This is a genomic window from Streptomyces sp. DH10 (genome assembly GCF_029813805.1).
In the GTDB taxonomy this organism is placed as follows: Bacteria; Actinomycetota; Actinomycetes; order Streptomycetales; family Streptomycetaceae; genus Streptomyces; species Streptomyces coeruleofuscus.
On record NZ_JARVKU010000011.1, the window covers coordinates 113,180 to 168,903 of the forward strand.

52 protein-coding genes (2 of these 52 running past the window's edge) are annotated in these 55,724 nt (G+C 72.5%); 23 read left to right on the forward strand and 29 right to left on the reverse strand.

Going from position 1 to position 55,724, the window contains the following annotated elements:
* Positions 1–566, reverse strand: the start of a protein-coding gene (locus QC385_RS23095) for a glycoside hydrolase family 9 protein (RefSeq protein WP_279543238.1). The gene continues 1,678 nt to the left of window position 1, outside the view; 566 of the gene's 2,244 nt are visible here — the first part of the coding sequence; it begins with the start codon at positions 564–566; its stop codon lies beyond the left edge, outside the window.
* Between the two features lie 154 nt (positions 567–720).
* Positions 721–3,819, reverse strand: a complete 3,099-nt coding sequence (locus QC385_RS23100; protein WP_279543239.1) for a glycoside hydrolase family 2 TIM barrel-domain containing protein — start codon at positions 3,817–3,819, stop codon at positions 721–723.
* A gap of 257 nt (positions 3,820–4,076) precedes the next feature.
* Here QC385_RS23100 and QC385_RS23105 point away from each other — a divergent pair, with 257 nt between their 5' ends.
* Both QC385_RS23105 and QC385_RS23110 read left to right on the forward strand, forming a co-directional pair.
* Positions 4,077–6,464: a SpoIIE family protein phosphatase gene (locus QC385_RS23105; protein ID WP_279543241.1), complete on the forward strand. Its 2,388-nt coding sequence runs from the start codon at positions 4,077–4,079 to the stop codon at positions 6,462–6,464.
* A 98-nt stretch (positions 6,465–6,562) separates the two neighbouring features.
* Entirely contained in the window at positions 6,563–7,789 is a 1,227-nt protein-coding gene (locus QC385_RS23110; RefSeq protein WP_279543242.1) for an SLC13 family permease, read from the forward strand.
* 12 nt (positions 7,790–7,801) lie between these two features.
* Here the strand turns inward: QC385_RS23110 and QC385_RS23115 are convergent, their stop codons facing one another.
* Positions 7,802–9,865: an RICIN domain-containing protein gene (locus QC385_RS23115; protein ID WP_279543244.1), complete on the reverse strand. Its 2,064-nt coding sequence runs from the start codon at positions 9,863–9,865 to the stop codon at positions 7,802–7,804.
* 380 nt (positions 9,866–10,245) lie between these two features.
* A complete protein-coding gene (locus QC385_RS23120) occupies positions 10,246–11,178 on the reverse strand; it encodes a helix-turn-helix domain-containing protein (RefSeq protein WP_279543245.1) in 933 nt (310 codons plus the stop codon).
* 63 nt (positions 11,179–11,241) lie between these two features.
* On the opposite strand from QC385_RS23120, the gene QC385_RS23125 reads away from it, so the two are divergent.
* Entirely contained in the window at positions 11,242–12,081 is an 840-nt protein-coding gene (locus QC385_RS23125; protein WP_279543247.1) for a phytanoyl-CoA dioxygenase family protein, read from the forward strand.
* 18 nt (positions 12,082–12,099) lie between these two features.
* On the opposite strand, the gene QC385_RS23130 is transcribed toward QC385_RS23125, so the two are convergent.
* The 3 genes from QC385_RS23130 to QC385_RS23140 all read right to left on the reverse strand — a co-directional run bounded on the left by QC385_RS23130 (position 12,100) and on the right by QC385_RS23140 (position 14,188).
* Complete coding sequence (locus tag QC385_RS23130) at positions 12,100–13,068, reverse strand: aldo/keto reductase (RefSeq protein ID WP_279543248.1); 969 nt, start codon at positions 13,066–13,068, stop codon at positions 12,100–12,102.
* 96 nt (positions 13,069–13,164) lie between these two features.
* Positions 13,165–13,701 carry a flavoprotein gene (locus QC385_RS23135; protein ID WP_279543249.1) on the reverse strand — a complete coding sequence of 179 codons (537 nt, stop codon included), beginning with the start codon at positions 13,699–13,701 and terminating at the stop codon, positions 13,165–13,167.
* A 28-nt stretch (positions 13,702–13,729) separates the two neighbouring features.
* Entirely contained in the window at positions 13,730–14,188 is a 459-nt protein-coding gene (locus tag QC385_RS23140) for a nuclear transport factor 2 family protein (RefSeq protein WP_279543250.1), read from the reverse strand.
* Between the two features lie 94 nt (positions 14,189–14,282).
* Between QC385_RS23140 and QC385_RS23145 the strand changes: the two genes are divergently transcribed.
* Positions 14,283–14,834: a TetR/AcrR family transcriptional regulator gene (locus QC385_RS23145; RefSeq protein ID WP_279543251.1), complete on the forward strand. Its 552-nt coding sequence runs from the start codon at positions 14,283–14,285 to the stop codon at positions 14,832–14,834.
* Positions 14,835–14,841: 7 nt separating this feature from the next.
* Here the strand turns inward: QC385_RS23145 and QC385_RS23150 are convergent, their stop codons facing one another.
* Both QC385_RS23150 and QC385_RS23155 read right to left on the reverse strand, forming a co-directional pair.
* The gene (locus QC385_RS23150) at positions 14,842–15,042 is read right to left on the reverse strand and encodes a ferredoxin (protein ID WP_279543252.1); all 201 of its coding nucleotides are present in this window, start codon (positions 15,040–15,042) and stop codon (positions 14,842–14,844) included.
* Between the two features lie 12 nt (positions 15,043–15,054).
* A complete protein-coding gene (locus QC385_RS23155; protein WP_279543253.1) occupies positions 15,055–16,251 on the reverse strand; it encodes a cytochrome P450 in 1,197 nt (398 codons plus the stop codon).
* Between the two features lie 347 nt (positions 16,252–16,598).
* On the opposite strand from QC385_RS23155, the gene QC385_RS23160 reads away from it, so the two are divergent.
* Both QC385_RS23160 and QC385_RS23165 read left to right on the forward strand, forming a co-directional pair.
* Positions 16,599–17,231, forward strand: coding sequence for a LysE family transporter (locus tag QC385_RS23160; protein ID WP_279543254.1), 633 nt, complete (start codon positions 16,599–16,601; stop codon positions 17,229–17,231).
* Between the two features lie 105 nt (positions 17,232–17,336).
* The gene (locus tag QC385_RS23165) at positions 17,337–17,786 is read left to right on the forward strand and encodes a nitroreductase family deazaflavin-dependent oxidoreductase (protein WP_279543424.1); all 450 of its coding nucleotides are present in this window, start codon (positions 17,337–17,339) and stop codon (positions 17,784–17,786) included.
* Between the two features lie 444 nt (positions 17,787–18,230).
* Here QC385_RS23165 and QC385_RS23170 read toward each other — a convergent pair whose 3' ends face one another.
* Positions 18,231–19,151 carry a cation diffusion facilitator family transporter gene (locus QC385_RS23170; protein WP_443032969.1) on the reverse strand — a complete coding sequence of 307 codons (921 nt, stop codon included), beginning with the start codon at positions 19,149–19,151 and terminating at the stop codon, positions 18,231–18,233.
* Positions 19,152–19,311: 160 nt separating this feature from the next.
* Between QC385_RS23170 and QC385_RS23175 the strand changes: the two genes are divergently transcribed.
* Positions 19,312–20,337 carry a glutathione S-transferase family protein gene (locus tag QC385_RS23175; RefSeq protein WP_279543255.1) on the forward strand — a complete coding sequence of 342 codons (1,026 nt, stop codon included), beginning with the start codon at positions 19,312–19,314 and terminating at the stop codon, positions 20,335–20,337.
* Positions 20,338–20,375: 38 nt separating this feature from the next.
* Positions 20,376–20,672 carry a DUF4235 domain-containing protein gene (locus QC385_RS23180; protein WP_086565167.1) on the forward strand — a complete coding sequence of 99 codons (297 nt, stop codon included), beginning with the start codon at positions 20,376–20,378 and terminating at the stop codon, positions 20,670–20,672.
* 133 nt (positions 20,673–20,805) lie between these two features.
* On the opposite strand, the gene QC385_RS23185 is transcribed toward QC385_RS23180, so the two are convergent.
* Together QC385_RS23185 and QC385_RS23190 are read right to left on the reverse strand one after the other, a co-directional pair.
* Entirely contained in the window at positions 20,806–21,198 is a 393-nt protein-coding gene (locus tag QC385_RS23185) for a VOC family protein (protein ID WP_150484577.1), read from the reverse strand.
* Between the two features lie 79 nt (positions 21,199–21,277).
* Positions 21,278–21,742, reverse strand: a complete 465-nt coding sequence (locus tag QC385_RS23190) for a pyridoxamine 5'-phosphate oxidase family protein (protein WP_279543256.1) — start codon at positions 21,740–21,742, stop codon at positions 21,278–21,280.
* A 693-nt stretch (positions 21,743–22,435) separates the two neighbouring features.
* On the opposite strand from QC385_RS23190, the gene QC385_RS23195 reads away from it, so the two are divergent.
* On the forward strand, positions 22,436–24,049 hold the full coding sequence (locus QC385_RS23195) for a hypothetical protein (protein ID WP_279543257.1): 1,614 nt from the start codon (positions 22,436–22,438) through the stop codon (positions 24,047–24,049).
* Between the two features lie 313 nt (positions 24,050–24,362).
* Here QC385_RS23195 and QC385_RS23200 read toward each other — a convergent pair whose 3' ends face one another.
* The 6 genes from QC385_RS23200 to QC385_RS23225 form a co-directional block, all read right to left on the reverse strand.
* Positions 24,363–25,613, reverse strand: coding sequence for a cytochrome P450 (locus QC385_RS23200; RefSeq protein WP_279543258.1), 1,251 nt, complete (start codon positions 25,611–25,613; stop codon positions 24,363–24,365).
* Complete coding sequence (locus QC385_RS23205) at positions 25,610–26,215, reverse strand: GTP-binding protein (RefSeq protein ID WP_279543259.1); 606 nt, start codon at positions 26,213–26,215, stop codon at positions 25,610–25,612. Before QC385_RS23205 ends, QC385_RS23200 begins: the two co-directional genes overlap by 4 nt.
* Positions 26,196–26,567: a DUF742 domain-containing protein gene (locus QC385_RS23210; RefSeq protein WP_010040608.1), complete on the reverse strand. Its 372-nt coding sequence runs from the start codon at positions 26,565–26,567 to the stop codon at positions 26,196–26,198. Before QC385_RS23210 ends, QC385_RS23205 begins: the two co-directional genes overlap by 20 nt.
* Entirely contained in the window at positions 26,564–26,974 is a 411-nt protein-coding gene (locus QC385_RS23215; protein WP_003994857.1) for a roadblock/LC7 domain-containing protein, read from the reverse strand. The genes QC385_RS23210 and QC385_RS23215 overlap by 4 nt, the downstream gene beginning before the upstream one ends.
* 5 nt (positions 26,975–26,979) lie before the next feature.
* Complete coding sequence (locus QC385_RS23220; protein WP_279543260.1) at positions 26,980–28,734, reverse strand: ATP-binding protein; 1,755 nt, start codon at positions 28,732–28,734, stop codon at positions 26,980–26,982.
* Positions 28,735–28,987: 253 nt separating this feature from the next.
* The gene (locus QC385_RS23225) at positions 28,988–29,932 is read right to left on the reverse strand and encodes a GlxA family transcriptional regulator (RefSeq protein WP_279543261.1); all 945 of its coding nucleotides are present in this window, start codon (positions 29,930–29,932) and stop codon (positions 28,988–28,990) included.
* A 71-nt stretch (positions 29,933–30,003) separates the two neighbouring features.
* Here QC385_RS23225 and QC385_RS23230 point away from each other — a divergent pair, with 71 nt between their 5' ends.
* A complete protein-coding gene (locus QC385_RS23230; protein WP_279543262.1) occupies positions 30,004–30,954 on the forward strand; it encodes an NADP-dependent oxidoreductase in 951 nt (316 codons plus the stop codon).
* A 252-nt stretch (positions 30,955–31,206) separates the two neighbouring features.
* Here the strand turns inward: QC385_RS23230 and QC385_RS23235 are convergent, their stop codons facing one another.
* Positions 31,207–32,313, reverse strand: coding sequence for an NAD(P)-dependent alcohol dehydrogenase (locus QC385_RS23235; RefSeq protein WP_279543263.1), 1,107 nt, complete (start codon positions 32,311–32,313; stop codon positions 31,207–31,209).
* Between the two features lie 24 nt (positions 32,314–32,337).
* Entirely contained in the window at positions 32,338–33,792 is a 1,455-nt protein-coding gene (locus tag QC385_RS23240) for an aldehyde dehydrogenase family protein (protein WP_279543264.1), read from the reverse strand.
* A gap of 103 nt (positions 33,793–33,895) precedes the next feature.
* Between QC385_RS23240 and QC385_RS23245 the strand changes: the two genes are divergently transcribed.
* The 4 genes from QC385_RS23245 (at position 33,896) to QC385_RS23260 (ending at position 36,348) form a co-directional block, all read left to right on the forward strand.
* A complete protein-coding gene (locus QC385_RS23245) occupies positions 33,896–34,333 on the forward strand; it encodes a MarR family winged helix-turn-helix transcriptional regulator (RefSeq protein ID WP_279543265.1) in 438 nt (145 codons plus the stop codon).
* Between the two features lie 189 nt (positions 34,334–34,522).
* A complete protein-coding gene (locus QC385_RS23250) occupies positions 34,523–34,903 on the forward strand; it encodes an anti-sigma factor antagonist (protein WP_279543266.1) in 381 nt (126 codons plus the stop codon).
* A 135-nt stretch (positions 34,904–35,038) separates the two neighbouring features.
* Positions 35,039–35,701 (forward strand): DUF4230 domain-containing protein, encoded by a 663-nt coding sequence (locus tag QC385_RS23255; RefSeq protein ID WP_279543267.1) that lies wholly within the window; start codon positions 35,039–35,041, stop codon positions 35,699–35,701.
* Between the two features lie 113 nt (positions 35,702–35,814).
* Entirely contained in the window at positions 35,815–36,348 is a 534-nt protein-coding gene (locus QC385_RS23260; RefSeq protein ID WP_279543268.1) for a VanZ family protein, read from the forward strand.
* Positions 36,349–36,429: 81 nt separating this feature from the next.
* On the opposite strand, the gene QC385_RS23265 is transcribed toward QC385_RS23260, so the two are convergent.
* Together QC385_RS23265 and QC385_RS23270 are read right to left on the reverse strand one after the other, a co-directional pair.
* A complete protein-coding gene (locus QC385_RS23265) occupies positions 36,430–36,666 on the reverse strand; it encodes a hypothetical protein (protein WP_086852042.1) in 237 nt (78 codons plus the stop codon).
* Between the two features lie 66 nt (positions 36,667–36,732).
* The gene (locus tag QC385_RS23270) at positions 36,733–37,542 is read right to left on the reverse strand and encodes an SDR family oxidoreductase (RefSeq protein WP_279543269.1); all 810 of its coding nucleotides are present in this window, start codon (positions 37,540–37,542) and stop codon (positions 36,733–36,735) included.
* Between the two features lie 121 nt (positions 37,543–37,663).
* Between QC385_RS23270 and QC385_RS23275 the strand changes: the two genes are divergently transcribed.
* From QC385_RS23275 to QC385_RS23290, 4 genes are all read left to right on the forward strand, one after another.
* Positions 37,664–38,704 carry a PHP domain-containing protein gene (locus QC385_RS23275; protein ID WP_279543270.1) on the forward strand — a complete coding sequence of 347 codons (1,041 nt, stop codon included), beginning with the start codon at positions 37,664–37,666 and terminating at the stop codon, positions 38,702–38,704.
* A gap of 52 nt (positions 38,705–38,756) precedes the next feature.
* Positions 38,757–39,422: an HAD family hydrolase gene (locus tag QC385_RS23280; protein ID WP_279543271.1), complete on the forward strand. Its 666-nt coding sequence runs from the start codon at positions 38,757–38,759 to the stop codon at positions 39,420–39,422.
* An 859-nt stretch (positions 39,423–40,281) separates the two neighbouring features.
* Complete coding sequence (locus QC385_RS23285) at positions 40,282–41,460, forward strand: FUSC family protein (RefSeq protein ID WP_279543426.1); 1,179 nt, start codon at positions 40,282–40,284, stop codon at positions 41,458–41,460.
* 302 nt (positions 41,461–41,762) lie between these two features.
* On the forward strand, positions 41,763–42,791 hold the full coding sequence (locus QC385_RS23290; protein ID WP_279543272.1) for an SDR family oxidoreductase: 1,029 nt from the start codon (positions 41,763–41,765) through the stop codon (positions 42,789–42,791).
* 105 nt (positions 42,792–42,896) lie between these two features.
* Here the strand turns inward: QC385_RS23290 and QC385_RS23295 are convergent, their stop codons facing one another.
* The 3 genes from QC385_RS23295 to QC385_RS23305 all read right to left on the reverse strand — a co-directional run bounded on the left by QC385_RS23295 (position 42,897) and on the right by QC385_RS23305 (position 47,427).
* On the reverse strand, positions 42,897–43,175 hold the full coding sequence (locus QC385_RS23295; protein ID WP_279543273.1) for a hypothetical protein: 279 nt from the start codon (positions 43,173–43,175) through the stop codon (positions 42,897–42,899).
* A 61-nt stretch (positions 43,176–43,236) separates the two neighbouring features.
* Positions 43,237–44,214, reverse strand: coding sequence for a phosphotransferase family protein (locus tag QC385_RS23300; protein WP_279543274.1), 978 nt, complete (start codon positions 44,212–44,214; stop codon positions 43,237–43,239).
* Positions 44,215–44,244: 30 nt separating this feature from the next.
* Positions 44,245–47,427: a bifunctional cytochrome P450/NADPH--P450 reductase gene (locus QC385_RS23305; RefSeq protein ID WP_279543275.1), complete on the reverse strand. Its 3,183-nt coding sequence runs from the start codon at positions 47,425–47,427 to the stop codon at positions 44,245–44,247.
* A 146-nt stretch (positions 47,428–47,573) separates the two neighbouring features.
* Here QC385_RS23305 and QC385_RS23310 point away from each other — a divergent pair, with 146 nt between their 5' ends.
* Complete coding sequence (locus QC385_RS23310; protein ID WP_279543276.1) at positions 47,574–48,224, forward strand: helix-turn-helix transcriptional regulator; 651 nt, start codon at positions 47,574–47,576, stop codon at positions 48,222–48,224.
* Here the strand turns inward: QC385_RS23310 and QC385_RS23315 are convergent.
* A complete protein-coding gene (locus tag QC385_RS23315; RefSeq protein ID WP_279543277.1) occupies positions 48,164–49,078 on the reverse strand; it encodes a DUF3626 domain-containing protein in 915 nt (304 codons plus the stop codon). The genes QC385_RS23310 and QC385_RS23315 overlap by 61 nt on opposite strands.
* 96 nt (positions 49,079–49,174) lie before the next feature.
* On the opposite strand from QC385_RS23315, the gene QC385_RS23320 reads away from it, so the two are divergent.
* The 3 genes from QC385_RS23320 (at position 49,175) to QC385_RS23330 (ending at position 52,324) form a co-directional block, all read left to right on the forward strand.
* Entirely contained in the window at positions 49,175–49,669 is a 495-nt protein-coding gene (locus QC385_RS23320; protein WP_279543278.1) for an FBP domain-containing protein, read from the forward strand.
* An 86-nt stretch (positions 49,670–49,755) separates the two neighbouring features.
* Positions 49,756–51,009, forward strand: a complete 1,254-nt coding sequence (locus tag QC385_RS23325) for an aromatic acid exporter family protein (RefSeq protein ID WP_279543279.1) — start codon at positions 49,756–49,758, stop codon at positions 51,007–51,009.
* 118 nt (positions 51,010–51,127) lie between these two features.
* On the forward strand, positions 51,128–52,324 hold the full coding sequence (locus tag QC385_RS23330; protein ID WP_279543427.1) for a lactonase family protein: 1,197 nt from the start codon (positions 51,128–51,130) through the stop codon (positions 52,322–52,324).
* Here QC385_RS23330 and QC385_RS23335 read toward each other — a convergent pair.
* Complete coding sequence (locus QC385_RS23335; RefSeq protein ID WP_279543280.1) at positions 52,292–53,020, reverse strand: DUF2470 domain-containing protein; 729 nt, start codon at positions 53,018–53,020, stop codon at positions 52,292–52,294. The two genes, QC385_RS23330 and QC385_RS23335, sit on opposite strands and share 33 nt — an antisense overlap.
* Before the next feature lie 85 nt (positions 53,021–53,105).
* On the reverse strand, positions 53,106–53,714 hold the full coding sequence (locus tag QC385_RS23340) for a TetR/AcrR family transcriptional regulator (protein ID WP_279543281.1): 609 nt from the start codon (positions 53,712–53,714) through the stop codon (positions 53,106–53,108).
* Between the two features lie 109 nt (positions 53,715–53,823).
* On the opposite strand from QC385_RS23340, the gene QC385_RS23345 reads away from it, so the two are divergent.
* Positions 53,824–55,326 (forward strand): cytochrome P450, encoded by a 1,503-nt coding sequence (locus tag QC385_RS23345; protein WP_279543282.1) that lies wholly within the window; start codon positions 53,824–53,826, stop codon positions 55,324–55,326.
* Here QC385_RS23345 and QC385_RS23350 read toward each other — a convergent pair.
* A protein-coding gene (locus QC385_RS23350) for a pentapeptide repeat-containing protein (RefSeq protein WP_443032970.1) crosses the window boundary here: on the reverse strand, positions 55,288–55,724 show its 3' portion. The gene runs 406 nt beyond the window's last position; 437 of the gene's 843 nt are visible here — the last part of the coding sequence; the start codon falls outside the window, past its right edge; the stop codon is at positions 55,288–55,290. The two genes, QC385_RS23345 and QC385_RS23350, sit on opposite strands and share 39 nt — an antisense overlap.

Here is a 55,724-nt window from a genome sequence, read left to right on the forward strand (position 1 = left end):
TTGACGCGGACCCGGGGCCCGGTGTCGGGCTCGTACGGCTCCGGCGTCACCCCGCCGAGCAGGGAGACGTCGTCCATGCAGAAGCGCCAGGGATCCGCGCTGCCGCCGAGCTGGAAGCCGACCTGGCCCTGGGTGGTGTCGGCGGGTGCGGTGAAGGTGTAGGAGTAGGTGTCGCCGGAGACGCTGAGCTGCGGTGTCACCTCGTGGTAAGTGTCGTACGGCGACACGGACAGGCCCACGATCGCCCGCACGACGTGCCCGGCGGGCGTGCCGGTCGCGCTGAACGAGAAGCGGTACGACTCCCCCTTCACGAGGGTGATGTCGTTCTGCCCCACGGCGGCGTCCCAGCGGTTGGTGGTGCCGCCGGGGACGTCGGCGCAGAGCCTGCCGTCGGACAGCCCCGCGGTCACGTTGCTGGTGGCCCACCACGGGTCCATGGTCGTGTCGAAGGTGCCGTTCCTGACCTGCTCGACCTCCTCGGCCCCGGCCGGTGCGGAGGGCAGCGCGGTGAGCGCGGTCGCCAGCAGGGCCGTCAGGGACAACAGGGCGGTTCTGCGTCGTTTCACGTCCGGGCTCCTCTGGAGAGGTGCGGGTGGCGCTCTGCGTGGGAGCGCTCCCAGATGTGGATGCCCGCCATGGTTGTGGCTGATGTGACGCCCCGTCAACGGTCCGGACAGGACTGACTGTTCATCGCCCGTCCGGACCGTCGTGCCCGAGGAGTCAGGCGGCCGGGGTCTCCAGCCTGCTGATGCGGAGGGCGCCCCGGGCCTCGTCGGGGTGGCGGCTCGTCATCGTGAGCCGGATCCGGGAGCCGCGGACGGCCCTGAAGGTGATCACCGTCGGGGTGTCGGAGGCGGTGGCCCAGTCGATCGCCGTGTCCTCCACGGCCCGCCACGCACGGCCGTCCCACACCGCCACCTCGACGGACGCAGGCAGGCTGTGCGTGGCGTCCACGGTGAAGGAGACGTCCACCCGGTCGAAGCCGCGGGTGCGTCCGTGGTCGACCGTGACCCAGTCCTCGGTGCGGGCGCCGTCGAAAGCCGGCAGCAGGGCCGTGGCCTGCTTGTGGAAGCCGTTGGACCAGCCGGTGGCCGGGTCGCCGTCGAGCATGGCGGCGGGCAGGGTGTCCGGGCGGCCGGAGTAACTGGCGTCCGCGTGCGGGTAGTCGACGGGCGCCGGGTGCTCCGGCCGGAAGGCGGGCGGGGCCGTCTCGGCCCGGTCCGCCGCCCTGGTGGCGCGTACGGTCGCCGTGCCGGTGCGCAGGCCGTCGGCGCGGGCGGACACCCTCACCGTGCCCGTCTTGGTGCCGGAGCGGACGATGGCGAGGGCCTTGCCGTGGAAGGCGGTGCGGGTGCTCGCCTGGTAGCGCTCGGCGCTCTCCTGGCGGCCGTTGTCGAGCCCGGCGAGCGAGCCGCCCGCCACCTCGAAGGAGAGCAGGTGCTCCGCGTCGGGCACCACCACACCGCGCCGGTCGACCACCTCGGCGGTCACGAAGACCAGCGAACGCCCGTCGGCGGCGCAGGACTTGCGGTCCGGCGTCAGGCGTATCGCGTGCGGGGCGCCGGCGGTGCGCAGCACGTCGGTGGCGACCACCCTGCCGTCCCGCCGCGCGACGGCCTTCAGCTCGCCCGGCGCGTAGGGCACCTTCCAGGTCAGGTGCAGCTTGCCGGCGCTGCCGTTCGGGCTGGTGTAGCTGCCGGGGTAGGGGCCGTCGGTGAAGGTCTTGTCGTCGCCGGTCGCCTCGGTCGTCTCCAGGTACGTGCGGCCGTCGACGGTCTTCTTGGTGTCGAACCGCCGTGCGCCCAGGGACTTTCCGTTGAGGTACAGCTCGACGGTGTCGACGTTGGCGTAGGCCCAGACCTCGACCGTGTCGCCCTCGGCGTGATTCCAGGTCATCGGCAGCAGATGGACCATCGGCTTGTCGGTCCACTGGCTCTGGAACAGGTAGTACATGTCCTTGGGGAAGCCCGCGGTGTCGACCGCGCCGAAGAAGGACGCCTTGACCGGGAAGACGTCGTACGGCGTGGGCTCGCCGATGTAGTCGATGCCCGACCACAGGAACTGCCCGGTGAACCACTTGCGGTCCCGGTCCTTCTTGTGGCCGTACTCGCCGCTCATGGTCCAGGAGGCGAGGTTGTTGTCGTAGGAGGAGGTGCCGCGCCTCCCCGGCGTGTAGTTCTCGCCGGTGTTGAGGTGTTCGGGCTCCTGGTACTCGCCCCGGGTCGAGGTCTCCGAGGAGGACTCGGACTCGAAGAGGAAGAGGTGCGGGTAGGCCGCGTGCAGCTGGTCCACCGACTTGGCGGTGTTGTAGTTGAGGCCGAGGCCGTCCAGCTTGGCCAGCATCAGATCGGCCGCGGAGCCCTTGGCGGGCAGGCGGCGGTACTTGTCGGAGCCGATGACCAGCGGGCGGGTGTCGTCGGCGGCCCTGATCGCGGCGATGATCCGGTCGGCCATGGCGAGACCGGCGGTGGAGGTGGAGTCGGGAACCTCGTTGCCGATGGACCACATCAGCACGGCGGGCGAGTTGCGGGCCGCCAGCACCATCTCGGTGGCGTCCTTCTCGCACCACTCGTCGAAGAACCGGCCGTAGTCGTACCGGTTCTTCCCGGTGCGCCAGCAGTCGAACGCCTCCACCAGCATGACGATGCCCAGCTCCTCGCAGACCTGGATCACCTCGGGCGCGGGCGGGTTGTGGGAGGTCCGCAGGGCGTTGACGCCCATGGACAGCATGATCTCCATCTGGCGGCGGACGGCGTCGATGCTGACCGCGGCGCCGAGCGCGCCCAGGTCGTGGTGGAGGTCGACGCCCTTGAGCTTGTGGTGGGTGCCGTTGAGGAAGAAGCCCTCGTCCGGGTCGAACCGGAAGGTGCGGAAGCCGAAGGGCGTGCGGTAGGTGTCGGTGGTCCTGCCGCCGACGCGCAGTTCGGTGTGCAGGGTGTAGCGGTGCGGGGCCGCGATGTCCCACAGCTCCGGGCGCCGGACGGTGAGTTCGTGGGTCTCGGTCCTCTCGCCGGTGACGGGGGCCGTGGAGGAGGTACGGGCGACCGTCCGGCCCTTCGGGTCGACGATCCGGGAGACGACCTCGACGTCGGCGCCCGCGCCCGACGCGTTCACGACCCACGTGTCGACGCGGACGACGGCCCGTTCGGCGGAGATCTCGGGGGTGGTGGTGACGCGGGTGCCCCAGCGGGCCACGTGCACCGGCTCGGTGATCACCAGGCGGGCCTCGCGGTAGATGCCGCTGCCCGAATACCAGCGGCTGCTGGGGAGCCGGTTCTGGACCTTGACCGCGAGCACGTTCTCGGTGGTGCCGTCGGTGTGCACCAGGTCGGTGAGGTCGAGCGCGAAGCCGGTGTAGCCGTACGGGTGACGGCCGGCCTCCTTGCCGTTGCAGTAGACGGAGGAGTCCATGTAGACACCGTCGAACTCCACCGAGATCCGCTTGCCGGCGAGGGCGGGCGGCAGAGTGAAGGCGAGGCGGTACCAGCCGAGGCCGCCGGGGAGGAAGCCGGTGCCGCTGGTGGTGCCGTGCTCGGTGGTGGGGGTCTGCTCGATGCTCCAGTCGTGCGGGACGGCGACCTCGCGCCAGCCGGAATCGTCGTGCCCGGGAAGGTGGGCGTCGGCGAAGGCGCCGGTCGGGTCGGTGATCCCGCCCGGGTTGACCAGTGCGAAGCGCCAGCCGTCGCGCAGGGCGACGGTGCGGCGGCCGGACGCGCCGCGCGCCTCCTCGGCGGCCCACGCCTCCGGAGCACCCAGCAGTGTTCCGGCCGCGGGCGCGGCGGCGGAGGCGAGCAGGACCGATCTGCGCGTGACCGACATGACGGCTCTCCCTCATTAGGGCTCAGAAGTACTCACAACCCATCGCGAACAAACAGATTCTGTCGAGGTGTCACACAGGGCCGTCAAGAGTGCGGTCGCGTCGTTCTGCCGCGGGGGGCACATCGGCCGGAAACGCGCCTTGACCGCGCGCCGCCGGGCGGCTCAGGGGTTACCGGTCCACGTCGGGCACCCACGGACTAGTCTGGAACTCAAGCGACCTCTCTGATCACTGTGAGTGTCCGTATGGAGTGGCGACGATGAGTCCGGACGAGCCGTTCGACGATGGCGTGGCCGCCCGTGCCGTCATCGCCGCCGACGGCACGCTCACCGAGTGGAGCGAGGGCGCACACCGTCTGCTGGGCCACCCGGCCGCCGAGGTCCTGGGCCGCCCGGCCATCGAGCTGCTGGCCGACGGAGCGGAACCGCCGCCCGTGCCGGAGGACGCCCGCTGGAGCGGAACGGTCACGCTGCGTCACCGCGACGGGCACGCGGTCTCCGCCTGGGTCGTCGCCCACCGCAGACCACCGGACGGCCCGGAGACGGCCGAGTGGCTCGCCGTGTCCCCGCCGGAGGCCCCCGTTCGAAAGCTGCCGGACGACCCGCTGGTGCGGGCGGCCCTGACGCAGTCGCCCTGCGCCACCATGATCTTCGACGAACGGCTGCGGCTGCGCGGCGTCAACGACGCCATGGCGGCCCTGGTCGGCCTGCCGGCCGACCGGCTGCGGGGCCTGCGGCCCACCGACATCGGCAGCCGGCCGCAGAACGCGGAGCTCGAGGAGTATCTGCGCCGTGTGCTGAGCACGGGCCGGCGGCAGGACATGGAGACCTACATGAAGGCCAGCGGCGAGAGCCGGGCCGCGCACGCCTGGCTGGCCCGGCTCGCCCCGCTGACCGACGACTCGGGGCGGGTGCGGGGCGTGTGCGTGACCGCCCACGACTTCAGCGACCAGTACCGGTCACGGGAGCGGCTCCAGCTGGTCAACGAGGCGAGCGTGCGCATCGGCACCACCCTCGATGTCACCCGTACGGCCCAGGAGCTGGCCGACGTGTGCGTTCCGGCGCTCGCCGACTTCGTCAGCGTCGACCTGCTCGACGTCCGGGAGCACGGCGGCGAGTCCGCCGGCCCGCCGACCCCGCCGGTGAGCCTGCGCCGGGCCGCCCACCAGTCGGTCAACCCGGGCAGCCCCGAGGCCGTGGCCAAGCCGGGTCAGGTGGACGTCTACCCGGAGGGCTCCCCGCAGGCCGCCTCGCTCATCGCGGGTCACGCCGTCGTGGCCTCCGGAGCGGACGGCGGCGACCTCGAGAAGTGGCTGGCCTGGGACCCGGTCCGGTTCCGGCGGGTCCGCGAGTACGGCATCCACTCCACGATGTCCGTGCCGCTCCAGGCCAGGGGCACGACCCTCGGGGTCGCGGTCTTCACCCGCTTCCGCCGCCCGGAGCCCTTCACCGCCGACGACGTGCTGCTGGCCGAGGAGGTCACGGCCCGGGCCGCCGTCTGCATCGACAACGCCCGCCGCTACTCCCGCGAACGCGAGACGACCCTCACCCTGCAACGCAGCCTGCTGCCCCGCACCCTGCCGCGCACCGCGGCGGTGGAGGCGGCCTCCCGCTACCTTCCCGCCACCCGCTCCGGCGTGGGCGGCGACTGGTTCGACGTGATCCCGCTGTCCGGGATGCGCGTCGCGATGGTCGTCGGCGACGTCGTCGGCCACGGCATCCAGGCCTCGGCCACCATGGGCCGGCTGCGCACCGCCGTCCGCACCCTCGCCGACATCGACCTGGCCCCCGACGAGCTGCTCACCCACCTCGACGACCTCGTCGTCCGGCTGTCCCAGGAGTCCGGCGGCGACGCCGGCACCGGGGAGGTCGGCGCGACCTGCCTGTACGCGGTCTACGACCCCGTGTCGCGGCGCTGCACCCTGGCCCGGGCCGGGCACCCACTGCCCCTCGTGGTCCCGCCGGACGGCCCGGCCCGGCAGCTCGACCTGCCCTCGGGGCCCCCGCTGGGGGTCGGAGGGCTGCCGTTCGAGTCCGCCGAGGTGGAGCTGCGGGAGGGCAGCGTCCTGTCGTTCCACACGGACGGGCTGCTCGCGAGCCGCGAGCGGGACGTCGACGCGAGCCACCGGATGCTCCGCGAGGCACTGTCGGCTCCCTCCGACTCCCTGGACGAGACCTGTGACCGCGTGCTGCACGCCCTGCTCCCGCCGGGCGGCTCCGCCGACGACGTGGCCCTGCTGCTGGCCCGCACCCGCGGGCTGCCGTCCTCCCAGGTGGCGACCTGGGACATCCCCGCCGACCCGGCGCTGGTGGCCCCCATCCGCAAGCAGGTCGTCGACCAGCTCGACCGCTGGGGGCTGCTCGAGGCCACGTTCACCGCGGAGCTGGTGGTGAGCGAGCTGGTCACCAACGCCATCCGCTACGGCGCCCCGCCCATCCGGCTGCGGCTGATCCACGACGGGTCCACGCTGATCTGCGAGGTGTCGGACACCAACCACACGGCCCCGCACCTGCGCCGTGCCAAGACCTGGGACGAGGGGGGCCGCGGTCTGCTCCTGGTCGCCCAGCTCACCCAGCGCTGGGGCAGCAGGCACACCACCGAGGGCAAGACGATCTGGGCGGAGCTGGAACTGCTCGAGGGGATGTAAGGAGCTCTCTTACCAACCCTTGGTTTCATGGGCGGGCACGACCTGATCACCTCGCGGAGGACGCCGCCCTGAACACCCCGCTCGCCGAAGTCCTGTCCGTGGCGCTGCTGGCCGCCGTGCTCGTCTGGGCCGTGCTCCGTCCGCGGGGGCTGCCCGAGGCCGTCCTGGCGGTTCCGGCCGCCGGGCTCGCGGTCGCCGTCGGAGTGATCCCGCCGGACCACGCGTGGGAGGAGATCCAGCGGCTGGGGCCCGTGGTCGGCTTCCTCGCGGCCGTGCTGGTGCTGGCGCACTTCTGCGACGTCGAGGGACTGTTCACGGCGTGCGGAGCATGGACGGCCCGCTGGGCGGCGGGGCGTCCCACGCGGCTGCTGACCGCGGTGTTCGCGCTGGCCTCCGTCATCACGGCCGTGCTCAGTCTGGACGCCACCGTCGTCCTGCTGACACCGGTGGTGCTCGCCACCGCCACCCGGATGGGCGTCAAGGCCCGGCCGCACCTGTACGCGTGCGCCCATCTGTCGAACACCGCCTCGCTGCTGCTGCCGGTCTCCAACCTGACCAACCTGCTGGCCTTCACGGCGAGCGGGCTGAGCTTCACCCGGTTCGCGGCGCTGATGACGCTGCCCTGGCTGGTGGCGATCGGCGCCGAGTACCTGGTGTTCCGGCGCTTCTTCGACGACGAGCTGGCCGCCCCTCTCCCCTCCCCCGACCCCGCGCGGCCTCCCGAGCCACCCCTGTTCGCCCTGATCACCGTGGGATGCACGCTCGCCGGGTTCGTCGTGGCCTCCGCCCTCGGCATCGCGCCGGCGTGGGCCGCCCTGGCCGGTGCGCTCGTGCTGGCCGTGCGGGCGCTGCTGCGGCGGCGGGCCACCCCGCTGACGGTGGTGCGGTCCGCGGCCCCGGCCTTCCTGGCGTTCGTGCTCGCCCTCGGCGTCGTCGTGCGGGCGGTGGTCGACCAAGGGCTCGCCGACGCGCTCCACCGGGTGCTGCCCGACGGATCGGGCCTGCTCACGCTGCTGGGCGTGGCCGCGCTGGCCGCCGTCCTGGCGAACCTCGTCAACAACCTGCCCGCGGTACTGGTGCTGCTGCCGCTGACCGCCGGAGCCGGTCCCGGTGCCGTGCTGGCGGTGCTGCTCGGCGTGAACATCGGCCCCAACCTGACCTACGCCGGGTCGCTGGCGACCCTGCTGTGGCGGCGGATCGCGCAGCAGCACGGACAGCGGGTCGGGCTCGGGGAGTTCACCCGGCTCGGCCTGCTCACGGTGCCGGCCGCGCTGGTGCCGGCCGTGGCGGCGCTGTGGCTGTCGCTGCGCGTCGCCGGGACCTGAGCGCGCGTCCGGTCAGCGGTGGCCGCCACCGCCGTAGCCGCCATATCCGCCGTACCCGTAGCCGTAACCGGGGTAGCCGGAACCCGGGTAGCCGTAGCCGGGATAGCCGTTCCGGCCGTCCCCGTCGCAGGGGTAGCCGTAGCGGTCACAGCCCGAGTCGGTGGGGGCCGCGCTGGTCGGCGTCGGCCGCGGTGTCGCCGACGGGGCGGCGGGCGGGGTCGGTGCCGGTGTCGCCGTGGGCGTCTTCAAGGGAGTGGGTGTGGGGCGCGGCGCCGGGGCGGCTGCGTTCCAGTTGACGACCTCCATCTGGAGGTCCGCCTTGGAGGTGTCGATCGCCCAGCGCTGGACCTCCGCGTCCGCCCGGGTCTTCAGGACGAGGGCTCCCGAGCCGTCGGTCGCGGCCGGAGCCAGGACGAGGTCCTGGTTCCAGCGGGGCACCAGGGAGCCCTGGAGCGTGAAGTCGTAGCGGATGTCCCTGGTGTCCGGCCGGGACGCTCCCGTGCACGGGGCCAGCCGCACCGAGTAGCCGAGGTGCGAGTCCAGGCACAGATCGGGGTCGGCGCCGTTGCGCAGCAGGCCGTCGGTCTCGTACGTCCACTGCTGGGCGGCGGCCGAGGAGCAGGCGGTGAGTTCGGCCTCCGCGCCCTTGACGGCCTTGTCGCCCTCGATGCCGACGCACAGTCCCGAGGCCACGTTGTGCAGCCGGCCGCGCAGGGCACCCTTCTCGGCGTCGCCCGCCCCGACCCAGGAGGAGTCGTTCGTCGACTCGCCGGCATCCGGGCCGGGCGTCTCGGAGGGCCGACCCGCACCGGACTGCGGGGAGCCCTCCCCGGAGTTGCCCAGGGACCACAGGACCAGCGGGAGGACGACCAGGCCGCTGACGGTCAGGACGCCCACGCTCACGGTGCGGCGGCGGGAGGCACGCCGGGCCGCCTTGTGAGCGGATCTGCGGGCCGCCGTGCGGTGGCCTTCGGGGCGCGGACCAGGGGTGGTGCCACTGGCCGGTGGGGCGTCGGGCGGGGCGGGGAAGCCCTCGTGGGCGGACGCCCGCGCCGCTTGCTCCGCCGCGGGGGCGGGCGGCGCGGCCGCCGTGCCGACCGGGTCGGTGAACGACTCCCCGACCATGCCCGCGAGGACGACGGGGTCGGGGAAGGCCTCACCGGCCACATCGCCGGGGAGCCCCCGCTGCGCGGTGGCCGTCTGCGTGCCGGGCCACGGGGCGCCGGTCGCGTCGCTCTCCGCCGCGCCGCTCGGTCTGCCCTGTGCGTACTCTCGCCCGCCCCAGCCCAGCACGCCCTCCGCCAGGGCGAGACCGAGCCCGTGGTTGAACTGGTCGAGCTGGTCCGCGGCCGCTGCGCAGTGCCCGCAGCCCTGGATATGCGCGCGTAGATCGGGGTCGATGTCGAAGGCGCCACGCCGGTACGTCACGTCCAGCAGCCGCAGATAACGCCGGCACTCCTCGTCGGGGGCGAGTTCGCGGTGCAGTTGGAGGCTCTCCTCGCGCAGCCGGTCACGGGCCCGGTCCAGTTCGACGCCGGCTCCCTCCTCGTCCAGGCCGAGCAACCCGGCGGGGACGGCGAGCGGTTCGGCCTCGACCTCGACGTGCCACAGCAGACAGCGCGCGGACTGGGGCAGCCGCTGGAAGGCACCGGAGAGCAGACGCCGGTGCTGCTGCGGCAGCAGCCGGGCGGCCACCCGCTCCCCCTCGCCGGCCCCGGACAGCAGTTCCGGGTGCAGCATGTCGCGTCTGTGGTCGGTGGCCCACTCGGCCGCGATGCGCCGTACGGTGACGAGCAGATGGGGCCGCCACGCGGAGGTGGGGCCGGTCTGGCGCAGGGTTTCGCCGAAGAGCCGGGTGAATGCGGCGGTGGTGAGTATTCCGGCGGAACGCGGGCCGTCGGTGCACAGCCGGGCGTAGGCGGAGGCCGCCTCCCAGTGCCGGTCCAGAAGCTCGCCGACGGGGTGAAGCGCGGGGGTCGCCCCCGTCCACTTCCTGAGCTCGGCGCTCAGTTCCTCGTCCGTCGCGCCGATCCTGCGGGCCGGACCCGGGGAATTCGACGGGCCTGCGTCGTTCACGGCTGCATTCCTCTCACGGACATGCGGAAGAAAGTCCATACCAAGGGGTATGTCGACCCGGTGGCTCGCGCACACGAAGAAAGGCGTGTGATCCGGACGCCGACAAGGCACACCTTTGCACAGGTCAGCGACAGGGAACAAGGGATCTCACGGTTTCGTGCATTGCGTACGCGGCCAGGGACTTTTGACAAAGTGTCAATGTGCGGCGCGAAAGGGATTTCCGGGCTGTCCCCTCTGTTTTTCGCGGTGTGTTTTCGCCCGGTCCCGGGCGTCGCCCGGAAACCATTGAACTGCCCTCCGCACAGCAGCTCACACCCCTCGGGCCTTCCCGGCGTGACCCTTTCCAGGTCTCCTCTCAGAACCAATGACGATACCGCCCCTCAGCCCCGCCGACCGCCGTGCACCGCGTTCCGGTACGCGCCGGGAGGTGTGCCGTAGCGCTCGCGGAAGACGCGGTTGAAGTGGAACGGGCTGGCGAAACCCGAGGCCGCGGCGACGCGTTCCACCGGCAGATCGGTGCCCTCCAGCAGCCGGGCGGCGTGCCGCAGCCGCGCCTCGCGCAGGGCGCGCATGGGCGACCGGCCGAGCTGGCGGCTGAACAGATGGGCGAAGCGGGACGGCGACAGGGAGACCTGCTCGGCCAGCGAGCGGACGGTGTGCGGGGCGCCGGGGTCGGCCTCGATCAGCTCCTGGGCCCGTTGGACCCGTGCGTCGAGCCCGGGACGAGGTGCCGCCGGGCGGGCACCGGCGGTGGTGAGGAGGACGATCTCCTCCAGTGCGCACAGGGCCAGTTCGCGGGCGGCGCTGCCGTGCGCGACAGCGATCTGCCCGTCCGGGGCCACCGCGTCGGGCGGTACCCCGGCGCCGGGCCGGCGGGCATCGGCGTGCATCCGCCGGAACGCCGCCTCGACACGGCCGTGCACTGTGGCGGGGGCCGACGTGACCACGTACACCCCGTCACCGGCGTCGTACGGCCGCAGCCACCCGGCCCACGACGGGCGGGCCTGGCAGTGCGCCCACCAGAACCGCCAGTGCCGGGCGCCGGGCCCGACCGCGTAACCGTGCGGGACACCCGGGGCGAGCACCACCAGCCGGCCCGCGCCGGCCGAGGTCTCCACGCCGCCCTGCCAGAACCGTCCGCGGCCTGCCGTGGTCCAGGTGAACAGCCAACTCGCCGATCCGCGCGGCCGGTTGACGACGTATCCGGGCGGCTGGTCGAAGTGGCCGAGCACGACCAGGCCGGGCGGCGGTGCGGGGTCCCCCTCGTACCCGTGCTCAGCAGTGGCGGGCAATCCGTCAGCACCCACGGGCATCCTCCTCGACGGCTCGGTGGCCTAGCGTGTCGTGCCGGGGACACCTGACCGAGGAGTGCGCTCATGACAGTCACGGGCAATGGCGCCGCCGGCGCTCCCATCCTGGACCCCGCCGCGCTCCGGCGGTACCGGGAGCGTTTCGAGGAGGACGGCTTCACGGTCGTACGCGGGCTCTTCGGGGCCGAGGAGACCGAGCGGCTGTGCGACGAGTTCTCGGCGCTGCGTGCGGCCGGACCGGTCCCCGGGCACTTCGAGCCGCGCGCCTCCGGGCCGGGCGCCGATCCGCTGCACGTCTGGCCGCGGGTGATGCACCCGCACGAGATCAGCGACCTCGCTCGCGACGTCCTGCTGGACGCCCGGCTGCGCACGGTTCTGGAGGTGTTTCTCGGGGAGGAGGTCCTGGCCGCGCAGAGCATGTTCTACTTCAAGCCGCCGGGGGCCCGGGGGCAGGCGCTGCACCAGGACAACTTCTATCTGCGGGTGGAGCCGGGCACCTGTGTGGCGGCGTGGCTGGCCTGTGAGGTGATCGACCGGGAGAACGGCGGGCTGGAGGTCGTGCCGGGCACGCACCGGATGGATCTGTTCTGCCCGGAGGAGGCGGACGCGGGGGTGTCCTTCGCCCGGGAGTACGTTCCGCCGCCGCCCGGGCTGGCGACGGTGCCGGTGGACATGGAGCCGGGGGATGTTCTGTTCTTCAACGGCAGCCTGGTGCACGGGTCGCAGCCGAACCGTGCGGCGGATCGGTTCCGGCGGTCGTTCATCGGCCATTACGTGGGGCGGTCGGCGGAGCGGATCGGGGGGTTCTACCGGACGCTGACGATGAACGGGGCGAGGGTGGAGTTGCCGGAGAGCGAGGGGGCGGGGCCCTGCGGGACGGAATTCGCGGCGCAGGGGCCCCACTGAGTGCTCCGCAGGCCGGTTTCAGTGACCGGCGATGGGATGCGGGGTGTAGGGCCGCTCCAGTTCCTCGAGTTCCTTGTCGCTGAGCTGGAGCTCCACGGCGGCCACCGCGTCCTCCAGGTGCCCCGGCTTCGACGCTCCCACGATCGGCGCCGTCACCGTGTCCTGGTGGAGCAGCCAGGCGAGGGCGATGCGGGCGCGGGGCACGCCGCGCGCCTCGGCGATGCGGGTGACCGCCTCGACGATGGTGCGGTCGCCCTCCTGGTAGAGGTTGCCGCCGAAGGTGTCGGTGGCGCTGCGCTCGGTCGTGGTGTTCCAGTCGCGGGTGAGGCGGCCGCGGGCGAGCGGGCTCCAGGGCAGTACGCCGACGCCCTGGTCCGCGCACAGGGGCAGCATCTCGCGCTCCTCCTCGCGGTAGAGGAGGTTGTAGTGGTTCTGCATGGAGACGAAGCGGGTCCAGCCGTTCAGCCGGGCGGTGTACTGGGCCTTGGAGAACTGCCAGGCGTACATCGAACTCGCCCCGATGTAACGGACCTTGCCGGCCTTGACGACGTCGTGCAGCGCCTCCATCGTCTCCTCGACCGGGGTGTGCGGGTCGAAGCGGTGGATCTGGTAGAGGTCGACGTAGTCGGTGCCGAGCCGGGTGAGGCTCTGGTCGAGCTCGCTGATGATCGCCTTGCGGGACAGTCCGCCGCCGTTGGGCCCGGGGCGCATCCGGCCGTGCACCTTCGTCGCGAGCACGATCTCGTCACGGCGGGCGAAGTCGCGCAGGGCGCGGCCGACGATCTCCTCGCTGGTGCCGTCGGAGTAGACGTTCGCCGTGTCGAAGAAGTTGATCCCCGCCTCGACCGCCTGCCGGATCAGCGGGCGCGAGGCCTCCTCGTCGAGGGTCCACTCGTGCCGGCCCCGGTCCGGCAGGCCGTAGGTCATGCACCCCAGACAGATCCGCGACACGTCCAGGCCCGTCGAACCGAGCTTCACGTACTGCATCGTTGCTGCTCCTGCCTTCGGGAGGTGTTCCAGACGGAGCGTACGTGCTCGCGTGCACTCGAAGGCGCCGGGCTGGGCGGGGGCAGCAGCCGACCGTCAGCCGCGTTCGACCAGTTCCAGCGCCCGTTCCCAGCCGAACTCCGGCCGTCCGCCGTCCTCGTCCGGTTCTCCGGCGTACGGCTGCCCGAACCGCACGCCCATCCCCCGCAGCCGTTCGAGACTGTCCCGGTAGGCGGGGTGGGAGACCAGCGCGTCGGCGACGCACGGCAGGACGGCGATCGGCACACCGAGCCCCGCGGCCTCGCACAGGGTGCCCAGGGCGAGGGTGTCGGCGATGCCGGCCGCCCACTTGTTGACGGTGTTGAAGGTGGCGGGCGCGACGACCACGGCGTCGGGCGCCGGGAACGGGCGCGGCTCACCCGGCGTGCGCCAGGCGGACCGGATCGGGCGGCCCGTCTGCGCCTCGACGGCCGCGGTGTCGAAGAAGCCGTTCATGGCGACGGGCGTCGCGATGACACCGACCTCCCAGTCGCGCTCCTGCGCTGCGGTGATCAGTTTGCTGACGTCCGCGGCGATACCGGCGGCGCAGACGACGACGTAGAGGAAAGGCTTCCGGGTGGGCTGTTCGGTCATCCCGGAAACCCTAGTGACTCCGCCGGGCTCACTGGAGGGGGAGCAGGGCTCCGCGCTCCGGTTCCGGTCGCGGGCCGAAGATGCGGCGCTCCCGCTCCTCGATCGGTACGTCGTTGATGCTCGCCTCGCGGCGGGTCATCAGGCCGTGCTCGTCGAACTCCCACAGTTCGTTGCCGTAGGAGCGCCACCAGCGGCCGTCGGTGTCCCGGCACTCGTACTGGAAGCGGACGGCGATGCGGTTGCCGTCGAAGGCCCACAGGTCCTTGCGCAGCGCGTACTCCTGCTCGCGCTCCCACTTCCGGGTCAGGAACTCGGCGATCTCCGCGCGGCCGGTGACGAAGGTGTCGCGGTTGCGCCAGACGGAGTCCTCCGAGTAGGCGAGGGCGACCTTGTGCGGATCGCGGGTGTTCCAGGCGTCCTCGGCGGCCTGGACCTTCTGCGCGGCGGTGTCCCGGGTGAAGGGCGGCAGCGGCGGGCGGCCGGTCATGGGTCCTCCCCTGATCGACAGTGGAGAACGAGCGTTCTCCGCGGCGCTGCTACGGTAGGAGAACGCTCGTTCTCGCGTCAAGGAGTGGTCGTACATGGACAGCGCAGTGGCCCGGGAGCGGGCGCTGGACGCCGCCGAGGAGCTGTTCTACGGGCGGGGTGTGCGGTCCGTCGGCATGGACGACGTCCGCGGCAGCTCCGGGGTCTCGCTCAAGCGGCTCTACCAGCTGTTCCCGGCGAAGGAGCAGTTGGTGGAGGCGTACCTGGAGCGGCGTGACGCGCGCTGGCGCGGGCAACTGGCCGAGTACGTCGAACGGTACGGGGAGCCGCGGGAGCGGATCCTGGCCGTGTTCGACTGGCTGGGCCGGTGGTTCGGCGAGCCGGACTTCCGGGGCTGTGCGTGGATCAACGCGTACGGGGAGCTCGGCGCGACGTCCGCGCGCGTGGCCGGCCAGGTCCGCGCGCACAAGCGGGCTTTCCGGGACTACCTCGCCTCACTGGTCGACGCGGCGGGGCTGCCCGGCGCGCTGGCCGGGCAGCTGTTCCTGCTCGCCGAGGGTGCCATGGTCACGGCGGGTGTCACCAGGAGCGCCGAGCCCGCGGCCGAGGCCCGGGAGGCGGCCCGGCTGCTCCTGGCGGCCGCGTGATCCTGTGTCAGCCCACCGTCTGGGAGACGGTGATGGCGCTCACCGGGCAGGCCCGGGCCGCCTCCCGTACCAGCGGGCTGCCGCCGCCGTCCTCCCGGCCGGGCAGCAGGGCGCTGTAGCCGTCGTCGTCCTGGGTGAACACGTCCGGGGCGGTCAGGGCGCACTGGCCCGCGCCGATGCAGACGTCCTTGTCGATGTCGATGTGCATGACGGAAGCCTCTTACCAGGTCACGGGGAGTTCCAGCATCCCCTGGATCGTGTCGCCCGGTTTGAAGGGGATCTCCTCGGCGGGAGCGGCCAGGCGCAGCGTGGGCAGCCGGTCGAAGAGGGTGTGCAGGGCGATCTCCAGCTCGGCGCGGGCGAGGTTCTGGCCGAGGCACTGGTGGATGCCGAAGCCGAAGGCGACGTGGTGCCGGGCCGGGCGGCTCCAGTCGAGCGTGTCCGGATCGGGGTAGACCGTCTCGTCGCGGTTGATGACGGAGGTCGCGAAGACCACGCCGTCACCCTTGCGGATGGTCGTCCCGGCCACCTCGATGTCCTCGACGGCCAGGCGCAGCAGACCGTCGGCGATCGACAGCATCCGCATCAGCTCCTCGACCGCGGCCGGCAGCAGCCCCGGGTCGGCGCGCAACTCGGCGAGCCGCTCGGGGTGCTGGAGCAGGGTGTAGGTGCCGAGCGAGATCATGTTGGCGGTCGTCTCGTGGCCGGCGACCAGCAGGATGAGCGCCAGGGCGGTCAGGCCCTCGCGGTCGAGCGCGCCGTCGCGCAGCTGCCGGTGGACGAGGTCGTCCAGCAGGCCGGTGCCGGGGTCCCGCTGTTTGCGGTCGATCAGCTCGCCGAAGTACGCCTCCAGCCGGTCGCGGGCGTCCTCCACGTCGGCGGTCTCCGGGCCGCGCAGCAGCCGTCGTGACTGGGTCTCGAAGAAGTCGTGGTCGGCGTACGGGACGCCGAGCAGGGCGCAGATCACCATGGACGGCACGGGCAGCGCGAAGGTGTTCACCAGGTCCGCGGGCGGGCCCTGGGCGATCATCGCGTCGAGCCGCTCGTCGACGATCTGCTGGATCCGTGGCCGGAGTTCGACGGCCCGTTTGAGGGTGAAGTCGCCGACGACCATCCGCCGCTGGGCGTGGTGCTCCGGGTCGTCGACGCCGAGCAGGGCCGTTCTGCGGTTCTTGATCCCGGCGAACCGCCGGGTCGGGGCGGGGAAGCCGGGGCGGCTGCGGTTGGAGGACAGGCGCGGGTCGGCGAGCAGCGCACGGGCGGTCGCGTGCCCGCTGACCAGCCACGCCTCACGGCCGTCGAAGAGGGTGATACGGGTCAGGGGGCGCTCGCCGCGCAGCGGATCGTAGGCGGCGGGCGGCTGATAGGGGCAGGTCCGGCTCTGGGGGAAGGCGACGGGTGCGGTCGTTTCCGTCATGAAGACCTCGCAGACGAAGTGTGCGTCGTGCCGATCTTCATTAGATGCCTCGGGCATCTATGGGGCGACGCGAAGTTCGGCCAGATCGGCGCAGGCCGCAACATGGCCGAGGAATGCCGTCTTCTAGTTCGAGCGCCGGGCGTCGGAGGCCGGGTACGAGGGCTTGGCTCGCCGGAAAGCGGGGTGCGGGGGTGCCGGTTCGAAAACCGGTTGTCGGCGGGACGGGACTGGCCCCAGGATCCAGCCATGCCTACGTTCGCCGTCCTCCTGCCGCTGTCCGCCGCCGTCCCTGCCGCGCGCCGACAGCAGCCGTCCGGCCGCCGTGGAGGGCCGACGCCGCCCCGCTCATGACGACCGCGCTCGTCGCGGGGCTGCTCGCCGGGTACGGCATCGCCGTCCCCGTCGGCGCGGTCGGGACGTATCTGGTCTCTCTCACCGCACGCACGTCCCTGCGCACCGGTGTCTGCGCCGCGCTCGGTATCGCGACCGCCGACGGGCTGTACGCCCTCGCGGCCACGCTCGGGGGAACGGCCCTGGCCGGCGTGTTGCGGCCGGTGCTCGGGCCGCTGCGGTGGGTCTGTGTCCTGGTGCTGCTCGTGCTGGCGGTGTGGGGTGCGGTCACCGCCGTGCGCGAGTACCGCGGCCACCGGCTCGCCACGCGGACGGCCCCCGCTCCCCCGGGACCCGGCCGGGCCTACCTGGGGCTGCTCGGCATCACCCTGCTCAACCCGACCACCGTGATCTACTTCGCGGCTCTCGTGCTCGGCTCCCAGGCGACCGGCCCGGCCGGCCTGCTGGAGCAGGGCGTCTTCGTGCTCGCCGCCTTCGCCGCCTCCGCGAGCTGGCAGGTGCTGCTCGCCGGGAGCGGGGCCCTGCTGGGGCGGGCGCTGACCGGTCACCGGGGCCGGCTGGGGACGGCGCTGGTGGCGAGCGGGGTCATGATCGTTCTGGCCGTGCGGATGGCGCTGGCACCGGGGTGAGGTGCCCGGCCGGGCGGGATGGGGCGCGGTGCGGATGATTCGAGGGCTTGCCGGTGTTGAAAGCTGGTGCCAGTCAGCCGTGACGCGACGATGGGACGGATGCCGATGCCTCTCGAGGGCGAGTACGAACCCAGCCCGACGCAGTGGGTGCGCAAGCAGGTGGAACTGTACGAGAGCTCCGGCGGCACGGAGGGGACGACGCTCCAGGGCTCGAAGATGCCGGTGGTCATCCTGACCTCACGGGGTGTCAGGAGCGGCAAGCTGCGCAAGACACCGGTGATGCGGGTGGAGCACGAGGGGTGTTACGCCGCGGTCGCCTCGCTCGGTGGCGCACCGAAGCACCCGGTCTGGTACTTCAACATCAAGGCCGACCCGCATGTGGAGCTCCAGGACGGTCCGGTCAAGCAGGACATGACCGCCCGCGAGGTCACGGGCCAGGAGAAGGCCGAGTGGTGGGAACGCGCCGTCGCGGCGTATCCGGCCTACGCCGATTACCAGAAGAAGACGGACCGGGAGATACCGGTGTTCGTGCTGGAGCCGACTGACGGCGGGTGAGTCCCGGGGCTTGGGGCATCCCGGGGTGATTCCGGCCGGGCGGAGGTCAGCTCCTTCGGACAGGCCGCCGGGCCCAGGCCGGTCTCTCCGGTAGGCCGCCGGGCCCAGGCCAGTCTCTCCGGTAGGTCGCCGGGCGAGGTCAGCCCTTTCGGTAGGCCGCCGGGCGGAGGCCAGCCCCTTCGGTAGGCCGCCGGGCGGAGGCCAGCCCCTTCGGTAGGCCGGGAGCGGTCCGCCGTCCAGGCGTCATGCCTCCGGCCGCAGGGGGCGAAGCGGCCGCCGCCCGTCCCGTCGGCGTTCGGCACGTCGGGCACGCCCCGTAGTCGCTCCCTCGGGACCTGCCCGGAGCGGGCCGGACAGCCGTTCGCCGACCACCCCGTCCGGGGTGGTCGGCGAAAAACTTCTCCGGGGCGTCGCATGAACCGTCCGCGACGGGGCACGCGAAGGTCAGGCCCCGCCGCGTTCCCCCGTCGCGGCGGGGCTTTCCGCTGCCTCGCGCGCGCGACGGTCGGTGACGTCGAGGAAGATCTGGTCGGCCTCGGGGACCGTTCGGGCTATGGAGCGCTTGATACGGACGGCGACGTCCTCGACGTGCTCGCTGTCCAGGCCGGGCACGAGGTCGACGCGAGCGGCCACGAGGGTCGAGTCGAGCCCCGTCTTCATGGTGAACAGCGCCTCCACGCTGTCGATCTCCGGCTGTGCCCGCAGCAACTCCCGGATCCGCCCGCTCGCCTCCCGGTCGGCCGCCTCGCCGATCAGCTGGTCGCGGGCGTCACGGCCCAGTCGGTAGGCGACGTAGACCAGCAGCGCGCCGATCGCCAGGGAGGCGGACGCCTCCCACACCACCTGGCCCGTGACCATGTGCAGCGCCATACCGGCCATGGCCAGCGTGACGCCGAGCACCGCGGTGCCGTCCTCGGCGACGACCGTGCGCAGGGCGGGGTCGCGCAGCCCGGTGACCGTGCCGCCCTGCCGTCGTACCTGGTACAGCGCCCGCAGCAGAGAGGCGCCCTCCGCGAGGAGGGCGATCCCGAGCACGATCAGACCGGCGACATAGCCGCCGAGTTTCTCCTCCCCTCCGCTCACCAGGGCCTCGATGCCCTGGAAGAAGGAGAAGCACCCGCCCATGACGAAGATCCCGACGGCCGCGAGGAGCGACCAGAAGAACCGCTCCTTGCCGTAGCCGAAGGGGTGACGCCGGTCGGCGGGGCGGCGGCTGCGGCGCAGTGCCGCCAGTAAGAACACCTCGTTCATGCTGTCGGCCACCGAGTGGGCCGCCTCGGACAGCAGCGCCGGTGATCCCGCGGCCAGGCCGCCGACCGCCTTCGCCGCCGCGATCACGAGATTGGCGGCGAGCGCCACCAGCACGGTGACGCGTGTCCTCCGATCAGTTCCTTCTGAAGTCACCCACGCCGATTGCCCCGGTCGGCGGTGCTCACACCGTGCCGTCGGCGGAAAAAGGGGAACGCGTTCACCAGGGCACACGCACGACAAGCAGGCCACACGTACGCCGAAGGAGGTCATTGCCATGAGCCGCGACGACGGCGACGGCGGCAACAGCGCCTACGGAAGGAGGTCGTTCAAACGGTCCAAGGCGCATTTCACGGACCGGGTCACCGCCGACGGCCGGGACGGCTGGCCGGTTGAGGCCGGCCGCTACCGTCTGGTCGTCAGCCGCGCCTGCCCGTGGGCGAGCCGGTCGCTGGTCTCCCGGCGGCTGCTCGGCCTGGAGGACGCGCTGTCCCTGGCCGTCGCCGACCCGATCCAGGACGACCGCAGCTGGCGCTTCACGCTGGACGAGGACGGCCGCGACCCGGTCCTCGGCATCCGCTACCTCAGCCAGGCCTACGACCGGCGGGAGACGGACCACCCCGGCGGGGTCAGCGTGCCGGCGATGGTGGACGTGCCCAGCGGGAAGCTGGTCACCAACGACTACCAGCAGATCACGCTCGACCTCGCGACCGAGTGGACGGCGCTGCACCGGGAGGGCGCTCCCGACCTGTATCCGCCGGAGCGGCGGGACGAGATCGACGAGGTGATGGCGGACGTCTACGAGGACGTCAACAACGGCGTGTACCGGGCGGGTTTCGCCACCGAACAGGAGGAGTACGAGACCGCCTGCGAGGGCGTGTTCCGGCGGCTGGAGCTGCTCGCGGACCGGCTGGAGCGGCAGCGGTACCTCGTCGGCGACACCATCACCGAGGCGGACATCCGGCTGTTCACCACGCTGGTCCGCTTCGACGCGGTCTACCACGGCCACTTCAAGTGCAACCGCTGGAAGCTGACGGAGAACCGGGTGCTGTGGGGTTATGCCCGTGACCTCTATCAGACGCCCGGGTTCGGCGACACCGTCGACTTCGACCACATCAAGCGCCACTACTACCAGGTGCACACGGGCATCAACCCGACCCGCGTCGTGCCGCTGGGCCCGGACCTGTCCGGCTGGCTGACCCCGCATCACCGCGAGGAGCTGGGCGGCCGGCCGTTCGGTGACGGCACGCCGCCCGAGCCGGTCCGCGCCGGCGAGCGGGTCCCGGCCGCGGGCACACCCTGACCACTTTCCACCCACCCTCACCGATCAAGGAGATTCACGTGGCCAAGAAGAAGAAGCTTCCCTTCGCCTACCAGCCCCTCGGGTTCGTGCTGGGCTGGTCGAGCGGCTGGCTGGCCGGGCTGGCCTTCCGCAAGACGTGGATGGCGATCCGGAACGAGGAGGACGCTCCCGACGCGCTGGACAAGGACCGCGGCTGGGGCGAGATCCTGCTGGCCGCGGCGGTTCAGGGCGCCATCTTCGCCGTGGTGCGCAGCGCCGTGGACCGCGCGGGCGCCAAGGCCATCGAGCGTTCCACCGGCACGTGGCCGGCCGGGGAGAAGGGCGGCCGCGACTGAGCACGACGCGGCCCCGCCCCGCCGGTGCGGCGGGGCGGGGCCGGCCTGTGCGGGCTGTCGCGCCCCTCAGGTGTTGATCATGCCCGCACGGAGATCGCGGGAGCGCCACCGGCGACCGGCCCGCCACCTCCGGTCAGCCCTGTTTGGGCGCGGTCGGTGGGGTGCGGCGCAGGACGAAGGAGTGGCCTGCCGGGTCGGCGTAGCCCCGCTCCTCCAGGGGGCCCGAGGCGTCCTTGGCCTCCAGGGGGCGGCCCCCGAGGGAGATGACCCGGCGTTCCACCGCGTCGAGGTCGTCCACCACGAACTCCAGGTGGGCCTGGAGGGAGTTCTCGGGGCGGGGCCAGCTGGGCGGTGTCGCGTTGACGTCCCGGCGCAGGGCGACGCGGAAGCCGTCCGCGCCCTTGATCTCCACCCGGTTGGCGGTCGCGTCCGCCTCTTCCCCTTCCAGCAGTTCCTTGTAGAACACGGCGAGCTTCTCGGGCTCGGCACAGTCGAGCACCAGGACACCCGCTTTCACCAGTGCCATGTCTCCTCCGCAGGATTCCGGCCGCGGGGCGGTCGTGCCCCGCGGCCCTGTACCTTGCGGTTATCCCGGTCCGGCCGATTCAGTCGGCCGTCAACCACCGTCCGTCGCGCATGAGTTCGCGGCCGTCCAGTTCGTTGGCCTCCCGCCAGGCCTGTACCCGCTGCGGCACGACGCGGAAGTAGAGGTACGGCGTGGCCAGCCCGCGGGGGTCGAACCCGGTCTTGGCGGCGAAGAGTTCGGCGTCCTGCTCGGTCAGCTCGCCGGGCTGGACGGTCTCCACGGTGCCCTCGACGAGCACGACGTCACGGGTGGGTCCGATTCCGACGCGGGCCCGGCCCGTCGCGGCCAGATTCCGTCCCGTGGGGCTCGACGCGGGGGTGGCGAACAGCAGGTACGAGCCGTTCCAGAGGAAGGACAGCGGGACGAGGTACGGCGTCCCGGACGTGCCGTCGGCCGTGGCGACCCAGGCGTCCACGTCGTGTTCCAGACGGTGCAGGGTGTCCTTCTTGCGCTGCTCAGCGCTGCGTGCGGGTTCGGACGTCATCGTCGGCAATCCTCCTGAAGCGTCGTCAACTGACGCTCACCAGTGTGACGTTCCGAGGCTGCGGAGGCCCGGCGGACAAGCCGGTACCGGGTGAGGGACGAGGGAGTATACGCAGCTCATGCGCTTCGGGCAGTAACGGAGATCACGACAGGGTCACGGAATGGCTCATTCACGTCGTGGGCAGCCTGGTACCGCTTCTCGGTTCAACTTTCGGACTGCAAAACCCAGTTCGAGTGCGCGGGCGGTCACGGCACCGTCCGCCGGCAGGGGTGGGGGGCCTCTGCGTTCCGTCTCCCGAAAGGAAACGCATGCCTCAGGACGTCCGGTTCGACCTGCCCTTCGACACCCCGGTCAGCTACCCCCACGCCTCGGGCGAAGCAGCGCATCTCGGATCCAGGGGGCGCGCTACGCCTGACGGGCCGCGAGTGCTTCCTGATCAACACGGCTGAGGCGGCGCTGCCGGTGCTCACCTCGCAGGAGTGCCGTCATCGCAGCAGTCGTGCCCCTCGCGGTCGCGGTCAACGACCACGACCGATCGATTCCGTTGCCAGGACCACAGCTCATTGGGAGACCGGTGTGAAATCTCGAGTCGCAGGTGCCGTTCCGAAGGCGTCCGCCGACAGCTCGCTCCCGGCGCAGCCAAGCGCCCAGCTCCACCCCACGGAGGCAGGGAACACCCTGGCCCGCCTCTTGGTGAAACACATCAAGGGGAGCACGGAGCAGTACCAAATATCCCAGAACGCCGCTCAGGAGCGGCTGAACGCACTCGGCTCCCCCCACTCCGGCACCACGCTGCGTGTGGAGGGAGCCCTCCATCTGGCGCGGCCCGCGTTCCTCCCGCCCGACGAGGAGGGCTACGCCAGGTTGAGGCACCTCGACACCAGCCTGCGCATGATCGAAGCAGCCTTCCCCCAAGTCAGCACCGACATCGAGGTCTGCAGACTGACCTGCACGATGCTGGAAGGGGCCTGGAGGAGCCGGGCACTCACCCCGCCGCGCGAGGAGGAGCAGACAAGCGTCTGCGCCTGCCCTCTGTGCCGTCGGCTGCCCACGCCGCCCGCACGCACGCTGGACGACTACCGTTGGCGGCAGAGCGCCGGTCGTCCCCTCACCGTCAAGACCTGGCCACACCGCCGGGAACTCGACAGCGTCCTGACCGGTGGATGGTCCTGGACCCGGCAGATGAACGACCTCGAACGAGACCTCGGCCACCGCCACCGCTTCGAGGACGACATCCTCGTCTTCCACGAATACAAACGCGTGATCGACACCATCGACACAACGCGCCTCACCCAACACGTCGAAGGCCGCCTGGCCGAGAATTTCAGCACCAACAGCGCACGGGCCCTGGTCTCCGGACTCTTCGCGGCCCACAAGCGATCCGTCGACGAGTACTGGCTGCAACAGCACGACGCGGGCAGTGTCATGCTCCCCCAGACCAACCCGCTCAACCAGAGCACCTACTCAGCCCTGCAGATGCTGGACTGCCTGTTCTGGCACGTCGCCCCCGACACCGAACTCTGGCAGGAAGAGAACCTCGCCTCCCTGCTGCTGTGCCGCGTCATCGACGACATGGCCGATGTACGAGCCGACGCCCTCACCGGCGAGATCAGCAACTTCTGGCTCGCCGACATGCCCGTCCACACCAAGGCCCTCTACGCTGCCTGCGCGATAGCCCTCGTCAAGTACGGCTGCATGCCCGAGGCCCACAGCCCGATGTGGAACACCTGGCTGATGACCACCACCATCGTCTGGATGGGGCTCACGGGCCGCCACGCCCTGTGGTTCGACGGCATCACCCAGGGCCTCCCCCCGGCCGAGGATTGCCCGCTGTGCGACCTGCAGCCCAACCCGTGCACCGGCATCCTCACCCACGGCACCACCCTCACCATCGCCCCGCGGCCCACCGCACCGGCACTGAGCGCCCGGACCGCCGAGCTGTCCACACTCTGTCGAGCCCAATACCCCCGGACATGGCCCCTCTTCGACGCCGAGCTCCATGCCTTCGAAGCACTGCACGGCCCCTGGTACGGCAACACGGACAGCACATGGGAGATCTTGCGCCGCACCTACATCGCCGCCGTGGAGGCATCCAGCGCCGCACCATCGCCGGACCGCGCCCGTCATGTCCAACAAGACGCCGGGGTAGTCGGATCCGAGAGGTTCCACACCCTGCACGACCCTCAGACCGGGAGGGAGGACACCGCACTGCTCGCCTACATGTTCGGCTGTGCCCACCCGCATTTCCTCTGGAACGCCACGGGATACCGTCCCACGGGCGTCGCAGGCGACTGGCTCGACGGCTGACGCCTCACCCCTGAAGGCTCGGGCCGCGCCCCGAACGGGCCCCTGCTGAAGGGCGATGAAGAGGACAGCGCCGCAGCAGCGCAACGCCTGCGTGGCCGTCGGCAGCGCGGCGACGGCCTCCACCGCGCCGTCCAAGCCGAGGCCGAGCGGACCACCGGCCGTACGCCGCCACCGAGGAGTGCCCCGTGGCCACGGCCGAACTACCCCGGACGCAGCTCGGTTGACGACCCGCTGGGCGTGCGAGCCACCGCCTGCGCCCACGCATGGCGTTGCCCGGCCGGAAGCCGGCCGGGCAACGGTCTGCCGACGTGTCCTAGACGGCGAACTCGACCGGCAGGCTGTCCAGCCTGGACTCCCACGTGGAGGCGGTCGAGCTGAGCTCTTCCGGCGGTACAGCCAGGCGCAGGTCCGGCAGCCGGTGCAGCAGGACGTCCACGCCGATCTCGATGATGGACTGGCCGATGTTCTGCCCCGGGCACTCGTGCGGTCCGGAACTGAACGCCAGGTGCGACTGGTTGCCCTGCACGGCGACGGCCGAGTCGGGCCGCACCTCCGGGTCGAGGTTGCCGGCGGCCAGACCCAGGATGAGCAGTTCTCCCTCCTGGACGTGATGGCCTCCGAGCTCCAGGTCGGCGGTTGCGAACCGGCCAGGCAGCACGGACAGCGGCGGGGTGTCCCACATGACCTCTTCCACCGCTGAGGAGATGTTCAGCTCCCCGCTGACCAGACCGGACAGCCGGGCGGAGTCGGTGAGGACCCGTTGCAGGACCCGGGCCAGCAGGTTGCTGGTGGTGGTGTGCGCGGCGATCAGCACCAGGCGCAGATGGCTGACGACCTCGTCGTGGTCGAGGCCGGCCGGGTGCTCCAGCAGGGCCGTGGCGAAGTCGGAGCCCGGCTCGGCCCGCTTGCGCTCGGCGAGTTCCGCGAGGATCTGCATGATCCGGTCGTTGTGCTCCAGGGCGCCCTCACCGCCCTTGAAGACCTCGGCGCACGACTCGATCAGGCGTTGCCCCTCCGCCGCGGGAAGGCCCAGCATCCTGGTGAGCACGAGCATCGGCAGTTGCTCGGCGTAGTCGGCCACGAGGTCGGCGCGCCCGGCGTCGGCGAACGCGTCGATCTGCTTGTTCGCGAAATACGTGACGTGCCGCCGGATGCCCCGGGCGACCGCCGCCTGCAACCCGTCGGTGACGGCGCCGCGCAGCCTGCGGTGCGGTTCGCCGTCCTGGGACACACAGTCGGGGCGCCAGCCGACCATCGGCATGATCGGCGAGGTCTCCTCGATCCGGCCCTCCCGCCAGTCCCGCCAGATCCGCGCGTCCCGGCTGAACTGGCGGGGGTTGTTCAGCACCCGCCGGTTGTCGCGGTAGCCGAGGACCAGCCAGGCGGGCACGTCGCCTTCGAGGAGCACCGGCGCGACCGAGCCGTGCTCCTTGCGCAGCCGCTCGTAGATGCCCGCCGGGTCGGTCGCGGCGTCCGGGCCGTACAGCCTGGTCAGGTCGGCCCCGTGGTGGGCGACGGGGCAGCCCCGCACGGCCTGGAGTCCAGAATCGGTCGAGTCGTTCATCGGGGCTCCAAGGCCACGGCCGAGCGTTCCTTCAGGTGGTGGATCAGGGCGACGAGGACGTCCCGGCTGGAGGCCCGGTCGCGGGCGTCGAAGGCCACGACCGGGGTGTTCTCGGGGATGTCCAGGGCGTCCCTGATCTCCTCGGCCGGGTAGTTCCGGGAGTCGGGGAAGACGTTCAGCGCGACGACGAACGGGACTTCCTGCCGCTCCATCTCCTCGATCGCCCGGAAACTGGATTCCAGGCGGCGCGTGTCCACCAGGACGATCGCGCCGAGCGCCCCCTTGAAGAGCCCGTTCCACAGGAACCAGAACCGCTCCTGGCCCGGCGTGCCGAACAGGTAGAGCACGAGGCTCTCGTTGATGCCGATCTTGCCGAAGTCCAGGCTGACGGTGGTCTGCGTCTTGTCGGCGACGCCGATGAGGTGGTCGACGTCGACGCTGGCCTGGGTGAGGGTCTCCTCGGTGGTGAGCGGCTTGATGTCGCTGACCGACCGGACCATGGTGGTCTTCCCGGTGCCGAACCCGCCGGCGATCATCACCTTCACCGAGCGGGCGTCCCCGGCCGCCCGCCCTCCGGGTTGGTCAAAGCCTTTCAAGTCCACTGAGTACCTCCTCAAGGAGCGCGAGGTCGGGCCCGCGGCCGGCGTCGTGTGCCGGGATGGGGTCACGGGCTTCGACGCGACCTGCGTCCAGCAGGTCCGACAGCAGCACGGCGAGAATGTTGAAGGGCAGCCCGAGGTGGGCGCCGAGTTCGGCGACCGACAGCGGGTCGCGGCAGCGGCGGAGGATCTCCTCGTGCTCGTGCTGCATGCCCGGTAACGGGGCGGCTCGGGCGACGACGAGGGTCGCCACGTCGAGGCTCGACGCCGAACCGCCCGGTCCGCTGCGTCCTCCGGTGAGGACGTAGTAGCGCTCGAGACCGGACGGGTCGGACGGCCTGCGGGGAGCACTCATCCAGAGTGCTCCTCCAGGCGCGGAGTGGTGCCGAGAAGCTCACCCATCCTGCGGGCCAGGTCTCTCATCTGGTGCCCGAGCAGGCCCTGGTCGAGGCCCTCCCTGGCGAGGACCCCTAGGTACGTCTCCACACCGGCCCGGACGACGAAGAGGTGGCCGCCGTCGACCTCGATCATCGCGAGGCGCAGCTGCCCGGCGTACTTGGGGAACTGCTCGGCGACCGGCTGGGCCAGCGCCTGGAGGCCGGCCACCACGGCGGCGAAGCGGTCGACGTCGTCGGGGTCTTCGGCGCCGTAGGAGGTGATGGCCTTGCCGTCGCTGGAGGCCACCAGGGCGAAACGGATCTCCTGGATGCTCTCGACGAGATCGCGGAGCGCCCAGCTCACATCTGTTCCTTGCTGCGTCATGAGGACTAGTCGCTCTCTTGGGTGTGGTGCTCTGTGAACTCGCGTCCGGCGGGGGTGTCGCGGTCGTCGGCCGCCCGGGACGCCTCCGCGGCGTCGCGGCCGGCGGTGGCGAAGGCCGCGAGGCCGGAGAAGGAGGCGTCCGGCGGGACGGCGGAGACGGCCGTGCTCCGGTCGCTCCGCTCGGCCTGCCTGGGCCCGTCCGGCTCGTTCCGCTTGCTGCGGCGCCGGGGCAGTCCGCCGGGTGTGGTCTCCACGGCCTCCGCGGCCGGTGCCGGTGCGGTGACCGGCTCGCGGGCCGGCGCGGGCGCGGCGGTGCGGGCCTCCGGGGCGGGCGCGGCCTGGGCGGTCGTGGCCGCGGGCAGCGGGCTGAAGTACTTGTGCGGTACCACGACCACCACGGAGGTGCCGAGCCACGGCGAGTCCGCGAAGGTGACGCGGATGCCGTAGCGGCGGGCGAGGGCTCCGACGACGCGCAGACCGATGCTCGCGTCCTCGGTGATGCCGCCGAGGCCGGCTCCGGGCGCGGTGCCGGCGAGAGCGTGCTCGGCCTCGCGCTTCTTCTCCTCGCTCAGGCCCTTGCCGGAGTCCTGGATCTCGATGCCGACGCCGTTGGGGACCTCCTTGCCGGAGATGAGCACCGGCTCGGTGGGCGGCGAGTAGCGGGCCGCGTTGTCCAGGAGGTGGGCGAAGATCAGCGTGAGGTGGTCCACCATGCCGCCGTCGACGCCGAGTTCGGGCAGATGGCGCACCTGGACGCGGTGGAAGTCCTTGATCCGGCCGATGCCGCCGCGCACCACGCTCAGCAGCCGCTGCGGTTCCTGCCACTGGCGTCCCGGACGGTCCGAGCCGCCGAGCACACCGATGCTCGCGGCGAGCGAGTCGGCGGGGCCGAGTTCCTGGTCGAGCTCCATCAGACCGCGGGCGACGGCCGGAAGCCTGCCGTGCTCACCCTGCATCTCGTGCAGCCGGCCGCGGAGCTTGCTGGTCAGCACGTGGATGCGGTTGCCGATGCTGATCACGGCCTGCTCGGCGGAGGTGGAGCGGTCGAACTCCGCCTCCAGGCCGATCAGGGCGGTGCGCAGCAGCTTGCGCAGTTCCGTCTGGAGGTCGGCGCTGACCTTCGCGCACTGGTTGACGGTCGGCAGGACGTCGTCGATGGCCTCGCCGGAACGCAGCTTCTCCATCGCGTCGGGCAGTTGCTCGTCGGCGAGCCGGGAGACCGCGGCGAGCTGGTGGGTCAGCTGCTCCTGCCAGACCTCGGCCTGGTCGGCGAGCTGGGCCTCGTAGGACCTGGCCTGCTCGGTCAGCCGTTCCTCGTACGAACGGGACTGGTCGGCGAGTTGCGACTCGTACGTGGCGCTCTGGTCGGCGAGCTGCGACTCGTAGCCGGCGCCCTGGTCGGCGAGGCGCCGTTCGTAGGCCGCGTTCTGCTCGGTGAGCTGGGACTCCAGGGTGGCGCGCTCGGCGGAGAACCTCCGTTCCAGGCCCGCCACGTGCTGCTGCCACTGCTGGTTGTGCTCGGCCTGCGTGGTGCGGAAGGAGCCCTCCGCCCGGTGCAGTTGAGCCCGGGTGCGCAGCAGCAGGCGTACGCACACGGCACCGGCCGCCGTCGCCGCGATGCCGGCGACGGCCGTGGTAATTCGCTCCGAGCTCATGAACGTGGCGGCTATGGTCCCGCCTCCCAGGCCCAGCGGCATCAACCACCAGCTGTACCAGGCGACAGGGGCCCGCGCCGCCGGTGGCGGAGTGGCGAGTTCCATCTGCATCCTTCGAGGCAACACGATCGAACGGGGGGGGTGTGTGGATCGCACTCATGAGTACACACCGCGAGTCGACCGGACGCGATCGCGTCAACTCGCAGCGCCATTGGGAACCTTATCGGGTTTGAACCCGAGAGGATCAAACCCGACCCCTGGCGGACGTGAGGGTTCCGTCACGCTCCGGCAGAAGGCAACAGGTCGACAAATGGCTTTACTTGCTGCCCAGTTGGGCGGAGGACGGCACCCTGCCTGGTCAGCGCGTGGTCTGGAACGTGCGGCGGTATGCCTGCGGGGTCACCCCGATCGCCGCGTTCAGGTGCTGGCGCAGGGAGGCGCCGGTCGCGAAGCCGACCCGGCCCGCGATCTGGTCCACCGTGAGGTCGCTGGACTCCAGCAGATGCCGGGCGCGGGCCACCCGCTGCTGGATGAGCCAGCGGCCGGGGCTGAGGCCCACCTCGTCGTGGAAGCGGCGGGCGAAGGTGCGCAGGCTCATCCGGGCGTGGCCGGCGAGGTCGGCCAGGGTGAGCGGTTCGCCGAGGCGTTCCAAGGCCCAGGAGCGGGTGGCCGCGGTGCTCGCGGCGCCCTGTTCGGGGACGGGCTGCTCGATGTACTGGGCCTGTCCCCCGTCCCGGAACGGCGGGACCACGCAGCGGCGGGCGACGGTGTTGGCCAGCCGGCTGCCGTGGTCCTTGCGGACCAGGTGCAGGCAGACGTCCACGCCGGAGGCGGCTCCGGCGGAGGTGAGGAAGGGGTGGTCGTCGACGAACAGCACGTCCGGGTCGAGGTCGATGTGCGGGAACATGCGCCGGAACCGGTCGGCGACCTGCCAGTGGGTGGTCGCCCTGCGCCCGTCGAGCAGCCCGGCGGCGGCGAGGACGAAGGCGCCGGTGCAGATGGAGACGATGCGCGTCCCGGGGCGGATGAGGGCGAGCGCGGCCAGGACCTTGTCGGGCACCTCCTCACTCAGACGGTCCGGCGCGACGGGCGCGATCACCACGGTGTCGGCCGTGGCGAGGGCCTGCGGGCCGTGTTCGACGGTGACGCCGAAGTCCGCTTCGGTGCGCACCGGTCCGCCGTCCACCGAACAGGTCAGGACCTCGTACCGGCCGTCGGCCGCGCCGAGGATCCGGCTGGGGATGCCCAGTTCGAACGGGTACACGCCGTCCAGGGCCAGGACCACCACTCGTTCACGCCGCATGGCACGATCTTATCGAAGGTTGGCCTTTCTGCCATTGGCGGGCCGGGCTCGGAACGGCACGCTGGGACACCATGAGCACACAGAACACGATGCGAGCCATCAGCCAGGACGTCCTCGGCGGCCCCGAGGTCCTGAGGGAAGTGGACGTCGAGCGCCCGGAACCCGGGCCGAACGAGGTACTGGTCCGGATGCGGGCCGCCGGGGTCAACCCGACCGACTGGAAGCACCGCGCGACCGGGGGCTTCCTGGGCGAGCCGCCCTTCGTCCTGGGCTGGGACGTCTCCGGGGTGGTGGAGGCGGTCGGTATCGGCGTCGCGGCGTTCGCGCCCGGTGACGAGGTCTTCGGCATGCTGCCGTATCCCTTCGGGCACGGCTCGCACGCCGAGTACGTGATCGCTCCCGTCCGCGCCCTGGCGCGCAAGCCGGCCGGGATCGACCACGTCCAGGCGGGCGCGCTGCCGCTGGTGTCGCTGACCGCGTGGCAGGCGCTCGTCGAGCACGCGGACCTGAAGTCCGGGCAGCGGGTGCTGATCCACGCCGCGGCGGGCGGGGTCGGGCATGTGGCGGTGCAGATCGCGAAGGCGCGCGGCGCCCATGTGATCGGCACCGCGAGCGCGGGCAAGCACGAGTTCCTGCGGGAGATCGGCGTGGACGAGGCGGTGGACTACCGGGAGACGGACTTCACCGAGGCGGTGAAGGACGCCGACGTCGTCCTGGACACGATCGGCGGCGACAACTCCCTGCGCTCGCTGCGCGTGCTGCGCCCGGGCGGGGTCGTGGTGTCGATCCTGCCGGGGGGCTCGGACGACTTCTACCGGGAGGCCGAGCGGCTCGGTGTGCGGGCGGTGCGGATGCTGGTCGACGCCGACCGCACCGGCATGGAGACGATCGCGGAACTCGCCGAAACGGGCAGGCTCCGTGCCACGATCGCCGGGACCTTCCCCCTGGCAGCCGCCGCGGAGGCCCACGCCTCGGGCGACACGGGCCGGACGACGGGGAAGCTGGTGCTGGTGAACGACTGAGCCGAACCGCCGGGCGGCCCGTTCCGGCCGCCCGCGCGCGCCGTCCGGCCGCTCACGGTCGGCCGAGCCGGGCCTCTCGGCCGGTGGCGCGCGCGGGACGGCCGGTGAGGTGGCAGGGGGCTCGGCGGGGCCGGGCGGCAGAGCGCCCCGAAGGGGCGCGGGGAACTGCGCGACTCGCCACGGCAAAGCCGCACACGCAGGACCGCCGCGCCCCCGAGCTCTCCGGCGAACCGGCCATGACGGCCGGCCGCGTCAGAACGTCAGGACCGGCTTGATCGTCTTGCCCGACCTCATGTCCTGGACCGCCCGGTCGATGTCCCCGAAGGGATACGTGCTGATCAGGCGGTGCAGCGGGAGCCTGCCCTCCTTCACCAGGCGGACCAGGGCGGGGATCATCGTCTGGGTCTCGCTGTCGCCGAGGGTGAGGCCGACGATCCGCTTGCCGCCGAGCAGGCCGTTGACGTCCAGGGCGACCTCGGTGCCGAACGGCGGGGCACCGACCACGACGAGGGTGCCGCGGGCGGCGAGCGCGTCGACGCCCTGGCGCAGGACACCGACGTTGCCCGTGGTCTCCACGACACCGTCCGCGCCCTGGCCGCCGGTGATCTGGGCGAGGGCCGAGGCGAGGTCCGTCCCGCTCGTGTCGACGGTGTGCGTGGCGCCCAGCTCCGTCGCCAGGGAAAGGCGCTCGGCGACCCGGTCGACGGCGACGATCCGCGTGGCCGGGGTGAGGGCCGCCGCCATCACGGCCGACAGGCCGACCGCCCCGGCGCCCAGCACGACGACCGTGCTGCCCGTGTCCGGCTTCAGCACGTTCCAGACGGCCCCCACACCGGTCTGCACGCCGCACCCCAGCGGGGCGATGGACTCCAGCGGCACGTCCGGGTCGACCTTGATGAGGCTCCGCTCGTCGGCCAGCGCCCGCTCGGCGAAGGAGGACTGGCCGAAGAAGTGCCCGCCCAGGGCCTGACCCTCGCGGCTGATGGTGTTCGTGCCGTCGGCCCGGCTGCCGCCGAGCAGGTTCAGCGGCAGCCAGGTCGCGCAGTACGCGGGGTGCCCGCCGCGGCAGTTGCGGCAGTCGCCACAGGAGGTGAAGGAGAGCAGGACGTGGTCGCCGGGCGTGACGCCGGTGACGGCGGAGCCGACGGCCTCGACGACGCCCGCGCCCTCATGGCCGAGGACCCCGGGCAGCGGGAAGGGCAGTCCGCCGCTCGCCACACCGAGGTCGGTGTGGCACAGGCCGGTGGCGACCATGCGGACCAGCGCCTCGTGCGGGCCGGGTTCGTCGAGGACGACGTCGGAGAGGGTGAAGGGCGCGCCGCCGGACTCGACGACCGCGGCACGGGTGGTGGTGGGCATCGTGGGAGCTCCTTGGCGGTGTTCTCAGTCGAGCGAGACGACGACGGACTTGACCTTGGTGTAACCGGCGAGGGCCTCGGGCCCGTACTCGCGGCCGTAGCCGGAGTCCTTCACGCCGCCGAAGGGCACCGCGGGGTCGAGCATCGCCCAGTCGTTGACCCAGACGATGCCGGCCTGAAGCCGGTCGGCGACCCGGTGCGCGCGGGCGAGGTTGGTGGTCTGGACGCCCGAGGCCAGGCCGTAGGGGGTGGAGTTGGCGAGGGCGACGGCCTCGTCCTCGTCGTCGAAGGGCTGCACGGTGAGGACCGGGCCGAAGATCTCCTCCTGGATCACGCGGGAGTCGTTCGACAGGTCGGCGATGACGGTCGGCTTGTAGTAGTAGCCGCCGTCCAGGTCGAGCCGCTCGCCGCCGCAGACGATCCGGGCGCCCTCCTTGCGGGCCAGGGCGACGTACTCCTCGACCTTCTTCAGATGCTTCTCGGCCGCCATCGGGCCGATGACCGTGGCCGGGTCGCGCGGGTCGCCGACCGGCACGCCGGGCACGGCATCGGCGAGGATCCCGAGCAGCGTCGGGTACACCGAGCGGGCCACCAGCAGGCGCGGTCCGCCCATGCAGAACTGACCGGTGTTGAAGACGAAGCCCTTGATGACCGCGCCAACGGCCTTCTCCAGATCGGCGTCCTCGAAGACGAGGTGGGCCGCGTTCCCGCCGAGCTCCATGGTGACGGGCTTGAGGGCCTCGCCGGCGACGCTCGCCACGTGCCGGCCGATCGCGGTGGAGCCGGTGAAGGCGACCTTGTCGACACCGCGGTGGCGCAGCAGCGCCTCGCCGGCCACCGGCCCGCTGCCGGTCACGACGTTGACCACGCCGTCGGGTACCCCCGCCTCCTGGAAGAGCCGGGCCATGTACAGGGCGCTCAGCGGGGTCTCGTCGGCGGGCTTGTGGACGACGGTGTTGCCGGCCGCCAGCGCGGGGCCGATCTTGCTGCCGGCGAGGATCAGCGGGAAGTTGAACGGGGTGATCGCGGCGACCACGCCGAGCGGTTCACGCCTGGTGTAGGCGAGGGCGTTCATGGGGGTGTCGCGCAGGGCGCCGTCCTGGCTCTGCGCGAGGTTCGCGAAGTACTCGTAGTCGTTGGCCGCGTTCGTCACGTCGACGGCGCCGCACAGCGTGATCGGCTTGCCGACGTCGAGGCTCTCCAGCGCGGCGATCTCGTCGGCGTTCTCGCGGATCAGCTGGGCGACGCGGTGCAGCACCCGGCCCCGCTCGCGGCCGCTCAGGCCGGACCAGGCGCCGTCGTCGTAGGCCTCGCGGGCGGCCCGTACGGCCGCGTCGACGTCGGCCGGGCCCGCCTCCGCGACGGTGGTGACGACCGTGCCCCGGGACGGGTCGACCACCTCGGTGCGCGCCCCGTCGGCGGCCTCGCGCCACTGTCCCCCGATGAACAGCTGGCCGGGTTCCCTCTCGAAGGTGGTCATCGCCGCTCCTCAGCGTCGTCGCCAAGATTTCAATAAACAGGATTCCTGTTGGTTCGCAGTCTCATTACAGACAGGTTTCCTGTCAATGGTCTAGCCTGCATCCATGCTGGACGCACAGGTGACCAAGGCGCCCCCTTCCCTGCTCTACATGGTCAAGCAGGTGGAGCTCGTCGTGCGCTCCCATCTGGACGAGCTGGTCAGACCCTCCGGGATCACCGCTCTCCAGTACACCGCGCTGACCGTGCTGGAGCGACACGACGGACTGTCGGCGGCCCAGCTGGCGCGCGACTCCTTCGTCACCGCGCAGTCCATCGCCGACCTCGTCCGCTCCCTGGAGGGCCGCGGGCTGGTACGCCGGGAGCGCAATCCCCGCAACCGCCGCGAGCTGCTGATCCTGCTCACCGACGCCGGCCGGGAGCTGCTCGCACGGCATGCCGGGCCCGTCCGGGAACTGGAGGAACGGATGGTGCGCGACCTCACCGCACACCAGACCGAGCAGTTCCGTCAGGGTCTCGCCAAGGCTTGGCAGGCTCTGTCGTAGCCCGGACGCCGGCGCTCGCGCCCGCGCACGCCCCGGCGCGAACCTCGGCCAACTCGGCCGCAATTCAGAGACATATGTCAATCGAACATGCTCAAATTCACTCGTTGGAGGGTAACTTGCAGGGCGGGGAACGGTTCTGAGGACCGCGGCCCCTCCCCACGCACGGAGCAGGCTGGAGGCGATCTCGTCGTGCGGCAGGAACCTGCACCGCTCACCCCGCATCTGCGCGTGCGACAGGAACGGGGGCACACGGTGCTGGAGCTCCGCGGCGAGATCGACCTCGCCGCGGCCACGGAGATCGCCCCGCACCTGGACCGGGAGACGAACCGCCGCGCCGCCCGGGTCGTGATCGACCTCAGCCGGATCGAGTTCTTCGACTGCTCGGGACTGCGGCTGCTGTACCGGGCCAGGAGCCGGGTGCTCGACCGGGACGGGCAGCTGCTCCTCGTCTGCGCCCACCCGCTGACGCTGCGCGTCCTGCGGATCACCGGCCTGTCCCGGCTGCTGCCCCCGCAGCCGACGCTCGACGCGGCCCTGGAGCAGCCGGAGGCGGCGTCCGGCCCGTTGTGAGCCGGAGGCGGCGTCCGGCCCGGTGAGAGGCCGAGTGCGCCCTGCCGTGCTTCCGCTGACATCCTCCCCTCCTCAACCGACCGGTCTGGCAAGGCTCGTGGCGGGCATCCGGACAGTAGGAAGGAGGGCCGTCGCATGACGACTCCCGTCAAGCGTCTCCCCAGGCGCGTGCCCGGCTGGGCGAAGGTGGTGGGCGCGCTGGTGCTGGTGCTCGTCGTGTTCTTCGCCGGGATCCGGCTGAGCGTGATCCCGGGCCTGAAGGACCTGTTCGGCACCGAGACCCATGACCGGTCCGGCCCCGCGCTGCTGAAGTCCGTCCAGGACCTCAGCCGTTACGACGCCGCCTCCGGCAACTTCCAGGTCGTCGTGGACCTGGAGAAGGACGCCAAGTTCCTCCCCGACGCGATCCGCGGCACCCGCACCCTGTACGTCGGTGCGGGCACCGTCGACGCCTACGTCGACCTGGGCAAGGTCGGCGACGACGACGTGCAGGTCAACGGCGACCGCACGTCCGCCACGCTCCGGCTGCCCCACGCACGACTGGGCCGGCCGGCCCTCGACCCCGACCGTTCCTACGCCGTCTCCAAGCAGCGCGGTCTCTTCGACCGCCTCGGCGACCTCTTCTCGGACAACCCCAACGGCGAACAGGCCGTGCAGAAACTCGCCGTACGGCACATCGGCGACGCGGCGAAGGAGAGCGAGCTGACCGCCCGCGCCGAGACCAACACCCGGAGCATGCTCGAAGGCCTCCTGCGCTCCCTGGGGTTCAAGGAGGTACGTGTTTCGTACGGGAACTGAGGGTGCCGTGAAACATGGGGAAACCGTGGCCGGGAACGGTCCGTGGCGGCATCGTCGGCGCGGCTGCGGGTAACCGCCTTATCACTCAGGGAAGTTGAAGACTGGAGGACACAATGGCCGGTGCAGCCTCACGTCTCCGTACGGCCGGCTCCGGCCGTGAGCGACGCCCGCTGCCACTGCCCGTCCGGTTGCTGGCGATGCTGTGCGCCTTCGCGTTCATGGTGGCCTTCGCCGTGGTGCTGGCCCGGCTGACCCTCCAGCCCTCACCCGCGTCGGAGGCCCTGACCCACACCAATCTGCATCCGGGCCGCTCGCTGAAGGCCTATCTCGACCAGCCGGAACTGCGCGACGCCGTCCGGCAGATCGGCGGCAACATCCTGCTGGGCGTCCCCTTCGGTGTCCTCGTGCCCGTCGTCGCCCCGCGCACCCGCGGCATCCTGCGGCTGCTTCTGCTGACCGCCGTGGTCATGCTGCTGGTGGAGTTCGCCCAGGGCGCGCTGGTCACCGGCCGTGCCTTCGACATCGACGACGTCATCCTGAACACCACGGGCGCGCTGATCGGTTACCTGCTCCTGGGCCGCCGGCTGAGCCGCGCGGTCCATGCGCGCGGGCCGCGCGGCGGCCGGGCGGGGAAGAAGCCGGCCTAGCGCACCGAGCAGGGATTGGTACAGGGGCAGGGGCAGGGGCAGGGCCTGGTGCAGGGGCAGGGCCTGGTGCAGGGGCAGGGCCTAGTGCACGGTCCAGGTGAACTTGTCGCCGCCGACCCAGCGGACCACGTCCGGATCGTCCAGGTCGTGGACCGTGATGCCGAACGCGGCGGCGGCCGCCAGTACGTCGGTGACGGTCTTGGCCTCCCCGACCACCTGGCCGTCGATCTCCACGATCCGGAACGGCGGTGTGGTCGGCTGCACCCCGAGCACCACGATCCGCGGGTGGGATATGTACGGGCTCGCGCTTTCGGTCATGCATCGAGCGTAGAGCGCAACCGGCGGTAGTGCGGAGTCAAGCGCCGGCGCGATCAGCCGGTCCGCTCAGGGGCGGCGCCAGTCGTCGCTCGTCAGGTGCGAGCCGGCCTGCGGGCCCATGCGGAGCATGCCGCCGTCGACGCTCCAGGATGCGCCGGTGACGTAGGAGGCGTCCGGACCGGCGAGGAAGGCGATGACGGCGGCGACCTCGCGGGCGTCGCCGGGCCGTCCCAGCGGCACGCCGGGGCGGCTCTCGGTGTGCGGGTCGGTGTCCTCCTGCCCGGTCATGGGTGTGGAGATCTCCCCCGGGGCGACGGCGTTGACGGTGATGCGGTACTCCGCGAGTTCGAGCGCCATGACCTGGGTGAGCAGGCCGAGACCGCCCTTGGCGGCGCAGTACGGGGCGGCACCCACGCGCGGCTGGTGCTCGTGGACGGACGTCACGTTGACGATCCGCCCGCCGTCGCCCTGCCGGATCATGTGCCGGGCCGCCTTCTGCCCGCACAGGAACGGCCCGACGAGATCGACGTCGAGAACCTCGCGCACGTCGGACAGTTCCAGGTCGAGGAAGGGTGTCATGGTGCCGGTGCCCGCGTTGTTCACCAGCACGTCGATACGGCCGAGGCGCTCGCACAGCTCGTCTACGGTGTCGGCGGCCTCGGGCAGCCGGGTGAGGTCCATCCGGGCGACCTCGGCCCGTCGGCCGTGCGCCCGGACCTCCTCGGCCGTCTCCTCCGCTCCCTTGTGGTCGCTGTGCCAGGTGATGCCCACGTCCATGCCCGCCTCGGCCAGCCGTACGGCGGTGGCCCTGCCGATGCCGGAGTCGGCGCCGGTGATCAAGGCGGCCTTGCTGCGGGGCGCGGTGGGGGCGGACATGGGGCCTCCTCGTCGACGCGTTCGGGACGAGGCATCGCAGTACCCGGGTGCGTACCGGGCAAACCGCGCGCCCGTCGTGCGGCCCGCCGGGTGCTGGGGAACCCTTGTGGTGGAGGTGGCGATGGACCCCGTCGAGGCACTGGACCGGATCGCCTTTCTGCTGGAGCGGTCCCTGGCGCCGACGTACCGCGTACGCGCCTTCCGTACGGCGTCCCGGGCGCTGAAGGAGCTGGGCGAGGAGGAGGTGCGGCGGCGGGCGGACGCCGGGTCGCTGGAGTCGCTCAAGGGAGTCGGTCCGAAGACCGCGCAGGTGGTGCGGGAGGCACTGGCCGGTGAGGTGCCCGGCTATCTGCGGAAACTGGAGGGCGAGGCGAAGGAGCCGCCGGCCGTACGGGGCGGCGGGCAGCTGCGGGCGCTGCTGCGCGGCGACTGCCATCTGCACTCCGACTGGTCGGACGGCGGCAGCCCGATCGAGGAGATGGGCCGGGCCGCGGCGGCGCTGGGGCACGAGTGGGCGGCGCTGACCGACCACTCGCCGCGCCTGACGGTGGCGCGCGGGCTGTCGGCCGAGCGGCTGCGCGAGCAGCTCGACGTGGTGGCGGAGCTGAACGAGACCTTGGCGCCGTTCCGGCTGCTGACCGGCATCGAGTGCGACATCCTCGAGGACGGTTCGCTCGACCAGGATCCGGAGCTGCTGGACCGGCTGGACGTCGTGGTGGTGTCGGTGCACTCCAAGCTGCGCATGGACGCCCGGTCGATGACCCGGCGGATGGTGGCGGCCGTCCGTGATCCGCACTCGGACGTGCTCGGGCACTGCACGGGTCGGCTGGTGACGGGGCGGGGACGGCCGGAGTCGGAGTTCGACGCGGACGAGGTGTTCGCGGCGCTCGCGGAGACGGGCACGGCCCTGGAGATCAACAGCCGGCCGGAGCGGCTCGACCCGCCGCGGCGGCTGCTGCGCCGGGCCGTGGACGCGGGTGTGCTGTTCTCCGTCGACACCGACGCGCACGCGCCGGGGCAGCTGGACTGGCAGATCAACGGGTGCGCGCGGGCGGAGGAGTGCGGGGTGGCGCCCGAGCGGGTGGTGACGACGTGGTCCTTGGACGAACTGCTGGCCTGGACCCGTGAGCGGCGGGTGCCTTCCGGCGTGACGGGCGGCTGAGGTGGTACCCGGGCGGCTCTGAGAGCAGGCCGTAGAGGAAGGGATCGCACGCATGGCGAAGGCGGAACGGGCGGCCGTGTTCGACGTCGACGGCACGCTGGTCGACACCAACCACCTGCACGTCGTGACGTGGTGGGAGGCCTTCCGCCAGGCGGGCCACGACGTGCCGATGCACGCCGTCCACCGGGCCGTGGGGCTGGCCTCCACCGACCTCGTCGCGCACCTGCTCGGCGAGGACCGGGACACCGACCAGGACGCGGCGATCAGCGCCGCCCACAAGACGCTGTACGGGCAGTACTTCGACCGGCTGCCCCCGCTGCCGGAGGCGGGACCGCTGCTGCGGCGGCTGCACGGTGACGGCTGGGCCGTGGTGCTGGCCACCTCGGCGGGCGGCGCTGAGCTCAGCGCGCTGCGCCGGGCGATCGACGCGGACGACGCCATCACCGCCACGGCCAGCGCCGACGACGTCGACGCGGGCAAGCCCGCGCCCGAGCCCGTCGAGCACGCCCTGGATCTGGCCGGGGTGCCGGCGGAGCGGGCGGTCTTCGTCGGGGACACCGTGTGGGACATGCGGGCGGGCAGCCGAGCCGGGGTGCGCTGCGTCGGCGTACTGTGCGGCGGCATCCCGCGCACCGACCTGGAGAAGTCCGGCGCGGACGCGATCTACGCCGACCCCGCGCACCTGCTGTCGTCCCTGCGTGAGAGTCCGCTCGCATGAGCCGACGTGAAACCGCCGGTCACGCGGATACTCGCAGCGCATGACGCGTGTGACGAGAGCGGTTCGACGGGCGGCTCGCACCTTCGGCCGCCGAAAGAACGGAGCCGCGGCGGCGAACGACGCCCGCCCGACCGGGCAGCCGGCCCGGGAGACACGACCCGACGAGACGACCGGCAACCGGACGGCCGAGGGGACGGCCCCCGACGAGACGACCGGCAATCGGACAGCCCGGGGCACCACCTCCGACGAGACGCCGGACGATCGGACAGCCCGAGGGACACTCCCCGACGAGACGCCGGACGACCAGACGGCCCGAGAGACGCTCCCCGACGAGACGACAGACAACCGGACGACCTGGAGGACACCCCCCGACGAGGCACCGGACGCCCGCGCGGCCAGAGAGACGGGTCACGGCACGACGACCGACAACCCGGCGACCCGGGAGACACCCGCCGACACGACGACCCGGGAGACGCCCCCCGACACGACGACCGACAACCCGACGACCCGGAAGACACCCCCCGACGAGGCGCCGCACGGCCGCGCGCCCCGGGAGACGGGACATGGCAGGGAGACGGGCAGCCGGACAGCCCGCGAGGCAGGCCCCCGCAAGTCGACGGACGGCGCGCCGTCGGCCCGGGGGACGCAGTCCCACGAGGCGACCGTCAGCCGGACAGCTCCGGAGACGGCCCACGACCAGGCAACGGACAACGCCCCGACCCGGAAAGCCCAGCGCCGCAAGCCGACCGACCGCCGGACCGCCCAGGAGACGCGACCCGGCACGGTGGCCGACGACCCGCCGGACCGGGGCGGCAAGGTCATGGACAGCCGGGCGGCCGCCGATGCGCTGCGGGAGCGTATGGGGGATCTCGGGCAGGGGGTCCGTGCCGGGCGGCCGCTGGATGCCGTGCGGCGGGAGACGCGCGGGGCCGTGGAGGCCGTCCGGGCCGCCTGGCGTGGGCCCGGACGGGAGCGGGACCTGGTCGTCCAGTCGTTGAAGGCCGCCGCGGCGGCGGTGATCGCCTGGCTGGTGGGCGGCGTCTGGATGGGAGATCCGCTGGCGCTGATGGCGCCGTGGGTGGCGCTGGTGCTGGTGCAGGCCACCGTCTACAGCTCGCTGGTGCAGGGGGCGCGGCAGTTCGGGGCGATCTGCGTCGGCAGCGTGCTGGCCTCGGCGACGCTGGCCCTCACCGGTGACACGACGGGCGCGCTCGCCCTGTCCGTCCCGGTGCTGATGCTGCTCTCGAACTGGCCTCGCTTCGGCGACCAGGGCATCTACGCGGCGACCACGGCCCTGTTCACCCTCACTTCGGGCGCGGTCGGCCTGTCCGGCGTCGGGCACCGCATCGGGCAGGCGGCGCTCGGCGCCTTGATCGGCGTCGCCGTCAACGCGCTCGTCCTCCCGCCGATCCATCTGCGGGACGTCCGGGAGAACCTGTCGACCCTCGCCCGGGAATCGGGTGACGTTCTGCGCTCCATCGCCGATGACCTGCGCCACGGTGACTGGGACGCGCAGACCGCCGCCGGCTGGCTCAACGCCTCGGCGCAGCTGGAACGCTGCCTCGACGCGCTGCGCTCGGCGCGCCGCTGGAGCCAGGAGAGTCTGCGCCTGACCTACGGCCCGCTGCGCGCCCTGCACCGCGTTCCGCACATGCCCCTGCCGCCGCCGGACGAGGACGAACGCCTCGGCCGTGTCACCGGGCACGTCACCGCCCTGACCCGGGCGCTGGCGGTGGCCGTGGACGACAGCCGCACGCCCGCGACGCCCGAGGCCCGGACCCTGCGCTCGTACGCGGAGCTGCTGGAGCTGATCGGGGACGCCTGCGACGCGGAGGCCGACCGGTTAGTCGACGGCAGCGTTGACGCCTGCCGGGGCGACGAGAGGGACGAGAGGATGCGGGAGCTGCACCGGTACTTGCAGGACAGGCTGCGGGAGCACGCCGGGATGGGGGCCGAGCACACGGCGGTGCTCGGCACGTTGCTGCTCCAGGCCGAGAACCTGTGGGCGGAGGTCCTTCCGGAGCACGAGCGCCAGTGACACACATCACCGCGAGAGAGGCCCGAGCCCGGAACACCCAGAAGTGGTTCCCCGTTGAACAACACGTGGGTGCGGATGGGACAGTGTCCCCGGGCCTCACCATTCGCCCACAGGGACGATCGTTCGGCTGAAGCCCTGTGGAGCCTTTCGCCGAGAGGCGACCGCCATCCGTGCCCACCTCTTGAGCCGCCCCGGCCGTGATTCCCCCGTCCGGCCGGGGCTTTCCTCTGCCCACGTGCAATCGGCGCGACCCGGGTACTCGGTCATCCTCCGAGGACGGTCGCGGCCGAGAGGAGCAGATGGTGAGCAGCGGAACGGGCATGAGGATCGTGGTCACGGGCGCCACCGGCAACGTGGGCACCAGCGTGGTGCGCCTCCTCTCGGAGGATCCGGAGGTCGCCTCCGTGCTGGGCCTGGCCCGGCGGATCCCCGACTGGTCGCCGCCGAAGACGGACTGGTCGGCGGTCGACCTGGCCTCCGAGCAGTCCGATCTGACCGAGCAGTTCGAGGGCGCCGACGCGGTGGTCCATCTGGCCTGGGCGTTCCAGCCGACGCACGACCCGGCGGCGACCTGGCGCACCAACGTGCTGGGCAGCATGCGGGTCTTCGACGCGGTGGCCGCCGCGGGTGTGCCGGCGCTGGTGCACGCCTCGTCGGTCGGCGCGTACTCGCCGGGTCCGAAGGACCGGGCGGTGGACGAGTCGTGGCCGACGCACGGCTGGCCGGACGCCGCGTACTGCCGGGAGAAGGCCTATCTGGAGCGGGCGCTGGACACGTTCGAGCGCGACCACCCCGAGACGCGGGTGGTGCGGATGCGGCCCGCCTTCCTCTTCAAGTGGGAGTCCGCGAGCGAGCAGCGCCGGATCTTCGGCGGGCGTTTCCTGCCCGGCCCGCTGGCCCGCCCGGAGCTCCTGCCCTTCCTGCCCGACATCCCGGGGCTGCGGGTGCAGGCACTGCACACGGACGACGCGGCGAACGCGTACCGGCTGGCCGTGCGCTCCGATGCCCGGGGCGCCTTCAACCTGGCGGCCGAGCAGCCGGTCGACGCGCAGGTGCTGGGCGAGATGCTCGGTGCGCGCCCGGTACGGCTGCCGCGCACCGCGGCCCGTTCGGCGATCGCCGCCGCCTGGGGCCTGCACCTGCTGCCCGCTTCCCCGCACCTGTTCGACGCGGTGCTGCGGCTGCCCCTGATGGACTGCACGCGTGCGCGTGCGGAACTCGGCTGGCGGCCGGAGCGTACGGCGACGGAGGTGCTGGAGGAGTTCCTCCAGGGCCTTCAGCAGGGCGGGGGCGCACGGACGGAACCGATGCGGGGTCGCAAGGTGGGCTGACCGCTCGGCCCTGCACGACCCCTGCCAAGACGGCCGATGGCCGCAGCCGGCCCCCACAGTCGGCTGCGGCCATCGGCACTCGGACCGCCGGAGCGCTGACGGCGCTCAGGCGGAGGACTCGTCCGGCTCCGGATGCTCCGGGTGGACGGTCCCCGAGCGCGGCACTCCCTGCCGTCCCGTCCCCGCTTCGTCCGTGTCGGGGACATCGCCGGCGGGCTCGTCGGCCTCGGCCTCGTTCTCGTCGTCCTTCCGGTCCTTGCCGGTGCCCGTGAAGCGCGGGGCGACCTCCCACGGGTCCTCGCCGGCGTCGGCCTGCTGGTCCGGCATGTCCCGCGGCACGGGCTCACCGTTCTCGCCGGGTGCGTCGAGGCGGTGGTCGGTCACGGCGTGCTCCCTTCAGTCGTCCGGGCGCCACGCGAGTACCTCCGCCGTGACCTGCGAAACCTCAGCGCGGTGTCACCCGAAGAGTTTCCTCGATCTCGTCCAGGGCCGCGACGAGTTCCGGAGCGACCCGGTCCTGCACCCAGCGTTCCTGTTCCTCTCCGACCTCGCGCGGCACCGTCTCGGTGAGCATGATCAGGTACAGGTAGGCGCGGTACAGGGCCAGTCGGAGGCGGGCCGGGGTGTCGAAGCCGGCCTGGCCGCCGGCCTCCCGGTAGCCCGCCAGGAACGCCTCGTCCTGCTCGATGTCGCCCAGCAGCGCCAGGGAGACGAAGTCGCCCAGGGGGTCGCCCCAGAACATGCGCTCCCCGTCGATCAGGCCGCCGATGCGGGCGTCTCCGGCCGAGCGGTCGACCATGATGTTGCCCTGCCACAGGTCGAAGTGCACGAGGCACGGGACGGTGACCTCGTCGAGGGCCCCGTACGCGGACCGGGCGGTACGGGCCACCGCGTCGACGGGGCGGGGCAGCCGCGCCCCGTAGCGCCGGGCGTCGTCGAGGACGGCGTCGAACATCGTCGTGAACGCGGTCCGCCAGTCGGGGGCGAGCGGGCCGAGGGCGCCGGAGGGGTAGCCGAAGCCAGGGCCCGTCTCGCGGTGCAGCCGGGCCGTCCGGCGGCCCAGTTCGGTGCGCAGTGCGGTCTGTTCCGTGCCGGTGAGCGAGTCGTCCCACGGGGCCCCCGGGCAGGCCGTCATCAGCAGGAAGTCGTCGCCCATGGACACCAGCCGCGGTGCCGGGACTCCGGCGCGGGCGGCCGAGCGGTAGAACTCAGCCTCCGAGACGAGGAGCCGGCGCTCGTGGCGGAGGCCGGGGGTGGCCGCCGCGGGCGGGATCTTCAGCACGTAGCGGGTGCCGTCGGTGAGGCGGAGTTCCTCGACGGTGTTGTACGTGCCGCCGGTCAGCGGGGCGAGGTGGGCGAGGCGGCCGGGGTCCAGGCCCGCCACCTCGAGGATGTGCCGGGCCCGTTCCCAGGAGTCCACCACCGTGCGCCCACCCCTCCGCTTCGCCTTCGGTCAGCCGGCCGCGTACACGTCCTCGACGTAACGCCCGTCCGCGACCAGCCCGTCGAGCCACTGCTCGGCGGCCGTCTCGTCGGCGCCCGGCGTGTGCTTGCGGTACAGCGTACGGAACGCCTCCCGCACCCCGGGAGCCATCCTCGAACCGTCCCCGCAGACGTACACGCGCGCTCCGGCGGTCAGCAGGGCCCAGACCTCCTCGGCCTCGGCGGCGATGCGGTGCTGCACGAACCGCACCTCGCCCTCGGGGGCGTCGCTGAAGGCGGGGCGCAGGGAGACGGCTCCGGCGGCCTCGGCGGCGCGCAGTTCGCCGGCGTGCAGGAAGTCGGCGTCGGGCGCGTCGCAGCCGAAGTAGCAGACGGCCGGGGCGAGTTCGGAGCCTGCGGCGAGGGCGGCCGTACGGTCGGCGATCGCGCCGCGGAACGGGGCGAGGCCGGTGCCGGCCGCGATCATGACGACCGGCGCCGGTCCACCGGTGGCGTCGATGCGGAAGGCGTCCCGGCACGGCTGCACGCGCGCGTACACCGTGTCGCCGGGCTCGACGCCGGCCAGGTGGCCGGATCCGGTGCCCCGGTAGACGCCGCGGCCCGAGCGGGCCGGTGCCTCCAGCACCGACACCATCAGGTCCACGTGAGCGGGATCCACGGCGGGTGAGGAGGAGATGGAGTAGTGGCGGGGGCGCAGCGGGGTGAGGAGGTCGAGGAGCCGCGGCCAGTCCAGGGCGCCGCGCAGGGCCGGGTGGTCTTCGATGATCTCCACGAGGGTGCGCGGGTCGCCGGCGAGGGCGGCCAGGGCCGTGCGCTCGGGCGGGCACGGGTTGGCGGCGGCGAGCGCGGCCAGTTGCCCGGCGCTCGGGCGCTCCTGCAACTCCACGTGGTGGGTGAGGAGCTGTCGTACCGTCACGGGGCGGTCGACGGCGATTCCGTCGCGGCGCGGGCGGGTGGCGCGGATGTCCAGGACGGTGTCGAGGTCGACGCCGAGCGCGGCGGCGGCGCGGGTGACGAGGTCCGGGTGGTTGGCGGGCAGCACGGTGAGGTGGTCGGCCGTGCGGTAGGTGACGCCGTCCGGGAGTGCGACGCGGAGGAACCGCTTGCGGCGCGCGTAGCCGGGCGCGGTGAGGTCGTGCGCCTCGGTGACCCGCATGGGGAGGAGCTCGTGCCGTTCGGCGAGGGCGTCCAGCGGGCCGCCGGTCAGGGCGCGGACCTCGTAGGAGGTGGTGGGCTCGGGGTCCGGGGTCGTGGCGTCCGGGTCGCCGTAACCCTCCAGCAAGGCGACGCGGAGGGCCGTCGTGAACTCCCGCACCGTGCCGGTGAGGTCGCCGGAGGCGTCGGCGGCGGCGCGGGCGAGCAGCCGGGTGGCGCCGGACTCCGCGAGCCGCTCGTCGATCCGGGTGGGGACGTGCTGGTAGGTGGCGGCCCAGTTGCGGTCCCCGACGCCGAGGACCGCGTACGTCACGCCGGACAGGTCGTGGGTCTCCTCCAGCCGGGCGGCGAAGGCGGTGGCGTCGTCGGTGGGGCGGCCGTTGTAGGAGGCGGCCGTGATGACGACGGGCCGGTCGGTGGGCAGGCCGCCGGCGTAGGCGTCCAGGGGCGCCACCCGGGTCTCGCAGCCGATGGCGGCGGCCTCGTCGGCGAGCCGGCCGGCGAAGTCGCGGCAGGTGCCGTAGTTGCTGCCGTGCAGGAAGAGGGCGGCTGTGCCGGGGCGGACGCGGGCGGGGAGGCCCTGTGGTGCGTCGGACCGGGCGTCCTGGGCCGGGGCGGCGCCGGGCAGCGGGGCGTGGACACGGTCGGCGGGCGTGCGCGGGGTGAGCGTGAGGGTGAAGCCCTCGGGCTTGAGGGTGAGGGTCTCCTTGACGTGGAGCCGGTAGCCGGCGTGGTCGCTCAGCCGGTAGCGGTGGACGAGCATGGCCAGCAGCATGGTCGCCTCGTGCAGGGCGAACTGCCGTCCGATGCAGGCGCGCTCACCGGTGCCGAACGGCTTGAAGGCGTGCACCGGGCGCTCCGCCTCCGCCTCGGCCGTGAAGCGCGAGGGGTCGAACAGCTCGGGGTTGTCTCCCCACACGGGCTGCCGGTGCAGCATCGGCGTGAGCACCAGGGCGGACTGCCCGGCGCGCAGCGGGATGCGGCCGCCGAGCAGCGTGTCCTCGCGGGCCTCCCGGGCGAAGACGGCGGCCGTGGGCCACAGCCGGAGCGCCTCGTTGAGGACCTGGCGCGTGTAGGTCAGCCGGCCGATCTCGTCGTACGCCGGCTCGACGTCCGCCGCGTCGCCCCACAGCTCGTCGACCTCGCGCTGCACCAGCTGGAGCGCGGTGGGGTGCTTGGCGAGGTAGTACAGGGCGAAGGACATGGCGCCGGAGGTGGTCTCGTGGCCGGCGATCAGGAAGGTGATGACCTGGTTGCGGATGTTGGCGGTGTCGAGCGTGCTGCCGTCGGCGGGGTGCTCGGCGGTGAGCATGAGGCCGAGGAGATCGTCGGCCTGGCTCTGGTCGGTGCCGGTGCGGGCGGCGATGACGTCGTCGACGACCTGGGCGAGATAGGCGGAGTCGTCGCGGAAGGCGGCGTCCTGCGCCGAGTAGTCCTGGCCCGGGACGCGCGCGAGGCGGGTCATGCTCCACTCCAGGCAGCGGACCATCGACTCGACGAAGGGGTGCGGCTCGGCCCGTTCGAAGGAGCCGAAGTCGTAGCCGAAGCCGGCCAGTCCGATGGTGTCGAGCGTCATGCGGGTCATGTCGCCGGGCACGTCGACGGGCTGCCCGGCGCGGGCGTCGCGGTCCCAGGAGGCGATGAGCCGGCGGGCCACCTTCAGCATCACGGGGTGGTAGGTCCGCATCGAGCCGAGCGCGAAGGCCGGCATGAGGATGTCGTGCGCCTTGGCCCAGTTGGGCTCGTCGTTGTACGCGGTGAACAGGCCGTCGGCGGCGAACTCGCGGACGTTCTCCAGACCGGGCCCGATGTGCTTGGCGAACCGCTGCTCGTCCGAAAGCTCGGCCACGAGGTCCAGGTCGCCCACGAACAGGGTGTCGCGTCCGTACAGCCGCCGCACGAACACGGGCCCGTGCTCGCGCATCAGGTCCATGGCCTGCTGGACGGGCGCGTCGCCGGGTCCGGTGCCGGAGATGTCGGCGACGGGGACGCCGGGGAGGACGTCTGCGGGCCGGGGGGTCTGTGCGGTGGGGCGCATGACGCGACAACTGCCTTTCGCGGTACGGATGTACTGCGATCCAGCGTGATCCACGGGACCCTGCGGGCCGTGCCGCGGCCCTACATGATTGTGTAGTACATGCAGACGCGTCGCCCTTGCGCGGGGGCGGCCCGGCGTGGCAGGAGATGCTCGTGGACCAGGCCCGGCAGGAGGCCGTGACATGGCGCAACCGCGCCCTGCTCCTCTTCGACCGGGTGGCGATGCCGGTCGCGGTGTGCGACGTGTACGGCGCGGTACTGCTGGCCAATCCGGCGATGGCCGCGGAGTGCGGTACGACGCCGGGGCGGCTGCGCGGCCGTGACGTCCTGGACCTGTTCAGCCCGCGGGAGGCCACGCAGGTGGAGCGCATCGCCCAGGCCCTGCGCCTGCGGCACCGCTCGCGCTACCAGGTGTCGGTGCGCTGGCGGGCGCCCGGCGGCGCGGAGCGGTACGGGGAGCTGACGGCGGACCCGGTGAGCGACACGGTGGAGGACACACCGGCGCTGCTGGTGATGCTGCGCGTGGACGGCGAACGCGCCCCCTCCCCCGCCCCGCCCGCCGGACAGGCCCGGGTCACCCCCGTGGAGGCCCGCATCCTGGCCCTGCTGGCCTCCGGCGCCACCACGGCCCGGGCCGCCCGCGAGACCGGCCTCACGACCGACGGCGTCACCTACCACCTGCGCCGCCTGTCCTCCCGCTGGCACGCCACCAACCGCACGGAACTGGTCGCCCGCGCCTATGCGCTGGGCGTGCTCACACCGGGGGTCTGGCCGCCGGAGGCCCCGGCCGCGGAGTAGGCGGTGCCCGCTCCCTCCGGGGCTCCGAAGCGGGCGAGGGTGTGCCACACCATCTTCAGGTGCTGTAGTTCGTACCGACCCGTCCGGGCGGCGTCGCCGATGGCCCTGGGGTCGATCAGGCCGTCCCGGGCGATCCGCGCGCCCAGTTCCGCGTACTCCGGGCCGCGGTAGTCCGCGTGGCGCCGCAGCCCGGCCACGGTGAGCCGGTAACCGGGGTGCCATTCGAGGGGGCAGGGCAGGCGCCGGGCCGCTGTCTCGACCGGTGTGCCGCGGTAGCAGGCGTCGAGCACCAGCGCCTCCACGTCCCGGGCGAGCTCGACGCCTCCGTGCACATGCGCCTCGATGTAGTCGTCGAGGGCGTCCTGCTCGTCCGCCTCGGCCAGCGCGATGAGCGACATGCCGGCCGCCACGCCGAAGTCGGCCGGCTCGGCGGCGCTGTCGGGGTAGCAGAACGTGGCGCGGGCCACGGCGCCGGCGCGCAGCCGGAAGTGGGCGGAGCCGAAGCGCGGCGCCGCGCCGACCACTTGCCGGCGGAAGTTCAGGGCGCCGTAGACGGGCCGCTCGTGGGCGGCCGCTTCGTCGTACGCCCCGCCGAAGATCCGGCTCTCCCAGTGCCACCGGTCGCCGCCGGGGCGGGCCGTGAGGCCGCCGTTGCTGGTGCCGGTGACGAACTGCGAGTGGTAGGCGCCGTCCCGGGCGAGCGCCACGAGGATGGGCATGCCGCCCGCCGGCCGGTCCGGGTGGAAGTTCAGTGTGATCCGCAATTCCGCGTCGACGGCGGGACCCGACGAGCCGACCGCCACATGGCGCAGCGCCGTACGTGCCCGTGCGGACGCGACCTCAGGAAAATCCACTGGCTCCCCCGTCTTCGATGCTTTTACCCTGATCCCGAAACCTAGGACCCCTAGGTTTCGCCGACGGCGACCGCCGACGACGACCAGGAGCCTCCCATGAGATCACTCACCGAGCAGGAAATCCGCAACTCCTTTGTCAACTGCTCCAAGGGAGAGGCCAAGCGTCTGTCCGTCCCCCGGGACCTCGCCGAGCGGCCCTGGGACGATCTCGACTTTCTCGGGTGGCGGGATCCGGGGGCGCCGGACCGGAGCTATCTGGTCGCCGAGCGCGAGGGACGGCTCGTCGGGGTGGCGATGCGGTTCCAGGCCGCGCAGCGGGGCTTCCTGCATCGCAGCATGTGTTCGCTGTGCCTGACGACGCACCCGCGCGGCGGTGTGGCGCTGATGACCGCGCGGAAGACGGGAGCGGCCGGGCGCGAGGGGAACTCCGTCGGGGCGTACATGTGCACCGACCTCGCCTGCTCGCTGTACCTGCGCGGGAAGAAGGTGCCGGAGAGCGGGCCCCGCTTCGAGGAGAGCCTCACCCTGGAGGAGCAGATCGAGCGGACGATGGGCCATCTGACCGCCTTCCTCGACAAGGTGTCCGCCTGAGGCCCTCGGTCGCCCGTGGTTTCCCCCGGCGTTAACGTCCTTCATGGATGCGTTCGATACGCCAGGGGAAGGGGAACAGCCCCAGGATGCAAGAGGTACGTGAGTGGACGGCGCAGGCCAGGCGGATCGTGCACAAGCGCCGGGACCCCGTGGTCGTCCAGACGGTGCGGTCCGCGTTCGCGGCGACGATCGCCTACGTCATCGCGCTGCGGCTGAGCCCCGAGGCGGCACCGCTCACCGCTCCCCTGACGGCCCTGCTGGTCGTTCAGGTGACCCTGTACGCCACCCTCACCAACGGCTTCCGGCGGGTGAACGCCGTGGTGACCGGCGTCCTCGTCGCCATCGCGTTCAGTCTCCTGGTGGGCCTGACCTGGTGGAGCCTGGCGCTGCTCCTCGTGGCGTCGCTGGCCGTGGGGCGGCTGGTCCGGGTGGAGGAGTACGTGCCCGAGGTCGCGATCAGCGCGATGCTGGTGCTCGGGGTCACCACCGTCGGGGACACCGCCTGGGCGCGCGTGGTGGAGACGCTGATCGGCGCGGTCGTCGGACTCGGCTGCAATCTGCTGCTGGCTCCGCCGGTGTGGGTGGAGGAGGCGGGCGCTTCCATCGAGGGTCTGGCGCGCCGGCTGCGGCAGCTGATGCTGCGCATGGGCGAGGAGGCGGCCGGCGGTACGCCCCCGGACCGCGCGGCGGAGCGGCTGCACGAGGCGCGGCGCCTTGACCACGACATCGTGGAGGTGGACGCGGCGCTCCGGCAGGCGGAGGACAGCCTGCGGCTCAACCCGCGCGTGCGGGAGGGCCTGCTGCACCGGGTGGTGCTGCGCACCGGCCTGGACACGCTGGAGATCTGCACGGTCGTCCTGCGCGTGCTCGCACGGTCCTTCACCGACCTGGCGAAGGAACGCGAACCCGAGCCGCTGTTCGATGCCGAGACGGGCGCCGCGCTGGAGCAGCTGCTGTCCGAGATCGCCGACGCGGTGGTGAGTTTCGCGGTGCTGGTGACCACCCATCTGAGCGCGAGCGCCGAGTCGGCGGAGGAACGTCTCGCCACGGAGCTGCGCACCGCGGCGGGCACCCGCGACAAGCTGGCCCTGCTGCTGCGCAAGGAGGCCGAGCGCGAAACACGGCACTGGCAGTTGCTCGGCGCCGTCCTGACGGAGGTCAACCGGATCCTCGACGAGCTCGACACCGAGCACCGCACCCGGCGCCTGTTCGAGGAGCTGGACCGGGTGTCCGGGGAGCAGCGCGTGCGGATGCCCCGGCTGACGCGGCTGCGTGAGCGCCTGGGCGTTCAGGAGCAAATGTGGCGGAACCGTACGGGGGTCGGCGGGCGTTCTCGCTGAGCGACCACCTGGAGTGGGTCGCACGCCGCGCAACGCCCGGTGCCATTGTTGCACGCGGTGGGTGATCCACGCCAAGGTGGCTGTCGCGACGGGGACGAGTGACGACCTGAGGGGCGACATGGGCAGTGGTGGCTGGAGCAGGCGCCGGTTCGTCGGCGCGCTGGCGGGCGGAGCCGCCGCGGCGGCGCTGTCCGCCTGTGACGACGCGCCCGCGCCCGCGTCCCCGACGACTCCCGCGGCCCCCGAGTCGGGCGCGAGTCCGTCCCGCGAGGCCCGGCGCCCGTCCGGCCCGCGTCCGCTCTACCTCGGCACCTACACCTCCGCCGAGGGCGGCGGCAAGGGCATCGGGCTGGCCACGTACGACGCGGCGACGGGCCGGATCACCGGCACCGGCACGCTCAGCGGCGTGGACAACCCTTCGTACCTCGCGATCCACCCGGACCGCCACACGCTGTACGCGGTGAACGAGCGCGAGGACGGCGCCGTGACGGCCGTCCGGCTGTCCGACCGGAAGGTCCTGGGCAGCCGGAGCACCGGCGGCGCGGGCCCCTGCCATCTGTCGGTGCATCCGGGCGGGCGCTGGCTGCTCAGCGCGGACTACGGCTCGGGCAGCGTGGCGGTGCACCCGATCGAGGCCTCGGGGGCCCTCGGCGAGCGGACCGACCTCGTCCGGCACACCCGTCCGGCGCCGGGACCGGGCCAGGAGGGTCCGCACGCCCACCAGATCTTCACCAGCCCCGACGGCGGCCATGTGCTCGCCGTGGACCTGGGCACGGACACCGTCTACACGTACCGGCTCGACGAGAAGGCCGGCACGCTCACCGAGGCCGCGCAGGCGCGGACCCGGCCGGGCGCGGGCCCGCGCCACCTGACGTTCCACCCCGGCGGCCGGTACGCCTACCTCGCGAACGAGGTCGACAACACGGTGGCGGTCTGCTCGTACGACCCCGACTCCGGCCGCGTCACGGTCGGTGAACCGCAGTCCACGGGAACCGGTCCGGGCACCAACTACCCGGCGCAGATCCTGGTGACCCCGAACGGCCGGTACGCCTTCCTCGCCAACCGCGGCGACAACAGCCTCACGCGCTACGCCGTCGAGGCGGACGGCGCCCGGCTCAGACTGCTGGACACCGTGCCGGTCGGCGGGGACTTCCCGCGCCAGATCGCCCTTTCGCCGGAGGGCACGCTGTTGTTCGCGGCGAACCAGAAGTCCAACGCCGTGACCGTCTTCCGGGTGGACGAGGCGAGCGGCGCGCTGCGGCGTGCCGGTGAACCGTTTCCGTCACCGGTCGCCGTCTGTGCGCTGCCACTGTAGGGCGCGCGGGCAGGCCGCGGCGGTCGCCTGGCTGAGCAGGACGTGCATGCGCTCGGTGAGCTGCGCGACGTCGTCGGCGGGTGTGTGGAACGCCAGCCGTACGTCGCCGTGGGCGCGGGTGCGTTCGATGCGCAGCGTCAGTCCGTGCCGGTCGACGGCGAGGGGCTGGACGCGGACCGCGCCGTGCAGGCTGTCGGAGCCGACGAGCCGGGTGAGCCGCTCGACCGCGTCCGCGTGGCAGTCGGCGAGGTGCGTCAGCAGCCGGGCCTCGGCCGTGCCGAGCGGGTCGGGCGTCGCGGCGGCGAAGTCGTCGAGGTCGACGACCACGGCCCCGGACGGCTGCCGCAGCACCACGCGCGTGGCCCGGAAGGCCAGCCGGTCCTCCTCGACGGTGAACCAGCCCGCGAGCCACAGCCGGGCGCGGATCCGGTCCCGCACGGGGACGGGGGCGACGTCGGCGAACTCCAGCACCGCGGACGGCTCGCCGCGGGGCGCGCAGATCGCGGCCCCGAGCAGGGCACTGTCCTCGGGCACGTCCACCAGCACCCGGCCGTCCTCGGTCACCGTGTGCGCGCCGACCAGCTCCTCCCGCGTGCCCTCCGCGGTCACCGAGCAGGACCACGCGGCGGCGAGCACCGAGCGCGCTCGCTCCGCCGCGGCAGGGGCCGCCGTCCAGCCGTGGCTGTCGTCACCCATCCCAGACCTCCTTAGGTAAGCCTTGCCTAACCTACCGAAGAACGGGGCGTGAGCCAACCACGTCACGTGATCTTTACGAGGTCTTTCAGGGAGTGAGCACACCCAGCAGGGCACGGGCGCACAGCTCGCGCACCTGATCCCGGCTCAACTCCGTGCCGCGCAGCCACTCCAGACAGACGGACGTGGTGAACGCCAGCCAGCCGCGCACGGCCAGCCGCACCTCCGGCCGCCCTTCGCAGGCCGGGCCGAACTCGGGGTCCTGGGCGAGCGCCGCGAGGATCTGCCGCTCCTGCGCGCCCAGAGCCCGCTGGTAGACCCGCCGCACCGCCTGGTCCCCGGCCGCGTCGGCGCGGTGGAAGGCGCGGTAGCCGTGGGCATGGGCCTGGACGTACTCCAGGAACGCGTCGAGGCCGCCCGCGAGCTGCTCGCGCACCGGGACGCCGGGCACCGCCGCCGTCATGCGCAGCATCCGCTCGCTCTCGCGCTCGACGACCGCCGCGAAGAAGTCCCGCTTGGTCGGGAAGTAGTGGTAGAGCAGCCCGCGCGACACCCCGGCGATCTCGGCGACCTGCTCGATCCACACGTCGTCGTACGGACTCTCCGAGAACAGCCGCGCGCCGACGGCCAGAAGTTGCTCCCGGCGCTCCTCGGTGCTGAGCCGGCGGCGCGTGCGCCCGCCCTGGTTCGCGGCCATGCCCGCACTTTACTTGACGCCGGTTCAACAGCCGGACCAGACTGAACCGCGCTATTGAACCCACGTACAACACGTGCCAACCCGCCGCTGGATCAAGGGAGATCGCGTCATGACGGAGGCACCGACACCGACACGGGACGGGCTGCCCAGGGGGTTCCGCAGTGCCGAGCTGGGCTGGCCGGAGCTGGACCGCATACCGCATCCGCCGCACCGGGTCCCGCTGCTCGGTGACGTGGTGGGCGTGAACCGGCGCACTCCCCTCCAGGACTCGCTGCGGTACGCCCGGCAACTGGGTCCGGTCTTCCGGAGGAAGGCCTTCGGCAAGGAGTTCGTGTTCGTGTGGGGCGGCCGGCACGCGGCCGACCTCGCGGACGAGTCGCGGTTCGCCAAGCACGTGGGTCTCGGCATCGCGAACCTGCGGCCGGTCGCCGGGGACGGCCTGTTCACGGCGTACAACCACGAGCCCAACTGGCAGCTGGCGCACGACGTGCTCGCCCCGGGGTTCAGCCGTGAGGCCATGGCCGGTTACCACCCGATGATGCTGGCCGTCGCGCGGCGGCTGACGGAGCACTGGGACCGGGCGGCGGCGACGGGCCGGGCGGTGGACGTGCCCGGCGACATGACCAAGCTGACGCTGGAGACGATCGCGCGCACCGGCTTCGGCCATGACTTCGGGTCGTTCGAACGCTCCCGGCCGCATCCGTTCGTCACCGCGATGGTCGGCACGCTGACCTACGCGCAGCGGCTCAACACGGTGCCCTTCCCGCTGGCCCCGCTGCTGCTGCGGAGCGCGAGCCGCCGCAACGCGGCCGACATCGCCCACCTCAACCGCACGGTCGACGAACTGGTCCGGGCCAGGCGCGCCTGCGGCCGCGGGGACGGGGACCTGCTCGACCGGATGCTGGAGACGGCCCACCCCGAGACCGGGGAGCGGCTGGAGCCGCGGAACGTCCGCCGTCAGGTCATCACCTTCCTCGTCGCCGGCCACGAGACGACGTCCGGCGCGCTCTCCTTCGCGCTGCACTACCTCTCCCGCCACCCCGAGGTCGCGGCCCGGGCGCGCGCCGAGGTGGACCGCGTCTGGGGCGACGCGGCCCAACCGGCCTACGAGCAGGTGGCCAGGCTGCGCTACGTCCGCCGGGTGCTGGACGAGTCGCTGCGGCTGTGGCCCACCGCGCCGGCCTTCGCCCGGGAGGCTCGGGAGGACACGGTGCTGGCCGGGGAGCATCCCATGCGGCGCGGGGCGTGGGCGCTGGTGCTGACGCCGATGCTGCACCGGGACCCCGAGGTGTGGGGCGCGGACGCCGAACGGTTCGACCCGGACCGCTTCGACGCGCGGGCCGTGCGGTCCCGTGCCCCGCACACCTTCAAGCCCTTCGGGACCGGGGCGCGGGCCTGCATCGGGCGCCAGTTCGCCCTCCACGAGGCGACGCTGGTGCTCGGCCTGCTGCTGCGGCGCTACGAGCTGCGGCCCGACCCGGCGTACCGGCTGCGGGTGGCGGAACGGCTGACGCTGATGCCGGAGGGGCTGCGGCTGCGTCCGGAACGCCGGACGCCGGTGCGGGAGCCGGCCTCAGACCTGCGCTGTCCAGTGCCCGGGGCGGACGACTGACTCGGGCAGCCGGGTCCCGGCACTCCCCCGGGCCGCGTTCAGCTGCGGCTGGGTGAGGAAGAACGCCCCGGTCAGGTCGGCGTCCGTGAGGTCCGCGTCGCGCAGATCGGCACCGATCAGGTCCGCGCCCCGCAGGTCCGCGCCCGTGAGGTCGGCGGCGATGAGGTAGGCACCGCGGAGGTTGGCGCCGCGCAGATCGGCACCCTTGAGGCGGGCGCCCATGAGGTCCGCGCCCCGGCGGTTCTTCTTGCGCCCCTTGGTGCCGGCCCTGGCCAGCTCGCTCGTCCTCAGCAGCAGGACGTTGATCTCCTGGCGGTGCGCCGCCACGTCCAGCCCGGCGAGTTCCTCGGGTGTCAGCCCGGTCAGCTCCTCGGTCTTCTCCAGCGCCTCGCGGAGAT

Bases quoted from the DNA above. Each gene is read 5' to 3' on its own strand.
- QC385_RS23100 (WP_279543239.1), bottom strand. From the start codon at position 3,819: ATGTCGGTCACGCGCAGATCGGTCCTGCTCGCCTCCGCCGCCGCGCCC.
- QC385_RS23105 (WP_279543241.1), top strand. From the start codon at position 4,077: ATGAGTCCGGACGAGCCGTTCGACGATGGCGTGGCCGCCCGTGCCGTC.
- QC385_RS23120 (WP_279543245.1), bottom strand. From the start codon at position 11,178: ATGCCCGTGGGTGCTGACGGATTGCCCGCCACTGCTGAGCACGGGTAC.
- QC385_RS23125 (WP_279543247.1), top strand. From the start codon at position 11,242: ATGACAGTCACGGGCAATGGCGCCGCCGGCGCTCCCATCCTGGACCCC.
- QC385_RS23130 (WP_279543248.1), bottom strand. From the start codon at position 13,068: ATGCAGTACGTGAAGCTCGGTTCGACGGGCCTGGACGTGTCGCGGATC.
- QC385_RS23135 (WP_279543249.1), bottom strand. From the start codon at position 13,701: ATGACCGAACAGCCCACCCGGAAGCCTTTCCTCTACGTCGTCGTCTGC.
- QC385_RS23140 (WP_279543250.1), bottom strand. From the start codon at position 14,188: ATGACCGGCCGCCCGCCGCTGCCGCCCTTCACCCGGGACACCGCCGCG.
- QC385_RS23145 (WP_279543251.1), top strand. From the start codon at position 14,283: ATGGACAGCGCAGTGGCCCGGGAGCGGGCGCTGGACGCCGCCGAGGAG.
- QC385_RS23150 (WP_279543252.1), bottom strand. From the start codon at position 15,042: ATGCACATCGACATCGACAAGGACGTCTGCATCGGCGCGGGCCAGTGC.
- QC385_RS23155 (WP_279543253.1), bottom strand. From the start codon at position 16,251: ATGACGGAAACGACCGCACCCGTCGCCTTCCCCCAGAGCCGGACCTGC.
- QC385_RS23160 (WP_279543254.1), top strand. From the start codon at position 16,599: ATGACGACCGCGCTCGTCGCGGGGCTGCTCGCCGGGTACGGCATCGCC.
- QC385_RS23165 (WP_279543424.1), top strand. From the start codon at position 17,337: ATGCCTCTCGAGGGCGAGTACGAACCCAGCCCGACGCAGTGGGTGCGC.
- QC385_RS23175 (WP_279543255.1), top strand. From the start codon at position 19,312: ATGAGCCGCGACGACGGCGACGGCGGCAACAGCGCCTACGGAAGGAGG.
- QC385_RS23185 (WP_150484577.1), bottom strand. From the start codon at position 21,198: ATGGCACTGGTGAAAGCGGGTGTCCTGGTGCTCGACTGTGCCGAGCCC.
- QC385_RS23190 (WP_279543256.1), bottom strand. From the start codon at position 21,742: ATGACGTCCGAACCCGCACGCAGCGCTGAGCAGCGCAAGAAGGACACC.
- QC385_RS23200 (WP_279543258.1), bottom strand. From the start codon at position 25,613: ATGAACGACTCGACCGATTCTGGACTCCAGGCCGTGCGGGGCTGCCCC.
- QC385_RS23210 (WP_010040608.1), bottom strand. From the start codon at position 26,567: ATGAGTGCTCCCCGCAGGCCGTCCGACCCGTCCGGTCTCGAGCGCTAC.
- QC385_RS23215 (WP_003994857.1), bottom strand. From the start codon at position 26,974: ATGACGCAGCAAGGAACAGATGTGAGCTGGGCGCTCCGCGATCTCGTC.
- QC385_RS23220 (WP_279543260.1), bottom strand. From the start codon at position 28,734: ATGGAACTCGCCACTCCGCCACCGGCGGCGCGGGCCCCTGTCGCCTGG.
- QC385_RS23225 (WP_279543261.1), bottom strand. From the start codon at position 29,932: ATGCGGCGTGAACGAGTGGTGGTCCTGGCCCTGGACGGCGTGTACCCG.
- QC385_RS23230 (WP_279543262.1), top strand. From the start codon at position 30,004: ATGAGCACACAGAACACGATGCGAGCCATCAGCCAGGACGTCCTCGGC.
- QC385_RS23235 (WP_279543263.1), bottom strand. From the start codon at position 32,313: ATGCCCACCACCACCCGTGCCGCGGTCGTCGAGTCCGGCGGCGCGCCC.
- QC385_RS23240 (WP_279543264.1), bottom strand. From the start codon at position 33,792: ATGACCACCTTCGAGAGGGAACCCGGCCAGCTGTTCATCGGGGGACAG.
- QC385_RS23245 (WP_279543265.1), top strand. From the start codon at position 33,896: ATGCTGGACGCACAGGTGACCAAGGCGCCCCCTTCCCTGCTCTACATG.
- QC385_RS23255 (WP_279543267.1), top strand. From the start codon at position 35,039: ATGACGACTCCCGTCAAGCGTCTCCCCAGGCGCGTGCCCGGCTGGGCG.
- QC385_RS23260 (WP_279543268.1), top strand. From the start codon at position 35,815: ATGGCCGGTGCAGCCTCACGTCTCCGTACGGCCGGCTCCGGCCGTGAG.
- QC385_RS23265 (WP_086852042.1), bottom strand. From the start codon at position 36,666: ATGACCGAAAGCGCGAGCCCGTACATATCCCACCCGCGGATCGTGGTG.
- QC385_RS23270 (WP_279543269.1), bottom strand. From the start codon at position 37,542: ATGTCCGCCCCCACCGCGCCCCGCAGCAAGGCCGCCTTGATCACCGGC.
- QC385_RS23275 (WP_279543270.1), top strand. From the start codon at position 37,664: ATGGACCCCGTCGAGGCACTGGACCGGATCGCCTTTCTGCTGGAGCGG.
- QC385_RS23280 (WP_279543271.1), top strand. From the start codon at position 38,757: ATGGCGAAGGCGGAACGGGCGGCCGTGTTCGACGTCGACGGCACGCTG.
- QC385_RS23285 (WP_279543426.1), top strand. From the start codon at position 40,282: ATGGGGGATCTCGGGCAGGGGGTCCGTGCCGGGCGGCCGCTGGATGCC.
- QC385_RS23305 (WP_279543275.1), bottom strand. From the start codon at position 47,427: ATGCGCCCCACCGCACAGACCCCCCGGCCCGCAGACGTCCTCCCCGGC.
- QC385_RS23310 (WP_279543276.1), top strand. From the start codon at position 47,574: ATGCTCGTGGACCAGGCCCGGCAGGAGGCCGTGACATGGCGCAACCGC.
- QC385_RS23320 (WP_279543278.1), top strand. From the start codon at position 49,175: ATGAGATCACTCACCGAGCAGGAAATCCGCAACTCCTTTGTCAACTGC.
- QC385_RS23325 (WP_279543279.1), top strand. From the start codon at position 49,756: ATGCAAGAGGTACGTGAGTGGACGGCGCAGGCCAGGCGGATCGTGCAC.
- QC385_RS23330 (WP_279543427.1), top strand. From the start codon at position 51,128: ATGGGCAGTGGTGGCTGGAGCAGGCGCCGGTTCGTCGGCGCGCTGGCG.
- QC385_RS23335 (WP_279543280.1), bottom strand. From the start codon at position 53,020: ATGGGTGACGACAGCCACGGCTGGACGGCGGCCCCTGCCGCGGCGGAG.
- QC385_RS23340 (WP_279543281.1), bottom strand. From the start codon at position 53,714: ATGGCCGCGAACCAGGGCGGGCGCACGCGCCGCCGGCTCAGCACCGAG.
- QC385_RS23345 (WP_279543282.1), top strand. From the start codon at position 53,824: ATGACGGAGGCACCGACACCGACACGGGACGGGCTGCCCAGGGGGTTC.